At 59.4% G+C, this 40968-nt stretch carries 30 protein-coding genes, 1 tRNA gene and 3 pseudogenes; 20 read left to right on the top strand and 14 right to left on the bottom strand.

What is annotated here, in order from left to right; translation table 11 throughout:
- Positions 1-188: 188 nt before the first annotated feature.
- Complete coding sequence (locus AXW79_RS18460; RefSeq protein WP_005310533.1) at positions 189-1565, bottom strand: amino acid permease; 1377 nt, start codon at positions 1563-1565, stop codon at positions 189-191.
- 364 nt (positions 1566-1929) lie between these two features.
- Here AXW79_RS18460 and AXW79_RS18455 point away from each other — a divergent pair, with 364 nt between their 5' ends.
- Positions 1930-2217: a hypothetical protein gene (locus tag AXW79_RS18455; RefSeq protein WP_005310536.1), complete on the top strand. Its 288-nt coding sequence runs from the start codon at positions 1930-1932 to the stop codon at positions 2215-2217.
- 123 nt (positions 2218-2340) lie between these two features.
- Here the strand turns inward: AXW79_RS18455 and ppsR are convergent, their stop codons facing one another.
- A complete protein-coding gene (gene ppsR, locus AXW79_RS18450) occupies positions 2341-3153 on the bottom strand; it encodes a posphoenolpyruvate synthetase regulatory kinase/phosphorylase PpsR (RefSeq protein ID WP_005310537.1) in 813 nt (270 codons plus the stop codon).
- A gap of 320 nt (positions 3154-3473) precedes the next feature.
- On the opposite strand from ppsR, the gene ppsA reads away from it, so the two are divergent.
- Both ppsA and AXW79_RS18440 read left to right on the top strand, forming a co-directional pair.
- Positions 3474-5852 (top strand): phosphoenolpyruvate synthase, encoded by a 2379-nt coding sequence (gene ppsA, locus AXW79_RS18445; protein ID WP_011898845.1) that lies wholly within the window; start codon positions 3474-3476, stop codon positions 5850-5852.
- Between the two features lie 354 nt (positions 5853-6206).
- The gene (locus tag AXW79_RS18440) at positions 6207-7184 is read left to right on the top strand and encodes an AraC family transcriptional regulator (RefSeq protein ID WP_005310543.1); all 978 of its coding nucleotides are present in this window, start codon (positions 6207-6209) and stop codon (positions 7182-7184) included.
- 102 nt (positions 7185-7286) lie between these two features.
- Here AXW79_RS18440 and AXW79_RS18435 read toward each other — a convergent pair whose 3' ends face one another.
- The 5 genes from AXW79_RS18435 to AXW79_RS18415 form a co-directional block, all read right to left on the bottom strand.
- Complete coding sequence (locus AXW79_RS18435) at positions 7287-9668, bottom strand: beta-glucosidase (RefSeq protein WP_005310546.1); 2382 nt, start codon at positions 9666-9668, stop codon at positions 7287-7289.
- A 455-nt stretch (positions 9669-10123) separates the two neighbouring features.
- Positions 10124-10585, bottom strand: coding sequence for a serine protease chaperone (locus tag AXW79_RS18430; RefSeq protein ID WP_005310548.1), 462 nt, complete (start codon positions 10583-10585; stop codon positions 10124-10126).
- 18 nt (positions 10586-10603) lie between these two features.
- A complete protein-coding gene (gene asp, locus AXW79_RS18425; protein ID WP_011898844.1) occupies positions 10604-12481 on the bottom strand; it encodes a serine protease Asp in 1878 nt (625 codons plus the stop codon).
- Positions 12482-12914: 433 nt separating this feature from the next.
- A complete protein-coding gene (locus tag AXW79_RS18420) occupies positions 12915-13454 on the bottom strand; it encodes a hydrolase (RefSeq protein WP_005310553.1) in 540 nt (179 codons plus the stop codon).
- 19 nt (positions 13455-13473) lie between these two features.
- Positions 13474-13842 carry a hypothetical protein gene (locus tag AXW79_RS18415; protein WP_005310555.1) on the bottom strand — a complete coding sequence of 123 codons (369 nt, stop codon included), beginning with the start codon at positions 13840-13842 and terminating at the stop codon, positions 13474-13476.
- A 558-nt stretch (positions 13843-14400) separates the two neighbouring features.
- On the opposite strand from AXW79_RS18415, the gene AXW79_RS24070 reads away from it, so the two are divergent.
- Together AXW79_RS24070 and AXW79_RS18405 are read left to right on the top strand one after the other, a co-directional pair.
- Complete coding sequence (locus AXW79_RS24070; protein ID WP_331200023.1) at positions 14401-14709, top strand: hypothetical protein; 309 nt, start codon at positions 14401-14403, stop codon at positions 14707-14709.
- A 429-nt stretch (positions 14710-15138) separates the two neighbouring features.
- Positions 15139-15969, top strand: coding sequence for a MetQ/NlpA family ABC transporter substrate-binding protein (locus AXW79_RS18405; RefSeq protein WP_005310559.1), 831 nt, complete (start codon positions 15139-15141; stop codon positions 15967-15969).
- An 84-nt stretch (positions 15970-16053) separates the two neighbouring features.
- Here the strand turns inward: AXW79_RS18405 and AXW79_RS18400 are convergent, their stop codons facing one another.
- Entirely contained in the window at positions 16054-16776 is a 723-nt protein-coding gene (locus AXW79_RS18400; protein ID WP_005310560.1) for a phosphatase PAP2 family protein, read from the bottom strand.
- A 368-nt stretch (positions 16777-17144) separates the two neighbouring features.
- On the opposite strand from AXW79_RS18400, the gene AXW79_RS18395 reads away from it, so the two are divergent.
- From AXW79_RS18395 to dedD, 7 genes are all read left to right on the top strand, one after another.
- Positions 17145-18278 carry a 4-phosphoerythronate dehydrogenase gene (locus AXW79_RS18395; RefSeq protein WP_005310562.1) on the top strand — a complete coding sequence of 378 codons (1134 nt, stop codon included), beginning with the start codon at positions 17145-17147 and terminating at the stop codon, positions 18276-18278.
- A gap of 167 nt (positions 18279-18445) precedes the next feature.
- A complete protein-coding gene (locus AXW79_RS18390) occupies positions 18446-19462 on the top strand; it encodes an aspartate-semialdehyde dehydrogenase (RefSeq protein ID WP_005310564.1) in 1017 nt (338 codons plus the stop codon).
- Positions 19463-19740: 278 nt separating this feature from the next.
- Complete coding sequence (locus tag AXW79_RS18385; protein ID WP_011898842.1) at positions 19741-21879, top strand: FimV/HubP family polar landmark protein; 2139 nt, start codon at positions 19741-19743, stop codon at positions 21877-21879.
- Between the two features lie 166 nt (positions 21880-22045).
- On the top strand, positions 22046-22855 hold the full coding sequence (truA, locus tag AXW79_RS18380; protein WP_005310568.1) for a tRNA pseudouridine(38-40) synthase TruA: 810 nt from the start codon (positions 22046-22048) through the stop codon (positions 22853-22855).
- A gap of 119 nt (positions 22856-22974) precedes the next feature.
- On the top strand, positions 22975-23838 hold the full coding sequence (gene accD / locus AXW79_RS18375; protein ID WP_005310570.1) for an acetyl-CoA carboxylase, carboxyltransferase subunit beta: 864 nt from the start codon (positions 22975-22977) through the stop codon (positions 23836-23838).
- A 2-nt stretch (positions 23839-23840) separates the two neighbouring features.
- Positions 23841-25100, top strand: coding sequence for a bifunctional tetrahydrofolate synthase/dihydrofolate synthase (folC, locus tag AXW79_RS18370; RefSeq protein ID WP_011898841.1), 1260 nt, complete (start codon positions 23841-23843; stop codon positions 25098-25100).
- Between the two features lie 200 nt (positions 25101-25300).
- Positions 25301-26071, top strand: a complete 771-nt coding sequence (gene dedD, locus AXW79_RS18365) for a cell division protein DedD (RefSeq protein ID WP_042468689.1) — start codon at positions 25301-25303, stop codon at positions 26069-26071.
- Positions 26072-26129: 58 nt separating this feature from the next.
- On the opposite strand, the gene AXW79_RS18360 is transcribed toward dedD, so the two are convergent.
- The 3 genes from AXW79_RS18360 to AXW79_RS18350 all read right to left on the bottom strand — a co-directional run bounded on the left by AXW79_RS18360 (position 26130) and on the right by AXW79_RS18350 (position 29472).
- Positions 26130-26471, bottom strand: coding sequence for a TusE/DsrC/DsvC family sulfur relay protein (locus tag AXW79_RS18360; RefSeq protein ID WP_005310577.1), 342 nt, complete (start codon positions 26469-26471; stop codon positions 26130-26132).
- A 26-nt stretch (positions 26472-26497) separates the two neighbouring features.
- A complete protein-coding gene (gene yccS, locus AXW79_RS18355) occupies positions 26498-28651 on the bottom strand; it encodes a YccS family putative transporter (protein WP_011898839.1) in 2154 nt (717 codons plus the stop codon).
- A 164-nt stretch (positions 28652-28815) separates the two neighbouring features.
- Positions 28816-29472 (bottom strand): Bax inhibitor-1/YccA family protein, encoded by a 657-nt coding sequence (locus tag AXW79_RS18350; protein ID WP_011898838.1) that lies wholly within the window; start codon positions 29470-29472, stop codon positions 28816-28818.
- Positions 29473-29657: 185 nt separating this feature from the next.
- On the opposite strand from AXW79_RS18350, the gene AXW79_RS18345 reads away from it, so the two are divergent.
- Positions 29658-29745: transfer RNA gene (locus tag AXW79_RS18345), tRNA-Ser, on the top strand.
- Positions 29746-29964: 219 nt separating this feature from the next.
- On the top strand, positions 29965-31527 hold the full coding sequence (locus AXW79_RS18340) for a methyl-accepting chemotaxis protein (protein ID WP_005310581.1): 1563 nt from the start codon (positions 29965-29967) through the stop codon (positions 31525-31527).
- A gap of 136 nt (positions 31528-31663) precedes the next feature.
- On the opposite strand, the pseudogene AXW79_RS18335 reads toward AXW79_RS18340, so the two are convergent.
- Positions 31664-33247, bottom strand: a pseudogene (locus tag AXW79_RS18335) (ABC transporter substrate-binding protein).
- A gap of 90 nt (positions 33248-33337) precedes the next feature.
- Here AXW79_RS18335 and AXW79_RS18330 point away from each other — a divergent pair.
- The 6 genes and pseudogenes from AXW79_RS18330 (at position 33338) to maiA (ending at position 38845) form a co-directional block, all read left to right on the top strand.
- Positions 33338-33989, top strand: a pseudogene (locus AXW79_RS18330) (TIGR01621 family pseudouridine synthase).
- Between the two features lie 17 nt (positions 33990-34006).
- Positions 34007-34639, top strand: a complete 633-nt coding sequence (locus AXW79_RS18325; RefSeq protein WP_005310586.1) for an HAD family hydrolase — start codon at positions 34007-34009, stop codon at positions 34637-34639.
- A 258-nt stretch (positions 34640-34897) separates the two neighbouring features.
- On the top strand, positions 34898-36010 hold the full coding sequence (hppD, locus tag AXW79_RS18320; RefSeq protein WP_005310588.1) for a 4-hydroxyphenylpyruvate dioxygenase: 1113 nt from the start codon (positions 34898-34900) through the stop codon (positions 36008-36010).
- Positions 36003-37120: pseudogene (locus AXW79_RS18315) on the top strand (homogentisate 1,2-dioxygenase). Before hppD ends, AXW79_RS18315 begins: the two are co-directional and overlap by 8 nt.
- An 8-nt stretch (positions 37121-37128) precedes the next feature.
- On the top strand, positions 37129-38127 hold the full coding sequence (locus AXW79_RS18310) for a fumarylacetoacetate hydrolase family protein (protein WP_005310590.1): 999 nt from the start codon (positions 37129-37131) through the stop codon (positions 38125-38127).
- A 73-nt stretch (positions 38128-38200) separates the two neighbouring features.
- The gene (gene maiA, locus AXW79_RS18305; RefSeq protein WP_011898834.1) at positions 38201-38845 is read left to right on the top strand and encodes a maleylacetoacetate isomerase; all 645 of its coding nucleotides are present in this window, start codon (positions 38201-38203) and stop codon (positions 38843-38845) included.
- Between the two features lie 83 nt (positions 38846-38928).
- On the opposite strand, the gene AXW79_RS18300 is transcribed toward maiA, so the two are convergent.
- Entirely contained in the window at positions 38929-39552 is a 624-nt protein-coding gene (locus AXW79_RS18300) for a glutathione S-transferase family protein (RefSeq protein WP_005310593.1), read from the bottom strand.
- Positions 39553-39613: 61 nt separating this feature from the next.
- The gene (locus tag AXW79_RS18295) at positions 39614-40114 is read right to left on the bottom strand and encodes a thioredoxin family protein (protein ID WP_005310595.1); all 501 of its coding nucleotides are present in this window, start codon (positions 40112-40114) and stop codon (positions 39614-39616) included.
- Between the last annotated feature and the right edge of the window lie 854 nt (positions 40115-40968).

Raw genomic sequence — 40968 nt, 5'->3', positions numbered from 1 at the left:
ATGATTAGACCACTACAAAGTGATATCGCCTGGCGGGCAGCTGGCTCCCATTCTTGCAGGCTTGATGGCAGGCAAGGGGGGCAGGCTTGATGGCTTGCATCCCTGTGCTCAGCATCTGGCAGCAGATAGAAGATGGATAGAAAAATGCCGGTCAGTGACCGGCATTTGAATAACGAGCGTCGGAAAAATCAGCCAAGGTCGGCGGCAAGACGTCCCTGACGTTTCAGCTTGAGTTGATAACCGATGGCCAGCACGACGATCCAGACCGGGATGAGCAGCACCGAGATCTGGATGCCCGGAGTCAGGTACATGATGACCAGGATACCGGCCATGAAGGCAAGGCAGAGGTAGTTACCGAACGGGTACCAGAATGCCTTGAACTTGGGCTCAACCCCTTCGGCCTGTTTGCTCTTGCGAAACTTCAGGTGCGCAAGGCTTATCATGGCCCAGTTGATGACCAGGGCCGAGACCACCAGTGCCATCAGCAACTCGAACGCCTTGCCCGGCATCAGGTAGTTGATCAGCACGCACAAGAGGGTTGCCGCTGCGGAGACGGAGATAGCCACTACGGGCACACCGCTCTTGCTGGTTTTGAGCAGGCTGCGCGGGCCGTTGCCCTGCTTGGCCAGACCGAACAGCATGCGGCTGTTGCAGTAGACACAGCTGTTGTAGACCGACAATGCAGCGGTCAGCACCACCATGTTGAGCACGGTTGCCACCAGGTTGCTATCCAGCGCGTGGAAGATCATCACGAAGGGACTGCCGCCTTCCACCACCTTGCCCCAGGGATAGAGGGACATTAGCACGGCCAGGGCGCCAATGTAGAAAATCAGGATACGGTAGATCACCTGATTGGTGGCCTTGGGAATGCTCTTATCGGGGTCATCCGCCTCTGCGGCCGTGATCCCTACCAGCTCAAGGCCGCCAAACGAGAACATGATCACCGCCATCGCCATCACCAGACCGCTGATGCCGTTGGGGAAGAAACCGCCCTGGTCCCACAGATTGGTGATGCTGGCATCCGGTCCGCCGTTGCCGCTGGCGAGCAGGTAGCCGCCAAAGCCAATCATGCCGACGATGGCGACCACCTTGATGATGGCAAACCAGAATTCCATCTCGCCGAACGCCTTGACGTTGGAGAGGTTGATGGCGTTGATCAGCACGAAGAAGACGGCAGCCGACATCCAGGTCGGGATCTCGGGCCACCAGTACTGGACATAGATGCCGACCGCCGTCAGCTCGGCCATGCTCACCAGCACGTAGAGTACCCAGTAGTTCCAGCCGGAGGCGAAACCGGCGAAGTCACCCCAGTATTTGTAGGCAAAGTGGCTGAAGGAGCCCGCTACCGGCTCTTCCACCACCATCTCACCCAACTGGCGCATGATGAGAAAGGCAATAAAGCCGCCGATGGCATAGCCGAGCAGCACTGAGGGGCCCGCCATCTTGATGGTCTGGGCAATGCCGAGAAACAGGCCGGTACCTATGGCACAGCCCAATGCGATGAGCTGGATATGGCGGTTTTTCAGGCCGCGCTTCAGCTCCTCGCCGTCTTGTTGAAGATCCATTCTTCCTTCCTTCCTTACGTCTCTGATGTCACTCGTCTGTCATCTCGCCCGTCGAGTCACTCATGTGACCTTGCACGGCAAAGCGTGCTTGAAACGTGACGAAATCCGTATTTATTTCGTTACGGCAGGTCGCTTGTTGTTTTTTGTAGCGGCTACCAACGGAAGCAGAATAGTGATAATCAGCCGTCAACGCACCTGTTTTCCTTATCATTCGTTGGTTTTTTCGGCATCAAGCAGGTTTTTCAGGACTCCAAATACAAAAAGGGGAGTGGCAGGTTGCATTGTGAACAATCGAACGCTGTTCAGTTGACTCTTTCAGTGATTCCTGTTTTATAAAGCCTCCTCCGTGAAAAGGACAGGCTTCATGCAACGTATTATTGGCAGCCTATTGGCCGTCTCGCTCTGGTTGACGGTCTGGCTCTCGCCCCTGTTGCTGGCTATGGCGGCGGGATGCATGCTGGTCTGGGCCGTGCAGGGTGACGAGTATCTGGTGAGGCACTTTCGAACCGTGCTGCTGACAGCTGGCGCTGTTGGTTTGCTGCCGGCGCTCTGGTTGACTGAACGGGTACGCAGGCGTTATGGCGTGCTCAACTTTTACGCCATGCTGATGAACAACAAGGAGTTGAACAGCACTGGCTCCCGTCCCCGCTAGCCACAAAAACGGAGCCACATGCTACTGCATTGGGCTCCGTTTTCATTTCTGCTTATCTGTCCCGTCAACTTGCCACCTGGGATGAAGTTGGCAGTGCGTTGATCTCCAGGATATTTTCCCATTTCAATAGAGCTGACGGCGCATGCCGGTAGCCTCCAGAATTTTCGCGCTTATCTCCTCCACCGAGTGAGAGCTGGTGTCGAGGAAGCGGATCGCCTCCTGGCGAAATAGCCGCTCCACGCTTGCCAACTCCTGCTCGCACTGCTCCAGCGAAGAGTAGCGGCTGTTGGCGCGGCGCTGATTGCGGATCTCGTGCAGCCGCTGGGGCGTTATGGTGAGGCCGAACAGCTTGTGGCGATTGGCCTTGAGGGCGGTGGGCAGCACCAAGGCGCCCATGTCCTGTTCGATAAAGGGATAGTTGGCGGCGCGAATGCCAAATTGCAGCGCCAGATAGAGGCTGGTCGGCGTCTTGCCACAGCGGGAGACCCCGATGAGGATGATGTCCGCCTCCTCATACTCCTTGGTGGTGATGCCGTCGTCGTTGGCCAGTGCGAAGTTGACCGCCTCGATGCGATCGTCATAGAGCTTGCGGTTCTCCATGCCGTGGGTGCGATGGAGTCTCGGCTCGGCCTTGACCCCCAGCTCCTGCTCCAGCGGGCTGACGAAGGTGTTGAGAAAGTCGTGGCCGCTCGCCTGGGCCTTGAGCACCTCTTCTCGTACCAGGGGGTCGACTATGGTGTGAAACAGTATGGGCCGCAGCCCGGTCTGGCGGAACTGCTCGTCGATACGCGCCCGCACCTGCCTGGCTTTCTCCAGGGTCTCTACGAAGGGGATGGTGACTTGTTCGAACACCAGTGGAAACTGGCTCAACACGGCGTGGCCGAATACTTCGGCCGTGATGGCAGTGCCGTCGGAAACATAGAATACGGTATGCACGATGCGCTCCTGTGATGCGGGCTGGCGAGGTTGCGAGCAGTCAGTATCTCTCGAAACCATATCTATTTTGTCAACCGATCTGCTGTGTCCAAGTTGTGAAGTGGCTTGCAAACCTGAGTCGTTACCTTTTTGTGTTGGCATTGTAGAATGTCTGTGTCATTCGACCATCCCCAAATCTTGCTCGGGGATTTTTTTGACAATAAGTAGAAAACGTTTTCATGGTCGTTGGCAACAGTAGAAACGGACAATAACGCATATAACTCACGCACCTAATTTGGCGCAGAAGGTGCCATGGCACCCGAGCCCACCAACCTGGAGACATGCAAGTGCAACAGTACGTACTCTGGTACGAACAACTCGGAATGCAAGATGTAGAACGAGTTGGCGGCAAGAACGCATCCCTTGGCGAGATGATCAGCAACCTCTCTGGTGCCGGTGTATCCGTGCCGGGTGGCTTTGCGACCACGGCCTTTGCGTTTAACGAGTTTCTGGAGTCAAGCGGCCTCAACGGCAAGATCCATGATCTGCTCGATAACCTGGATGTGGACGACATAGGCGCCCTCAACCGGGCGGGTCAGCAGATCCGCGACTGGGTGATCGAAGCCCCATTCCAGCCTGCACTGGAGCAGGCGATCTGCGCCGCCTACGACAAGCTGAGTGCGGGTCTGGATGCCTCTTTCGCGGTGCGCTCTTCCGCCACCGCCGAGGATATGCCGGACGCTTCCTTTGCCGGTCAGCAGGAGACCTTCCTCAACGTACGCGGCATCGATGCCGTCATGATTGCCGTCAAGCATGTGTTTGCTTCACTGTTCAACGACCGCGCCATCTCCTATCGGGTGCACCAGGGTTATGACCACAAGGGCGTGGCGCTTTCGGCCGGGGTGCAGCGCATGGTGCGCTCGGATCTCGCCGCCTCCGGCGTCATGTTCACCCTGGATACCGAATCCGGTTTCAATGACGTGGTCTTTATTACAGGCGCTCAGGGCCTGGGCGAGATGGTGGTGCAGGGCGCAGTCAACCCGGATGAGTTTTATGTGCACAAGCCAACCCTCAGGGGCGGGCGCCCTGCCGTGGTGCGCAAGACCCTCGGCTCCAAACTTATCAAGATGACCTACTCGGACGATGCCGGTCATGGCAGTCAGGTGAAGATCGTCGACACGACCGAGACCGAGCGCAACCGCTTCTGTATCACGGATGCCGAGGTGATGGAGCTGGCCAAGCAGGCCCTCATCATAGAGCAGCACTATGGTCGCCCCATGGATATCGAGTGGGCCAAGGATGGACAGGATGGCCAGCTCTACATAGTGCAGGCGCGTCCCGAGACGGTGCGCAGCCGCCAGGAGGCCAACACGCTCGAACGTTTCGCCCTTAAACAGGCGGGCAAGGTGCTGATCGAAGGGCGAGCCATCGGCCACAAGATTGGTGCGGGTCCGGCGCGGGTCATCTCCTCCATCAGCCAGATGGACGAGGTGCAGCCCGGCGATGTGCTGGTCACCGACATGACTGATCCGGACTGGGAGCCCATCATGAAGCGGGCCTCCGCCATCGTCACCAACCGTGGCGGGCGCACCTGTCATGCCGCCATCATAGCCCGCGAGCTGGGTATTCCGGCTGTGGTGGGTTGTGGCAATGCCACCGATCATATTGCCCCGGGTCAGCTCATCACCGTCTCCTGCGCGGAAGGGGATACCGGCTTCATCTATGACGGCGAGCTGGATTTCGATGTGGCGGTCACCGAAGTGGGCAACATGCCACCCTTGCCCATCAAGATCATGATGAACGTCGGCAATCCGGACCGGGCGTTTGATTTCGCCCAGCTGCCCAATGCCGGTGTGGGTCTGGCGCGGCTCGAGTTCATCATCAATCGCATGATTGGTGTGCATCCCAAGGCCTTGCTGGAATTCGACCAGCAGAGCCCGGAACTTCAGGCCACCATCCGCAAGATGATCGCAGGCTACGACAATCCGCGGGAATACTATGTCGCCAAGCTGACCGAGGGGATCGCCACTCTGGGTGCCGCGTTCTGGCCTGAGCGGGTCATAGTGCGGATGTCGGACTTCAAGTCCAACGAGTACGCCAACCTGGTGGGCGGGCGTGACTATGAGCCCCACGAAGAGAACCCCATGATAGGGTTCCGTGGCGCGGCACGTTACATCGCCGACAGTTTCCGTCCCTGCTTTGCGCTGGAGTGTGAAGCCATCAAGCGGGTGCGCGACGTCATGGGGTTGACCAACGTCGAGGTGATGATCCCCTTCGTGCGCACAGTGGGTGAGGCCGCCCAGGTGATCGACATTCTGGCCGAGAACGGGCTGCGCCGTGGCGAGCGGGGGCTCAAGGTGATCATGATGTGCGAGATCCCCTCCAACGCCCTGCTGGCGGATCAGTTCCTGCAGCACGTGGATGGCTTCTCCATCGGCTCCAACGACATGACCCAGCTCGCACTCGGACTGGACCGGGACTCGGGCCTCATCGCCCACCTGTTCGACGAACGCAACGAGGCGGTCAAGGCGTTGCTGTCGATGGCCATCCAGGCTGCGCGCAAGGCGGGCAAGTATGTCGGCATCTGTGGCCAGGGGCCATCCGATCACCCGGACTTCGCCGCCTGGCTGGTCGAGCAGGGCATAGACTCAGTGTCCCTCAACCCGGATACCGTGGTCGATACCTGGCTCTATCTGGCCGAGCAGCACAAGGCTGGCTGATCCTCGTCGGTTCCTGCCTGCGAATAATAAAAATGGCGCCCCCGCAGGGCGCCATTTTTATCGCGCAATAAACCCGATGGCATTATTTGTCCGGGATATTTTTATTCCTGCTCAAAATAGGCGCGCCAGATCTTGGTTTTACACTCCGTTACATCTGTTCACTTCATCACCACCCCATAATAAGCCTGCCATGTCATGACGAAGTGGGCGGATCACTATATTCACGTCATGTAGAGCAAGGCGGGATAAACAGGTTCCGCTCGCGTTCTATTTATCAATAAATATGTTGTTTGTTATTAATATGGCCAGGGTAGGCAGATGTCACAGAGCGTATCAAATCAAGTGATCAGAAGAATGCTGACGGCCTGTCAGCAGCAAGGGGGAGATACGGATGCCATCCTGATGGCTGCCGGTCTGACGCCATTCGATATTCATCGTGAGCATGGCCGGATCCTGGCCCATAGCCATTACCGCATGCTGGGCCTGATGCAGCGGCATCTGAGCGGCTTTCACGAGGGCATACTGTCTTACGATATCGCCGAGCTTTACCAGCACTATCCGGCGCTCATCAGCCTCTGCCTGAACCAGCCGTCCCCTCGCGCCGCCATCGAAGCCCTGCTGGCCTATCGCACCGTCATCGGCAACTGCGACGATTTTGTGGTGCGAAGAGGGGCGCTGTTTAGCCAATATGAGTATATCAATCAAGGACCTGCCGCCCTGGGCGCGAGTCAGGCCATCCCCAATTTCGTCATCCTCTACCGGATCCTGCGGGTCTATGCTCCCGGCCTTGGCGTCTCTGTGGGGTTCGTCGGCAAGCCGCCGGCCCATCACCGCCAGCTGGATCACTTCTTTGGTACCCACTGCCGCTGGGATCAGCCGGGCAACACCCTGACCATAGACAATGCCCTGCTGGATAGCCGCGCCGATAGCTACAACGAGCCGCTTTGCCGCCTGCAGACAAGCCAGCTCGCGCATATCTGCCTCGACATCGATGAGCGGGTGCCCTTTGCCAATCTGGTGGCGGACATGATCCGCCATAAAATCCGCGGTGGTGTCATGGAGAGCGATGACCATTTACTCAAGGATGTCTGTTCGGCCATGAATATCAGCCGCTGGACATTGAACCGAAAATTGCAGGCGGAGGGCAGCAGCTTCTCCGCCATCTTGAAACGGGTCAAGATGATGGAGGCCTGCCGTTTATTGGGAGAGGGAGAGCAACCGCTGCAAAATATCAGCGATCTGGTGGGTTTTTCCTCCCAGAGTGCCTTCAATCGTTTCTTCAAGGCCAATACCAATATGACTCCGCTGGCCTATCGCAATATCCGCCAATAATAACGGGACCCGGCCTGCGCCTGATCCCGTCAAGGGGGAAGGCAACAAGGGGGGCGCACCCTGGTGCACCCCCCATCACCTGCATTTCTTATCTGGGCTCGCTTATTTTGTCACAGTGGTGACGGTGGCGGCATCCACGCCGCTGGGCAGGGCCAGGGCGCCCGGGGTCGTGCTGCTCACCACTATCTCCTTGCTCACCGTGAAGGTGACCGGCGTGGTGGCGGAGACATCGGAAGAGGAGCTGATGTAGGCGCTGTAGCTGCCCGGCTCCACTATCCACTGGTTGCTGGCCTCATCGAAGCTGGCGAGTATGCTGGCCGGAATGGTGAAGCTCAGCAGCTCGCTGGCGCCCGGTGCCAGCTGCTTGGTCTTGGCAAAGGCCTTGAGTTCTATGATCGGTTTTTGCAGTTTGACCTCGGGGGCGGTGACATAGACCTGGGCTGCCTCCTTGCCTGACACTGCGCCCGTGTTGGTGATGGTTGCCGTCAGCACCAGGCTGCCGGCCGCGCCCTTGGCCAGGGTATTGCTGGTGATGGCGGGGCTGGTGTAACCGAAGCTGGTGTAGGAGAGGCCAAAGCCAAACGGGTAGGAAACTGCCTTGTCGAAGGTGCTGTAGTAGCGGTAGCCCACATAGATCCCCTCGTTGTAATAGAGATCGTCCGGCTCGCCGTCACCGTTGGTATCCTCACCCGGGAAGGTGCCGGCGGAGGGCACGCTGGCGTAGCTGAGCGGGAAGCTCTGGGCCAGTTTGCCACTGGGGTTGACCGCCCCCGACAGCACGTCCGCGACCGCATGACCGGTTTCCTGACCGGCCATGTAGGCCAGCAGTATGGCGTCTACCTTGTGGCTCCACTGGGCTGTGTCGATGACGCCGTTGACGTTGAGCACCACCACCACCTTCTTGCCCTGGGCGTGGAAGGCGCTGCTCACCGCATCGATGAGGGCGATTTCGTCATCGCCGAGCAGGTAGTCGCCCTTGCTGTCGGTGCGATCGGCCCCCTCACCGGCCTGACGACCCAGGCTGATGACGGCGACCTCCTGCTCGCTGGCGGCCGTGGTGATCAGGCTGGCGAGCGCCGGGCTGACGGCGGCCTCGTCACAGGTGTAGTAGCCCTTGGCGCCGAATTGCCCCTCGTGATAGACCTTGTTGGCCTCATAAAAATCGCCGTAGTAAGCCTGCAGTGCCCCGTTGACCGGGAAACGGCTGGCCAGCCCGTGGGCTATGGTGGTGGTGCTGGCGGAGTTCACGTCCCCGCTGCCGGTGCCACCCTTGTAGGTGTTGATCTGGTTGATGCCAAAGCTGGCCACCTTGCTGGTCACGGCTATGGGCAGGGCGGCGGCATCGTTGCGCAGCAGCACCATGCTTTCGGCTCCGGCCTGGCGAGCCAGTTTGGCATGGGTGGCCAGATCCGGGCTGTTGCTGACGGCCAACTGATTGTAGGAGGGGCTCTTCATCGCCTGGGTCAGGATATGGATGGCGGCCTCGGTCACTTTGGCCTCGTTCAGATCGCCCTGCTCGATGGATTGCTGCAACTGCTCCTTGACGTTGCCGGGTTCAATCAAATCTTGCCCTGCCAGCACCTGCTTGTAGGCGTTGTTGGCTACGTCGCCTGCGAACCAGTCTGACATCACCAGGCCGTCGAATTGCCACTCACCGCGCAGCACATCGGTTATGGCATCCTTGCGCTCGTTGACATAAGTGCCGTTGACCTTGTTGTAGGAGGTCATGACTGCCCATGGCTGGGCCTCGTTTACCGCGATCTGGAAGCCACGCAGATAAATTTCACGGAAGGTTCTCGGCTCGCCGATGTCGTTGATCTGATTCCGGTTGGTCTCTGAGTTGTTGCCAAAGTAGTGCTTGATGGTGGTGCCCACCCCGTTGCTCTCTACCCCGTTGACCATGGCGGCGCCTATTTTGCCGGTGAGCAGCGGGTCTTCCGAGTAGTACTCGAAGTTGCGGCCATTGAGCGGGTTGCGCTGGATGTTCATGCCGGGGGCCAGCAGGATATCGACCCCGTACTGGCGCACCTCGTCCCCCATGGCTTCCCCAACGGATTTGACCAGATTGACGTCCCAGCTGGAGGCGAGCAGGGAGCCGATGGGCCAGGCGGTGGCGTAATAGGTGGCGCTGTCGCCGTCGCGATTGGCGCTGATCCGCAGGCCCGCCGGGCCATCGGCCAGTTTCAGAGCCGGAATGTCGATACCGTCGGCACTGCGTGCCACCCCGTTGATGTAGCCCGCTACCCCGGCGACATCCTGTTTGACGTTGATGGCGCCGTTGGCGCTGCCATACCCTGGGCCGGAGAGCAGGCTCAGCTTCTCGTCCAGGGTGAGCTTGGCCACCATGGCTTCGGCCTGACCGCGGTAGTAGGCATCGTCTTTTACCAGGGGATCCGAGTCGTTCTGGTTGCAGCCAACCAGCAGCCCGGCGAGGGCCAGGCTGACACCGAGTGAAACCGCTTTCATTTTTGTCGTGATAGGCATGAAGACTTCCTCGTAACTGTCTGAATAAAAAGGCAAGTGCGATATCGACACCGGCAAGTGATCGGGCCGGGCGGCCGCTCTGATGGCGGGTTCCCATGGATATCGATGACGGCTCAGGGTGGGCCAGGGTGCATGTGCAAGGGTGCAGCCATGGCCGGAGCCGCAGGCAGGTTAGCAAGTCGGGCTGGCTGCGCCTTGCCTTGGAGGAGCGAGAAATGTGCAGTTGGGAGCAAGGGTGCCAAGTTGTGACAGGGGTCGCATCACAGGCTGCGCGGCAGGGAGGGGAAAGGAGAGGCTGGATGGCCCACCATTGAGGATGGTGGCAACAGGGCGGTCCGGTTTGGGTTGCGATTTGCCGCGAGGTGCAGGGCGCAGACGCTCGGGCAGAAGAGAGGGGGCCAGCGGCCCCCTCGGCGTGTGCAAGATACCTCGCGCTTGTCAGCGCAAGGGCTTGCTCACTTTGGCTGTTTCAGTGCTCCGGCCAGTTCGATCTGCACCCTGACCCCTTGCTGCTTGAGCTGGGTGGCAATAGCGTTCAGATCCGAGCCTGGCTTGGCCTCCAGCAGGGCGATGCCGCCGCTGCTCTGCTTGAACTGCAGGCCGTGGCGGCCCGCCAGAGCCTTGGCCTGATTGTCATCGGCCTCGACCAGCAGGGTACCGCTGACGGTCAGCTCAGGGCTGGCGACCCCTTGCAGCAGGACGTCGCCGCTGCGCAGGGTCTGTTGTGGCACCTTGCCATCCAGACTGCGGGCGACCCGTTTCTTGCTGCCGTTATCCGGCGTCAGGTAGGTTTTGCCATTCACCTCTATGGTGTTGTACTGCTGGCCATCGATCACCACCGATTCGTCGGCCGTTGCGTGCACGCAGACCGAGGCCAGCAGGCTTGCCAAGGCAAGGCTGAGTAAGCTGTGTTTCATGTTATGACTCCTCTGTGATCAGGAACGGGCTGCGTCGTGACCGAGTACCCGCAGGGACCAGTCGAGCAGTTGACCCGGCTGGCTGTTGTTGCGCTCGGTCAGGGTACTGCGGGTGTTGGTTCTGCGATCGAGCAGCGAGACTTGGCGGCTGCCATTGGCCACGTCGGTCACCTCCAGGCGCCACTCGCCATGAGCCGGTTCGCCGTAGAACTTGTGGGAGAGCATGCGCATGTCACGCAGCCCCTTGGTGCGCACATAGCCCAGCTGCTGCCGGTCGAGGGATTGTCCCACCAGGCTGTTGTTGGGGTTGAGCAACACGCTGCGGGTACCGGATGGCGAGACCAGTTCGATCAGCAGGTCGGGCAGCCGCTGGTGATCCAGGCTCACCATCACCTGCACGGCCTCGACCGTCAATGGCTGATCGACCTGCGTGCTGGAGCGGGTCGGGCTGCTGCCCACATCCGGGATGGCGCCGACGGCGCGATCCCGTACCGTTACCTTTTGCCAGGGCAACTGCACCAGTGGTGGCAGCGGTTCGTGGCTGGCGGCGCTGGCCAGGGTCTTGTTCACATCCACCAGGCCGAAACCATAGCTCGGGCTGTACCAGAGGCCGGCCGCGTTGCGCTCCCATCCCTCCAGACCCGTCACCTGGCGGCGCTGGCCGTTGGCGGCCGTGTAGTTTATCTGCACGGGCCCCTGATTGGCGTCGAGCCGGGTGGCGTTGCGGGCCAGCAGGTCGCGCAGATCCCGCACCGACAAGTCCGGGTAGGCGGACATCAGCAGCGCCATGGCGCCTGTGGTGTTCGGAGTCGCCGAGGAGGTGCCGTTCATCACACCGTTGTAGTCGCAGCTGGCATCCAGTTGCGGGTTGTTGTGCAGCCGGTTGGTGCTGGGATCGTCCACCCGGTTGTAACCCATGTCGCAGCCGGGCAGATCCGTGGTCACCATGGCGGGCGCATCCGTGCCGTATTCCCCGCCGGGGGCGCTCAGGAAGACGTTGCTGCCTACGCTGGAGTAGGAAGAACGCACTCCGTCCGCGTTGATGGCGCTCACCACCAGGTTCCAGAAGTTGCTGTTGGAGGGATCTATATTGCTGTTCTCAAACGGCAGCTTGGGCAGGTTGCCGGTGCGGTTGAGCACATAGTTGCCAGCAGCAATACGGCTGAAGCCGTTGCCCGCCGCCTTGATATAGGCCGCGCCTTGCGCCTGCTGGGTCCGCTGTTCGAACAGGCGATCGAGCTGTACCTGATCCAGCCCGTTGGCCCCTTCAGGATCGACCAGGCTCATGCCGTAACTCTGGTTGAAGACCCGGTTGTCTGCGGTGACGGCGTTGCCGCCAAGGGCGTAGAGCCAATCTTTTTGCAACTGCTGGCTGTTGTCATCAAGCAGGTTGAAGCCTTGCAATTGGACGCGGGGGGCTACCCCCAGGGTGCCTATGCTGTTGTCCACCGCGGCTATGATGCCGGATACCGAAGTGCCGTGGGCACTGTCCGGATCGGTCGGGGTAGGATCGCTGCCACCGGTCACCACGTTTTTGGAGCCGGGGCGCACATTGTCGGCCAGATCCGGGTGCGCTATGGCTAGGCCATCGTCCACCACGGCCACATTGATGCCCTGACCCAATACTTCGGTGCGGTGTGCCCACCAGAGGTTGAGATCATTGCCCGCCATGCCGCCGCGAGGGCTGAAGGCATTCTGGCCGCTGTTGAGCAGGTGCCACTGCTGGTCCTGCAGGGGATTGATGCCGGGCAGACAACGGACTGCGCTGCTGCGGCCGGTATCGAGTCCGGCCTCTTTGCCGGTGAGTGGGGTGCAACTCTCATTAGCCTGAACTGAAGCGATAGGCAGGGCCGAGAGCAGGGCCGAGATTGCCAACGCCAACGATGTTTTTCTCATTTATAAACTCCATCTTATATCGCACCGTCCTGGGTGCGACTGGCATCTATACACGGGAAAAACAGAGCCAAAAAGCGCTCATTTCAGTTCTGGGACAAGGCTCAAAAAAATCCCATTACAAATCTGTTTCAAACCATATGGGGGTTCCGGCGAATCCCTTTATGTGCTGTATTGAGAACTTTTCTCAGTTGCTGGCTGTTGATGTTTGTATTTATAGATCAACATGTTATTAACTCATCATTGACCCTGGCTGCGGCTGTGCCGAGGCAGCTGCTTTGAGTTGGCCCTGATCGGATATGGCTTATCTCCAAGTTGGCGTTATGTGGCAGGCAAGCCTGCCATACCGAACAGCGGGTTTTGTGCCCAAGCGATAATAAAAACGGCGCCAGTGGCGCCGCGTTTTTGTGAGGTGCTGACCGAGAGTGGTCAGCCGTTATTTGATCAAGGCCAGGATCGGGCGAAACGCCGGATGGCGGCAATCCCCCAGCAGCTCATAGAGGCACATTTCCACCGAGGTGAGCCGCGCTCCACGAGTGGCAAGCTGAGCGATGGCCAAGTCGCGGTTGGCGGCGCTGCGGGAGGACACCGCATCCACCACCAGGGAGACATCGGCGCCGCTGTCGAGCAGTCCCAGCACAGTCTGGTAGACGCAGATATGGGCCTCTATGCCGCACACCAGCCAGTGGCATCTGCCGGTCCGAGCGAGGGCGGCTGCCACTGCTGGCTCCCCCAGCGCGCCGAAGCTGAATTTTGTCAGCACGGGGGCACCGCTCTGCAGCGGCTGCAACTCGGGCACCGTTGGCCCCAGCTTGTCCGGATTCTGTTCCAGCCAGACAACCGGCAAGCCCAGTGCCTGGGCCCCTTGTACCAGCCGTGCGCTATTGGCAATCAGGGCCGGGCTCCCCTCAACGAGCCGTGCCAGCTTGCCCTGAATATCGACGACCAGCAGGCCTGTGGTAGAGGCGGTCAGCATGATGGCTCCTTGGATCAGATCAGAGTGTGGCGCCCAGTGGACGGATGACAGATGTACGCGACTGGTTCCACAAATAGATGAGGGTCAGCGCGATGGCGGTACCGATCGGCAAGGCGAACAGATGCAGCGCAATAAAGCACCAGAAGACAACCTTGAAGCCCTTCACCGGCTCTGTGAGTCCGCGATAAGCTACATAGTTGAATGCCATGACAAACAACCCAATGGCCAGTGCGAGGCCGATGCTGACCCCCTGTGACGGGGCTGATCCGGCCGGGTGCAGCGGGCTGACCGTGACGACGGACCATGCAACAAACGCTACCATGGCCAAAGAAAAAAGTGTCGAAGCGATAAAGATACCTTTGGCGATCAGCTGTTGTTTGGGGCTCATGAATACTCCTTGAATAGGGTGTGGTCTTGCTCCCTGCTCGTGATTTAGCGCGCCTTCCATGTTGTTCGCTATTGACATGGTGGCGTATAAAATATGAGTCACGGCACCCTGTCGATGAGGCCCATAAACCTACCGGCAATGCCAGCATCAGTCAAAAATAAAGTAATTCAAATTGTAAATTCAGTAACAGCCATAAAATTATGACATTTTGCATTATCTGCTTTAGGAAGCGGGAATGTAGGTGCATTCTTGGTAAAATATTGAGTGGTCAGAAATTTCTTACGAGCGCGAGGGCTGTGATGGCGTTTATATCGCCAAGAAGATGACTTTCAACCCAATATTATATTTTTATATGATATTTTCGGAAGAAATAATGCTGTTTCTATCCAGCCCCTCTCGATCTGCTTCTACGAGCCTTCAATATTTTTAATTGCTCCTTTCTATCTCGTACCCAAAATAATGCTTTCTTTAAAACCTATTATAATCAATATATACTACGGCCTCTATATTATTCCCATCAGGATCAAGCAAGAATGCGGCGTAATAATCAGGAGCATAGTGAGCACGAAAGCCTGGTTGTCCGTTGCAGCGAAAGCCTGCCTGGATACCCGCCAGGTGAAAAGCATCGACTTGTGCCTGAGTCGTAGTGCTGAAGGCAAGATGGCAGTGTGTATGTCGCTCGCCCCTTTCGATCAAAAAGCTCACCTTGTCACGGCCGAACAGGCCAAAACCGGCAGCATCATCATCTGCCCACTTGAGTTCCACATGCAGTGGATGGAGTACGGTTTGGTAGAAGCGCTTGCAGTCGTCAAAATGCACTGTCTTGATTTCAACGTGATCGATCACGGCAACTCCTCGACGGATTGAATAAGACTATCTCCTGCTATGCGAGCTATCAGGGCTCTGTTGCCAAGATAGACGCTACCGCCCCTGAATGGCGCTTCCAGTGAAGTGAGCACCTTCTTCAGCAAGGTGAGCCTGAAAAAGGGCTCTGGCCACCCAGACCCGACTGATGACCACAATAAGCCAGTTGAGGCCGATTCGGGGAGGGGGCAAAAGCAATACTGTGTGGTTTATCAAAGATTTTCTGCATCAAGTTTAGCAAGGCATGAAGTGTGGGTTTGGCTGTTACCTGGTTAAGCTTGCCCTGTTTTGTTGCTTGGCGACGGGAAGAGGCTCTGTTATGGTTGCATATGTTAGCCGTTTGGATGGCTGGATGGTTGTAGCGAGAAGCCTATTGTGGTCGTCGCCGTCATCCTGCCACCTTTTGATGAGTATTTTGACAGGGAGTCCCTTATGCAGCGTCGTTCCTTCTTCACCCTCTCCGCGCTGGCACTGCTGGCCAGCAGCCTGCCGTTTTCAGTTCTTGCCGCCGATCCGGCCAAGAAAGAGATAGTGATTGGCACGACTGTGGGGGACTTTGCCGACATGGTGACCGACTCCATCAAGCCGCAGCTGGAGGCCAAGGGCTACAAGGTCAAACTGGTGGAGTTCACCGACTACGTGACCCCCAATATCGCGCTGGCCGATGGCTCGCTCGACGTGAACTGCTTCCAGCACAAACCCTATCTGGAGAGTTTCTCAACAGACAGGGGCCTGTCGCTGGCTCCCATCACCCAGGTGCCGACCGGTCCCATGGGACTCTACGCCGGCAAGCTGGGCGAGCTGAAGGCGTTGAAAGAAGGGAGCACGGTCACCATTCCCAACGATCCGACCAATCAGGCGCGGGCCCTGCTGATGCTGCAGGATCTGGGCTGGCTCACCCTCAAGGAGGGGATCAATCCCCTCAAGGCGAGCGAGTTTGATGTGGCGAAAAATCCGCACAATATCAAGCTGATCCAGCTGGAAGCTGCGCAACTGCCGCGTTCGCGGGAGGACGTGGACTTCTCCGTCATCAACGGCAACTTTGCCGCCTCCAGCGGCATTGCGTTCAGCGAGGGTCTGTTCCTCGAGCGCAGCTACAACTTCATCAACTGGGTGGTGGTGAAAAGCGCCGATGCCGATCAGCCATTCGCCAAGGACGTGGCGGCTGCTTACAACTCCCCCGAGTTCAAGGCCTATGCCGCCAAGCGCTTCGTGGGTTACAAGTATCCCGAGGGCTGGCAGGGGCAGAGTGCCAGCAACTGAGCATGGCTATCGGTATGTGACGTTATCGCACCAACAAAAACGGGCACCAGAAGGTGCCCGTTTTTGTTGGCATGGTCACAGACGTCAGTAGCGGCGCAGCCACCAGCGGGCGGCAAACAGGGCGGTCAGGCTGCCGAGCAGGGCGCTCGCCAGTACGTCCATCGGCCAGTGCATGCCGATCAGCATGCGCGACAGGCCTATGCCCAGTGCCCACAGTGGCAGCAGCCAGACCCCTGAAGGGGCGCGGGCCAGCCAGATCAGGCCGAAGAACTGGGCGAGACTCATGGCGGCGATACTGTGGCCGGAGGGAAAGGCGTAGTTCACTTCTGCCTGCCAGTGGTCCGTGAGCCATTCGGGCAGGGCCAGCAAGAGGCTCGCCGCATGCACCTGTTCGCTGCGTACCTCGACACTGCCAGAGTAGAACTGCTGGATGGCGGGGATCAGACTCTGGCCCTCCAGCCAGAGCAAATAAGGGCGCGGCTCCTGGGTCAGGTGCTTGATGATGCTTTTGATGGCCCAGTCGCCAGCGAGCATGGCAAACAGGGCGCAGACCAGTGCCAGCATGGCGGGCAGGCTCAGCGTCAGCTTGTGTCGGGTCAGCAGCAAGAGGGCGGCAATGCTGATGGCAATGCCGGGCACATCCACCATGGGGGTGAGGGCGTAGGGCCACCACAACCAGCCCGATTGCAGGGCCTGGCTCATAAAGGGTTGCCAGGGCAGGCAGGCCAGCAACAGTAGCGGCAGGATCAGGGCGGCGCTGAAACCAAGCACCTGACGGCGCGGCAACGAAGAGGCATGAGTCGGCATAACAAGGCTCGTAACAGGTGCGCGTTAAACGGGCAGGAAAAAAGAGGCGTCATTGTGCCAGCCTCGGCGGGTCGGTCAAGTCGCGCTGGTCTGGCTGTAACATGGGCTTACAAATGAGTGTGGCCGGGCCGACATGACGATATGGGCGTGGGTCATCAGCATCTGAGCATCTTGGCGGTTTGCCCAGGCACTGTGGTGCGATGGTGGTGAAAGGGGGGCGGCGAACAGGCATCTGAACATCTGGCCGGTTTGGGCAGGCCGGGCGGTGTGATTGTGGTGAAAAGTCATGGGCGAATAAGCATCTGAAAGTTCTGCTGGTTTGGGCTAGAATGGCGCGCCTGTGGCCGGTTGCGAAGTGAGAGAGCCCGATGAAGATTGTCGTTGATGAAAATATGCCCCACGCCCTTGAGCTGTTTGCCGAATTTGGCGAGGTGATCCCCTTGCCAGGACGGCAGATGCAGGCGGTGGACCTGCAAGATGCCGACGTGCTGCTGGTGCGCTCCGTGACCCGGGTCGATGCCGAGCTCCTCGCCACCAGCCCGCGGCTCAGGTTCGTCGGCACCGCCACCATAGGTACCGATCACGTCGACAAGGCGCTGCTGGCGGTGCGCAACATCCCCTTCTTCAGCGCGCCCGGCTGCAACAAGTATTCGGTCGGCGATTATGTGCTCTCTACCCTGCTGGTGCTGGCCGAGCGTCATGAGCTCAACTTGCGCGAGATGAGCCTCGCCGTCATCGGGGCGGGCAATACCGGTGAATGCGTGGCGTGCAAGGCCGAGGCCCTCGGCATGCGGGTGCTGCGCTGCGATCCGCCGCGGGCTCGAGTCGCCGGGCAGGCAGGCGAGACAGACGCATTCGTCGACTACCAGACGGCACTCGGTGCCGACATCGTCAGTTTCCATGTGCCCATCACCCGCGAGGGGCCGGATGCTACTTTCCACCTGCTGGATGAGCAGGTGATCGCCGCGCGCCCTGCCGGGCAGATCCTCGTCAACGCCTCCCGTGGCGAGGTGTGGGACAACCAGGCGCTGCTCGCTCGCCAGCAAGGGCTTGAGCCCCTGCGGCTGGTGATGGATGTGTGGGAAGGGGAGCCAGAGCCCCTGCGTGCCCTGGTGCCCCATACCGAGATTGCGACCCCTCACATCGCAGGCTACAGCCTGGAGGGCAAGGCGCGCGGCACCTGGATGCTCTATCAGGCGCTTTGTCAGCAGTTGGGCCGCGCGGCGCGCCAGGATCTGCAATCCTTGCTGCCAGCCCCCGAGGTGCGCGCACTGACTCCGGGTCAACCGGTGGATCAGGCGCTTATCAAACAGCTGGTGCACCTTATTTATGATGTGCGCCGCGACGATGCCCGTTTTCGCAACCGGATTGAGCTGCCCGGCAGTTTCGATGAACAGCGCAAGCACTATCCGGAGCGGCGCGAGCTATCCTCTTTGCACGTCAACGGCCCCTTCGCCAGCGATACTCTGGCCCGACTCGGTTTCACCGTCCAACCCGGCTAAACCAGATTCAACAGATCCAAACGGCTGGGGTAAGCGGCTTCGACGCCGGCCCCGCCCGTCTCTGGCTTGGTGTCATGCCGAGCCCTCTATCAGGCAGGTTCGCCTGCCAACGGTGATGCCAGCGTGCGTTGCCGACACTATTTGCAATACCACAGGAGAGAACATCAGTGAGTCAGCAATTCAACGTAGCGGTATTGGGCGCCAGCGGCGCCGTGGGTCAGGCCATGATTGAAATTCTGGAGGAGCGCGCCTTCCCGGTCGGTACCCTCTATCCGCTGGCATCCAGCCGCAGCGCCGGTGATACGGTGCGCTTTTGTGGCAAGAATCTCGAAATCAAGGATGTGGAAGAGTTTGACTGGAGTCAGGTGCAGATTGCGCTCTTCTCCGCCGGTGCCGAGGTTTCTGCCAAATGGGCGCCGATCGCCGCCGAGCACGGCTGCATCGTCATCGACAACACCTCCTGCTTCCGTTACGACGAAGATATCCCCTTGGTGATCCCGGAAGTCAATCCGGGCGCGTTGGCGGATTTTCGCAACCGCAACATCATCGCCAACCCGAACTGCTCCACCATCCAGATGCTGGTTGCGCTCAAGCCCTTGCACGACGAGGTCGGGATCGCCCGCATCAACGTGGCGACCTACCAGTCCGTCTCCGGCTCTGGCAAGGAGGGGGTAAGCGAGCTGGCCGGCCAGACCGCGCAGCTGCTCAACGGGCGTCCGGTGGAGCCGACCATCTATCCGCACCAGATCGCCTTCAATCTCATTCCGCAGATCGACAGCTTCACCGACAACGGCTACACCCGTGAAGAGATGAAGATGGTGTGGGAAACCCAGAAGATCCTGGGGGATGCCAGCATAGCCGTGAACCCCACCTGCGTGCGGGTGCCCGTCTTCTATGGTCATGCCGAAGCGGTGCACGTCGAGCTGCATCAACCGCTCGATGCGGATCAGGTCAAGGAGCTGCTGCGCAACGCCCCGGGCGTGACCCTGTTCGATGACGAAACGGACTATCCGACCCCGGTGCGCGATGCCACCGGCAAGGATGAGGTGCTGGTTGGCCGTGTCCGTCAGGATATTTCTCACCCCAGCGGTATCAATATGTGGATCGTGGCCGATAACGTTCGTAAGGGCGCCGCGACCAACAGTGTGCAGATTGCCGAACTGCTGGTGCGCGATTACCTCTGATCTGCGGATCTGCCGGCCCGGTGGAGGACAAGTTCCATCGGGCCTGTCCCTTGCCACCCGCGTGCGGTGTGGATGTGACCGGGGCCGCACTCTATGGCCCCGAGAATTTTTCGTGATATCAACTGATTAAGTTTTTTCCTACACTCAGGAACAAGTTGGGTGCTAAATGTGTCGGACTGCTGGCTTGCAACCTGAGCCTGATTTATATTGAACCGACTGTTTTGGGGTAACTATCCAGATTTTTCAATGTGATAGGGCCGTCATACGAAGGAACGAATATGGGACATTCCCGCATAACATTGGCAATGCTACTCGCATTGGGTCTGCTGGGCACCGCTCAGGCTGAAGACCCGGCGCGTGAGCCTTTTTTTGTTGAGCTCAAAGGCCCGGATGAACCGGCTCCCCCTGCCGTCAATTCCCAGCCGCTGGCACAACCTGTCGCCGCTCCCCGCGCCACGTCCCAGCCCAGCCGTCCCACTGCCCAGCCGATTGTGCGGCAGGTCGCGAGCAATGCCGGCAGTTATGGCCCTGTCCGTCCTACTGATACCCTCTGGAGCTTGGCGAGCAAACATCGCCCCTCCAATCGCGTCAGCGTCTACCAGACCATGGTGGCGATTTACGAGAAAAACCCCCGCAGCTTCGCCGATGGCAACATCAACCACATACTGGTGGGATCCCGTATTCTGCTGCCTACCGCCGCGGAAGCGAGTGTCATCACCGATGCTCAGGCCCGTCAGCGTTTCAATAGCGACAACGCCAACTGGAAAGGGCTGAGCCCGAAATATCTGGCCAGCAAGCAAACTCAGCCAGCCAAACCTGCTGCGCCCAAGGTTGCTGTCGCGCCCGCCAAGGCACCCGTACCCAAAGCGGCGCCCATTCCTGCGCCGGCACCCAAGGTGGCTGCGCCTCAACCTGCAACCGAAGTGAAAGAGGTTGCCAAGGCTGCCGAGCCGGTACCAAGCCAGGCACCCGCTACCAGCGCCCCTGCACCGCTGCCTGCCGATCTTGGCAAGCCGGTCGGCCAGCCCTCTACCGAAATGGCACTGGCGCTGGAAGATGCCAATGCCCAGCTCGGTCAGGTCACTGAGATGAACCACAGGCTCAAGCTGCGGCTGCAATCCCTGACCGAAGAGGTGGAAACCCTCAAGGCCCAGTTGCTGGAGCAGACAGCGCTGCAAAAAGAGATTGCGGAGCTCAAGGCCAATCCGGTTCCGCCGGTTGCTGTGGCGCCCGAGTCCAAGCAGCACTGGTTGATGGAGCTGCTCTCCTCACCGCTCAACCTCGCCATGATCATACTGCTGCCTGTGTTGCTGGTGCTGGCACTGGTCACGCTCTGGCTCCGTGCCCGTGCCCGCCGCGAGCTGGAAGAGCAGGAGAAGAGCCTCTCCGAGTCTACCTCCATGGTGATGGATCAGGAGCACAGCGAGTTTGATGACCTGTTCAGCGCCGATATCACCAGTGATGAGCCGGTTCGCCCCATGCCGGATCTCAACACCCCGGATGGTTACATGGCGATGGAAGAGCCGGCGGCCCCTGCTGACATAGTATTCAGCGATGACGGCGAGATGGAGCTGGCCGGTTTTGAGGCGGAATCTGCGCCCAAAGCAGCCGGTCGTGATCCGGATCTGGTGCCTGACCTGGATCTGGCCGACGATAAAGCCATTGCGCTCGATGTTGAGCCGGACCTTGATCTCGCCAGCGAGTTCAACCCGCCCAAAGGCGGTCATGAGATCATGAGTGAAGAGGAGCTGCAGGCCGCGCTGTTTGCCGAGCTGGATGCCGACCTGACCGCCGACCTGGATCTGGATGCCGACGACGATGGCCAACCGGATGTTGAAGCTCCCATCAGCGACGAAGAACTTGCCGCCTTTGATTTGAGCGACTTTGAGAGCGCCTTTGCCGAGGCTGAAGCTGGCCAGGAAAGTGCGAAACAGAGCGTTGCCGACACCAGCGCCGACGAGATGCTGGCGGAGCTGGGACTGGCGCCGACCAAGGCGGTGGAGCCGGATCCTGAGTGGGATCCCAACGAGCTGGCACTCTCCGATTTTGAGGATGCCTTCGCCGAGGTGGAATCCCATGAGGGCGATGTTAAGCCCCGTGAACAGGCCAACGAGAGTGGTTATGTCGAGATCGACAAGCTGCTGGCCGAAGCCGATGCCACCACCACGGAGCAGGAACCCTATCAGGGCTTCTCGCTGGATGTGGGACTGGACGGCTTCCCCGAGGTGCTGCCGGAGTCCACCGGCTTTGACGTGGATGCCGACGACGGCGGTGTCGGGGCCAAGCTGGATCTGGCCCGGGCCTATCTCGAGATCGACGACAAAGACAGTGCTCGCGAACTGCTGCAAGAGGCGGCAGAGCAGGGAAGTGATCACCAGCGTGCCGAGGCGGAGAAGTTGCTCAAGCGTCTGGGATAACCGCTTCTCTGGTGTTAGGACCTTGAGAAGGGCAGCCTGCGGGCTGCCCTTCTCTATTGGGGATTGTGCTGGCGGGCTTGCGGTTTTTGGGACTTTTCACCCTGAGCGCGTATAATCCGCCCCGTTTCTTTCATCGCCTCTTTTCACCATAAGACAAGTGTTACCCATGCGAATCGCCCTAGGTATTGAATATGACGGCAGCCGGTATTTCGGCTGGCAGCGTCAGCGAGAAGTGATCAGCGTGCAGGCTGAGCTGGAGAAAGCCCTCAGCCGGATCGCCAACCACCCGGTTTCCATTCAGTGCGCAGGTCGCACCGATGCCGGTGTGCATGCCACCGGTCAGGTGATCCATTTCGATACCCACGCCATCCGCAGCGAATCGGCCTGGACCCTGGGGCTCAACTCCAACTTGCCGCCGGATATCGCCGTGCGTTGGGTCAAGGAGGTGGACGAGACGTTCCACGCCCGTTTCAGCGCCACCGCCCGTCGCTACCGTTATGTCATCTACAACCACAACTACCGCCCTGCGATTCTCGGCAGCGGCGTCAGTCACTACCACGAGACCATAGATGCAGCGCTGATGCACCTGGCGGGTCAATGCCTGCTGGGGGAGCAGGACTTCACCTCGTTCAGGGCCATAGGTTGCCAGTCCAAGACACCGTGGCGCAATGTGACGCACTTGTGCGTCAGCCGTCAGGGGCCTTACATAGTGCTGGATATCCGTGCCAACGCCTTCTTGCACCATATGGTGCGCAACATCACAGGTTCCCTGTTGCTGGTGGGGCAGGGGTTAAAGCCGGTGGAGTGGATTGCCGAGCTGCTGGCCGCCAAGGATCGCAACCAGGCCGGGCCGACCGCCAAGGCCGGTGGACTCTATCTGGTCGACGTGGATTACCCGGCAGAACTGGCGTTGCCACAGCTGCCGCTCGGCCCGCTCTGGCTGCCGGACTCGGCACCGGGTACGACCAGTTTTTAGTAACTGGCCCCGAAAATTTGTGGTTTAATGATCCGTCATTTATTGCCATCGAGCTATTAAGTCATTGAACAATCTAGGCTCGATGCGTTTTGTCAGGCACAAAAGCATTAAGGAATTCCATGAGCTGGCTTGAGAAGATCCTTCCCAAGAGCAAGATAACTACACCTCGTCGTCACAACATTCCGGAAGGGGTGTGGACCAAGTGCAGTGCTTGTGAACAGGTGCTCTACCGGGCAGAGTTGGAGCGCAACCTCGAAGTGTGCCCCAAGTGTGATCATCATATGCGCATCAGCGCCCGTGCCCGTCTCGAGAGTTTTCTCGATGAGCAGGGCCGTACCGAAGTCGGTGCCGAGCTGGAGCCGCAGGATATCTTGAAATTCAAGGATTCCAAGCGCTACAAGGATCGTTTGTCCGCCGCTCAGAAAGCGACGGGAGAGAAAGATGCGCTGGTGGTGATGAAGGGGACCCTCAAGGGGGTACCGGTCGTCGCCTGTTCATTCGAGTTCTCCTTCATCGGTGGCTCCATGTCCTCCGTGGTCGGTGCCCGTTTCGTACGCGCCGTCGAGGAGTGCATCAAGGAAGGTCGCGGTCTGGTCTGCTTCTCCGCGTCAGGCGGTGCTCGCATGCAGGAAGCGCTCTTCTCCCTGATGCAGATGGCCAAGACCAGTGCTGCGCTGGACAGGCTCACCAAGGCGGGCCTGCCTTATATCTCTGTGCTGACCGACCCCACCATGGGTGGTGTCTCTGCCAGTCTGGCCATGCTGGGTGATATCAATGTGGGCGAGCCCAAGGCGCTGATTGGCTTTGCCGGCCCGCGCGTCATCGAGCAGACAGTGCGCGAGAAGCTGCCGGAAGGCTTCCAGCGCTCCGAGTTTCTTCTGGAGAAGGGTGCCATCGATCTCATCATAGATCGCCGCGAGATGCGTAACCGTTTGGCCAGCCTGCTCGCCAAAATGCTGAATACTCACGTCATCGAAGAGTGAAGATGAGTTCAAACATGCAACAATCCCAAAGCCGGTCGCTGGTCGACTGGCTTTCTTATTTGGAGCAGATCCACCCCGTCAACATTGACATGGGGCTGGATCGGGTCGGTGCCGTTGCCCGTCTCATGGGCCTCACCCAGTTGCCGTTCAAGGTGATCACGGTCGCTGGCACCAACGGCAAGGGTTCCAGCTGCGCCATGGCGGCCAGCATTCTGATGGCGGCGGGCTACAAGGTCGGTGTCTACTCATCTCCCCATCTGCTGCGCTTTACCGAACGGGTACGCATCAATGGACAAGAGCTGGTCGACGACGATCATTGCGCTGCCTTTGCCAAGGTGGAAGCTGCTCGTGGCGAGATAGCGCTCACCTTCTTCGAGTTCGCCACCCTGGCGGGCCTCTGGCTCTTTCGCCGCGCCGCGCCGGATGTGCTGCTGCTGGAAGTGGGGCTGGGCGGTCGGCTCGACGCCACCAATGTGGTGGAGTCCGATGTGGCCATGATCACCTCCATTGCGCTTGATCACTGCGACTGGCTGGGGGATACCCGCGAAGCGGTGGCAGTGGAGAAGGCGGGTGTCTACCGCGCCGGCAAACCCGCCATCAGCGGTGAACCCAAGCCTCCTGCCACCATCGCCAGCGAGGCGCAGCGCATAGGTGCCTGCTTGCGTCAGGTCGGTGTCGACTTCTCTGCTAAAGAGCATGAGACCAGCTGGGATTACCAGGGCCTGCACCAGTGGCGGGATCTGCCCAAACCCGCCTTGCCGCTGATGAACGCTGTAACCGTGCTGGCGGCGCTGGAATCCCTCGGCTTGCCGCTGCCTGAGTCTGCCATCCGTGACGGGCTGGCCAATGCCCGGCTGGCTGGCCGGATGCAGCGGCTGCAAAGCGAGCCTCTGGTCATCGTCGATGTGGCCCACAATCCCCATTCGGCGGCCTACCTTGCCAGCCAGTTGCGCCAGATCCCCGGCAAGGGCAAGCGCCGCGCCGTGGTCGGCATGCTCAAAGACAAGGACATGGCGGGTTCGCTCGCCGAGCTTGACGGTCTGATCGACGCATGGTTCCTGGCCAGTCTCATTGGTCCGCGCGCAGCTACCGCCGAGCAGCTTGCTGCTGCTCTGGGGGAAGGCAAGGGACAGGCTCTGCGCTTTGATGATGTCAGCGCCGCCTATCAGGCTGCGTTGGCCGCATCGAGTCCTGATGATATGGTCATTGTGTTTGGTTCGTTTTACACTGTCGCCGACATTCTGGCGGGCACTGCGTCCTGATCGGCACAGGGCCGGTTGAACGGCACGGCTTCAGGCTGATTATGCCTGGTCAAAACTGCTTCGGCGCGCCATCGGCCAAGCAACATGGGTAGGCGTTGACTTGGCTTCGAAGTCTCAACACAGAGTGGCTTGAAGGGACCGTCCATCATTGATGTCCGCAAAATTGCAATTAATTCTAAGTAACATGGGTGGGGATTAACTTGGCTTCGAAGTTTCAAAACAGATTGGTAGGCACCGTCATCCTGGTGGCCCTGGTTGTCATTTTTCTGCCGGATCTGATGGATGGCAACAAGCTGGAGCAAAAGGACGAGGCGTTTGCCAAGATCCCGCTGCGCCCCGAGCTTGAACCCGCCAAACCTGCATTGCAGGTCTCGGCCGCCAGTACCTTGCCGGCGGAACACCTGGCCAGCCAGCAGCAGGCCTCTGCCGCCGAGCAGTGGCAGGTCGAAGAGGTCTCGGATCCCGTGACGCTCGCCACCAACAAGAACCCATCGGCGGCGCAGGCACAGCAGCCAGCTACCAAGCCCGTTGCTCAGCCAGTGGTCAAGCCCAAGCCCGAAGTGATCGCCAAGAAGCCGGTGGAGCCACCTAAACCCAAGCCGGTACCACCCAAACCGGTGGAAGTGAAAAAGCCGGTGGAAACCAAGCCACAGGTCGGCCAGATCAAGTCGATGGATGACCTCATTGCGAGCAAGATGGCACCGCAGACACAGGCGCCTGCCGCCTCGTCGCAGGGCAGCTGGATTTTGCAGCTTGGCGCCTTCAAGAACGTGGACAGCGTCAATGCGCTGGTGAGCAAGTTGCGGGCGGCGGGCTATTCGGCCCAGACTTCGCCGCGTACGCCGGTGCAGGGTCAGCTCAACCGGGTCTTCATCGGGCCGGATGTTTCCAAGGCCAAACTGCAGGGAATGCAGGGCCGGATTGGTCAGATGACAGGACTCAGTGGATCCGTTGTGGCCTACAAACCCTGATAGTTCAACGAGATAAAAAAATACCGCGCTTCATTTCACAGATGGGCGCGGTATTTTTTTAGATGCATTTCACTGGTTTTGGCAGGCCGCCTATCTTGGTGGCCTGTTTGGCTGGCCCCTCAGGAAACAGCTTGTAGAGATAGCGGCTGTTGCCTTTTTCCGGGCCGTACTGTTTTTCCATCGCCTTGACCAGAGCGCGGATGGCAGGGGAGGTGTTGAACTCCAGATAGAAAGCTCGCACGAAACGCACCACCTCCCAGTGAGGCTCTTCCATCACTATGCCTTCCTGCTCGGCCAGCACCTGTGCCAGCTCCTCGCTCCAGTCACTGCTGTTCAGCAGATAGCCCTTGGCATCGGTTTCGATGGTTTGGCCGTTGAATTCCAGCTGATGCTCAGCCATAAGAGGGCTCCTCGCAAATAGGGCTATCAGGATTGGGCGGGCATGGTAGCGCCTTGGCCCCCGGTGAGCAACCGGCTCTCGTTGGCCAGGGTGAGCAACTCGTCCGCCAGCTGGCTGATCAGGGTGAGCTGCTGGGTCAGCATCAGCTGCTCCTCGCTGCTGTCCGGCGTGATGACGGGGCACTGTCCTTCGATCTGTGCAGGTATCTCGCCCGCCAGATGGCCTGCGGCCCGCTCCAGGGTGTGGCTCAGGTGGCGGCTGATCTCGTCGAGTTCGCCGATGGCCTCCAGCTTGTCGCGATGGGCACCCAGCGCCGAGATGTAGGAGAGCAGGGCGTGGTTGCGCCAGGTGAGGGTGAAGCAGAGATCGAGGAAGCGGCGGCGCTTTTGCGGCTCCACCAGCATGCTCTGCCAGGCCATGGCCAGCTCGCTGTCGGCCAGATGGGCGCTCTTGCGGGCTACCCGGTAGTCGATGGATTCATCCCTTTGCTGTTGCAGGCTGGCGAGCACGGCCGCCAAGTAGCGGGCGTTGGCTGACAGGGAGTTGGCGATAAGCGTCGGCAGCCGTTTGTACTGCCAGTCCGGCCAGAGCCAGGCCACCAGTGCGTAGGAGAGCAGGCAGCCGAGGAAGGTGTCGAGCAGGCGCGGCCCCAGAATGGCAAAGCCGATGCCGTCCAGCAGGTTGAAGGCCATCAGTACATAGAGGGTGATGAAGCAGACTGCGGCGCTGTAGTTGCTGCGTACCTGGGTGAAGAACAGGAAGGCGGCGAGCCCCATTACCACCAGTTGAACATGCAATTCGGGGAACAGCCAGAGCACGGGGACGCCCACCAGCAGGCCGGCGAAGGTACCGAGCATCCGCTGTACCAGCCGGCGGCGGGTGGCGCTGTAGCTGGGTTGGCAGACAAACAGCACCGTCAGCAGGATCCAGTAACCCTTATCAAGGTTGAAGGTCTGCAAGATGCCGTAACCTACCACCAACCCGAGCGACAGGCGCAGGGCATGGCGAAACACCATGGAGTCCGGGCTGAGGTGCTGCTTGAGCTGAGCCAGCAATGGCAGGCGGACAGGACGCGCCAGAGGCGGCAAGCTCTGTGGGGCCTGCGTCGGATTTTGCAGCTCCTCGGCGCTGCCCAGCAGCTCCTCGGCGCTGGCCAGATTGCGGCGCAGGAACTTCATCGGCGTCAGCAATGTCTTGGGGTAGTGCTGCTTGAGGTGGGTGAACTCCAGCTGATCGCCGAGAGCCTCCAGGGTCCAGTGGATGCGCTTGTTGTGGGCGTAGGGCTTGTGCACCAGGATGGCGTAACCGAGCCGCTGGCACGCCTCGGAGAGCTGCAAAAACACCTCCTGAAACCCGTCAAGGACGATACCCTGCTTGAGCTCGGCTTCCAGCCTGCTGTAGGGATAGTGGCTGGAGGTGGCACGTTCCTGGATTTCCAGCGCCAGCAGGTAGAGGCGCAGCAGGCTGGCAAGCTCGGGCGCCGCCTGATGGCGGGTGCTGAGGCGGGCGTTGAGCGCCGATTTGGTCAGTGTCAGCGCATTGACCAGATTGATGTTGAGCTGGGCCAGATTGTGGCGAATGGCCTGGGCGCCATGCTCGTCCGCTGGAAAAAAGCGAGATTTCTCCAGCAGATAGCGGCCGAGGGCAAAGTAACTCTGGGCAAGTTGCTCGTGCAGTGTCTTGTAGGGCAGCAGCCAGAGCCAAATGAGGGAGACCAGACCATACCAGAGTGCACCGGCGCACAATGCGAGCGGCTGGTAGAAGAGATCCGGCGCCTTGGCAGCCCCCAGCATGGTGTAGATGGCGATAAGCAGGGAGCCGAAGCTGATGGTGGCGTAGCGCTGACCGAGCGCCCCCACCATCACGAAGAGGAAGGTCGACCCTGCCAGCCCGATGGCAAACAGCCAGGGCGTCGGGAAGAGGTACTGCACACACAGGGAGGCAAACAGGAAGCAGAGCAGCGTCATGGCAAGGTTCTTGACCCGGCCCCACAGGCTGTCGTCGGTTTCGGCGATGGCACCGGCCACCACCCCGAGGGAGAGCAACACAGTGAGCTGGATATCGCCGGTCGCCAGGGTGAAGGCGAGCAGCCCCACCATGGCCAGCAAGACCTTGAGGGCGAAGTAGATGTGACTGTCAGTCAGCAGTCGGCGCAGCAGGCCAGAGAAATCCATCGGCATGAGACAAGAGCAACCCTTGAATGAAACGAGAACGGGATACTAACCCGCCAAGCGCGAAGCGGCCCTGATTTGGATCAGGGCCGCTTAGCTTCATATCCTTGATTTACAACTTATCCTGACAGAAACAGGCACCAATAAAAACCCCGCCGAAGCGGGGTCTTTCATCAGTTGCGGTTGCCGCCGAGCAGGCTCAGCAGGCTCAGGAAGATGTTGTAGATGGAGACATACAGGGTCACGGTGGCGGAGATGTAGTTGGTCTCGCCGCCACGGATGATCTGCTGGGTGGTCAGCAATATGGCGCCGGAGGAGAACAGCATGAACATGGCGGACAGGGCCAGGCTCAGGGCGCTCATCTGCAGGAAGATGTTGGCGACCATGGCCACCAGCAGCACCCAGAAACCGACGAACAGCATGCCACCGATAAAGGAAAGGTCACGCTTGGTGGTCAGGGCATAAGCGGATAGACCGAAGAAGGTCAACGCTGTGCCGCCGAGCGCCGTCATCACTATCTCGCCACCACCATTGTTCATGTACATGTTGATGATGGGGCCCAGGCTGTAGCCGAGCAGGCCGGTCAGGGCGAAGGTGAACACCAGGCCCATGCCATTGTCCTGGTTCTTCTGGGTCAGGAACATCAGGCCATACACACCGATGAGGAACACGGCCCAGTGCAGGGGCGGCATGTTCATCACGGTGGCGATCCCGGCCACAACGGCAGAGAAGCCAAGAGTGAGGGAGAGCAGCATATAGGTGTTGCGCAGCACCTTATTGGTATCACGCGCGGCACTCTGGGTGCCGGTATAGATAGAACGGGTATCCATCTTGGGTGTCCTCTTGATTTCCGGGTTGAGGCGGTACATTCCGCTTCGTTATCGCATTGTATGCACTCAATGTTGGGATGACGAGCGCTGATTTCAAGCGCCACCCCAGCCTGTTGAACCCTACTATCCCAGAACAAATATGTATTGCATATGAACATGGGCTTGACGTAGTATGCACGCCGTTCGGAGGGGTGGCAGAGCGGCTGAATGCACCGGTCTTGAAAACCGGCGATGGGCGACCATCCGTGGGTTCAAATCCCACCTCCTCCGCCATATTCAGAAAAGCCCAGACAACCTTGTTGTCTGGGCTTTTTGCTATTTGCGATACGAGCTCATATCCGGATCCAGGCTGCTGCGGCTGGCTTGCGTCACACCCACCGATCGCAAAACCGTGTTCAGCTATCATTTTTGACATTCTCTCCATGTCCTCCTTTACAGGCTCCGGCCGCTTACCAACACTCTGTTGAGTAATGGCTCAGAATGGAGCGAGACATGCGTGAACAACGTGATAAAATGGTTCAACTCTTTGATCAGGAAGTTGATTTCCCTGCCGATGAACAGCTGGTATCCACCACGGATCTGCGTGGCGTCATCACTTATGCCAACGATCATTTCTGCCGGGTTGCCGGTTACAGCCGTGCCGAACTGATAGGCCAGCACCACAACATGGTGCGCCATCCCGACATGCCCAAGGCCGCCTTTGCCGATCTGTGGGGCAAGCTCAAGCAGGGGCAGCCATGGCGCGGCATGGTGAAAAACCGTTGCCAGGATGGTCGCTACTACTGGGTCGATGCCTATGTCACCCCCATCTTCGAGCAGGGCAAGATAAGTGGCTATCAGTCGGTGCGTTGCCGTGCCGATCCGCAGATGAAGGAGATTGCCGCCAGGACTTATGCCCGCCTGCGCGCCGCCGAGCAGGGAGGGCGCAAGCCCCGTATTTCCCTGTCACGGCTGCGTCATCTGGTTGCCGGTGCAGGATTGCTGGCGCTGGCCTGGCTGGGTGCCGTGCAGCTGGGAGCCTGGGCTCCGCTCTATATGGCTTTGCCACTCCTGCTGCTGGGAGGTCTCTACCGCCACGAGCTCATCACGACTCCGCGCTATTTGCGGCAGCTGGCGGATGAATATGACAGTCTGACCCGGCTTATCTATTCGGGTCAGGAGCCCAGCGCCATCGCCGATTTTCACATCAAGTTGCTGCAGGCCCGCATCCGGACCGTACTGGGGCGGGTGGACGATGCCACCCACGCCCTGCAGGATCTGGCCGTACACCTGAAGAGCGCCTCCAGTGAGGTCAGCTCGGACATTGCCGAGCAGGATGCCCAGACCCAGCAGATGGCGGCGGCCATTACCCAGATGGCGAGCACGGCGCAGGAGATTGCCCGCAACATTCAGGACACCAACAGCCAGGTTGCTCAGGCCAAGGCTCACTGCCAGCACACGGACAAACAGTTGCTCGACACGGAGCGCAAGATAACCGAGCTCGCGACGGAGGCGGAACATGCGTTTGCTTCTGCGGTAGCGCTGGCCAGCGAATCGGATCGTATCGGGGTCTTGATGGGCGAAATTCAGGGCATCGCCGATCAGACCAACCTGCTGGCGCTCAACGCCGCCATCGAAGCAGCCAGAGCGGGAGAGCAGGGGCGGGGTTTTGCTGTGGTGGCGGACGAGGTGCGTACCCTGTCAACCCGGACCCACAAGGCGACCGAGCAGATCCAGAGCAGCATAGGGCAGATCCAGCGCACCCTGAACGGCTGGAAGGGGATGATGCAAAACAACCTGCAACAGACGCAGTCTTGCGTTGAGATGACCCGGCAGGGTTCCGGCAGCCTGCATCAGGTACTGGCCGAGATTGAGCTGGTGATGGATTTCTCTGCCCAGATTTCGGCAGCGGCGGAGCAGCAACAGGCGGTAGTCGAAAACATCAGCCAGAACGTCAACCTCATCTCCCAGCACTCCCACGCCAACAGCAACAAGATGCAGGATGTGGATGAGTCGAGCGAGATACTGCTGACCAAGGCCAGACAGCTCAAATCCTTGGGGCAGACCTTCGGTTGATGCTCCCGCGCTCCCACCAAAAGCAACAGGGCCACCCATAGCGGTGGCCTTGTTGCCTTGTACTGCCCTGCGCCTTGGTGCTGCCAGCGTGATGTTGTGAGGTGCAAGCCAGGCTGACCGTGCCAAGATGAAGGGCTTAGGGGGGCGCCACCGCCAGCTCGATCCCCTTGTCGTTGTACATGGCGCGATCGGCGTGGATAAGCCACTGCTCGGCACGCCAGCCCGGCTGGTATTGGCTGACCCCGACGCTGATGCCAACCTCGAGTTGATGCTCCTTGACCTGAAATGGCTGGGCCATGGCCATTCTAATCACCTCGGCAATGGCCTCGGCATCGAGCAGGTCGTGATCGGGGAGCAGCAGCACGAACTCGTCACCGGCCAGTCTGGCGAAGAAGCGCTGGTGGTTGAGGCTGCGGGTTATCCGCTCCGCCAGCTGGCAGAGGATGGCATCACCATGGCTGTGGCCAAAGCCGTCGTTGACCTGTTTGAAGTTGTTGAGATCACAAAACAGCAGGCAGCCGGGGTTGGGGCTGCTTATCTGCGCCTCCAGCCGCTCCATCAGGCTCAGACGGTTGGGCAGGCCGGTGAGCGGGTCCTGCCTTGCCAGCTGCAATATCTCCTCTTCCCGCTGCTGGCGCAGGGCAATCTCGCGATTGAGCCGTTTGTTGCACACCAGCAGGTAGACCGCCAGCAGCAATATGAGCACGCAGGCGGCCAGACTCAGCAAAAACCAGGGACGCCAGAATACCCACTGCTCGGAGGGGGCCTGATAGAGAAAGTCAGTCAGCGGCACGGGTCGCTTGATGAGCCCGATTTCGGCCAGCTGCTCCATGATGTGGGTGACGCGATCCGGGTTCATATACCCGATCTCCACATAGAGCGGTTGTATCATCTCCTTGCTTACCTGCAGCTCCTACTCCATGTGAGCCTGACTGCGGTTGACGCCGTATTCACTGCGCAGCAGGGCGATGGCCTCCTGGGGATGGGCGAGGGCATAGCGCCAGCCTTCAAGGCTGGCGGTCCGAAACCGCTCTACCCTGCCCGGATGGGCCTGCTCCTGCGCCTGAGTGGTGAAGAGTATGTCGCTGTAAAAGTCGATGCCGTAATTGCGCGGGTTGATGACGGAGACGGGAATGCCGCGCTCTTCCAGATAGAAAGGCTCGTTGCTGAGATAGGCGTTGAAGATATCGACCCTGCCCTCGATGAGATCATCGATATTGACCGAGGTCTGGATCGGGGTAAGTTGGCTTTCATTGAGACCTTGATAGAAAAGTGTCGCCAGCAACTCGGCATCCTGATGGGCGGAAAACATCATGATCCGTTTGCCACGCATGCCATCAACAGTGAGAATGCCGCTGTCACGACGGGCCAGGAAGATGGACGGCGAGTGCTGAAAGACGCAGGCGAGCGCCAGCAGTGGCTTGCCATTGGCATAGGCGGTCAGCACCTCTGTGTTGCCGACGCCAAAGTCGGCACGACCGCTTTGCACCTCGTCCACCGGGCTTATTCCCTTGCCACCAGGCCTTATCTCCACGTCCAGTCCGGCTTTGGCATAGAAGCCCTTGGCCTTGGCCATGTGATAGCCCACAAACTGGGGCTGGTGCAGCCAGCGCAACTGGAGCACCACCCGCTCCGGGGCTTCAAGGGAGGATTCATTGGCCAGGAGGGGCCCGATATAACTGGCGCCAATCAGCAGTAACCAAAGCAAGTATCTCTTCATCCGTGCGATTCTTGTTCTGAGTATTCATGGGGGGGCGACCCCTTGATGGAGTCATATTCTTGTAATGAAACACATTCTAAAAGGTTATAGATGTACCGGATACTAGCGCAGCACAAAGATTTTATGTTGATCAACAAAGGGCCGGGCCTTGGCATGCATGACGAAGCCGGTGAGTCGGGTCTGGTCAATCCGGGACTGGTCAGTCGCGTCAAGGCCGACACAGGGCAGGTGCTTTATCCCGTTCATCGGCTCGACAAGATGACCTCAGGTCTGGTGTTGCTGGCGCGTACCACGGCGGCTAACCGGGCGCTCAGCATGGCATTTGCGGATCGACAGGTGAGCAAGCAGTATCTGGCCCTCTCCGATCGCAAGCCCAAAAAGAAGCAGGGCTGGGTAAAAGGGGATATGCAAAAAGGGCGGGGTGGCAGCTGGATGCTGGCGCGCAGCCTGGACAACCCCGCCATCAGCTGGTTTGACTCTGTGCCGGTGCGCGAGGGTCTGCGGCTCTATCGCATCAAGCCCCAGACCGGCAAGACCCACCAGATCCGGGTTGCCTTGAAAAGCATAGGGGCACCCATTCTGGGGGATGAGCGTTACGGCGGCTGACCGCGGCTACCTGCATGCCTGGCGCCTGAGTTTCACCCTGGCAGACGAAGCATTCGATTTTATCTGCCCTCCCGATGAGGGGGCCATGTTTCTCGCCCCCGAGCTCCATGTCGCCATCGCCGGATTGAGCGAGTGAGGGGAGGACAAGACACTATGCGTACAGACTGGATCCTGGCTGACTTTGACGACACCCTGGCCCCGGGCGACAGCCACGCCGGCTTGCTGCGCTATATACTGCGCCGCCGCCTCTGGCCACTCTTGCTGCTGCCGGTGATCGCACTGGGTGGCCTGGTTTACCTCGTGCCAAGCCGGCGCAGGCAGGGGATTTCGCTGATCTGGTGGGCCATCACACTGGGGCTTTCGCCACTGGGCTGGCGCAAACTGGTGCGGGCCTATTGCCGCACCCGGCCTGGGCTGTTTCGCGAGGCGCGCGCCTTGCTGATGAAAGACGGTGATCGCTGCTGGGTGATCTCCGCCAGCCCTCGCGCCCTGGTGCGCGGGCAACTCCATCAACAGTTGCCTGGCAAGCTGCCCCATCGCACCCTGGGCTCGCGGATGCACTACCGCTTGGGGGGCTTGATGCCGCGCTTTTACTGCCACGGCCAGCACAAGATACTGCCCGAGGTACGCGCCCTCGCTGCGGTACTCAGCTTGAGCGACAGCCTGCACGATCTGCCGCTGCTGGCGCAGGGCGCAGAGGCCTGGCTCATCAATCCCACCCCGAGTCGCCTGCAAAAAGCACGGGCGCACTTGCCCCACATAGTGCCCAAACAGTGGCGACTGTAAGGCAAAGCTGACAGCCCTGCGGGTCGCCATGGGGCGATCCGCAAGGCTGCGGCTTGAATGTCACAATCTATTTACATCTTTTGGTGGAGGACCCCGAGAAACTATCTGAAACCCGCCTCTTCTCTTCTGCCGCGCAGCTGCATCTAATGAAACAAGTTGTTAACAAGGCCTGTTTGACGGGATCGACGGTCAGGCCGTCGCCCTAGGTCAAACCGCTTTAACCACTTTCAGTCATCAGCACATTGCAAGGAGCGCATCATGACGACCACTTCCTCCTCTTCCCGTTCCCACACCATCAATCCCCTCGGCTCGGATGGCTTCGAATTCGTCGAGTACACAGCGCCGGATGCCAAGGGCATTGCCGCCCTCAAGGCGTTGTTCGTTTCACTGGGTTTTGCCGAAGTGGCAAAGCACAAGCACAAGCAGTGCTGGCTCTATCGTCAGGGTGACATCAACTTCGTGGTCAACGCCGAGCCACACTCCCAGGCGGAGCAGTTCGCCAGCCTGCACGGGCCCAGTGTGTGCGGCATGGCATTTCGGGTGGCGGATGCGGGCAAGGCCCAGCCATACGCCATCACCAAGGGGGCCAAGCCCTTCGTCGGCAAGATAGGGCTCATGGAGCTCAACATTCCCGCCATCTATGGCATAGGCGAGAGCACACTGTCGTTTGTCGACCGCTACGGCGACAAGGGCTCCATCTATGATGTGGATTTTGTATTTTACCCCGACTGGCAGACGCGCATGGCCGAGGTGGACGCCGGGCTCTACGAGATAGATCACCTGACCCACAACGTCCAGCGCGGCAACATGGATGTCTGGTCGAACTTCTATGAGCGGATCGGCAACTTCCGGGAGATTCGCTACTTCGACATAGAGGGCAAGCTCACCGGCCTGCATTCCCGTGCCATGACGGCCCCCTGCGGCAAAATTCGCATCCCCATCAACGAATCCTCCGATGACAAGTCCCAGATCGAGGAGTACCTGCGTCAGTACAAGGGGGAGGGGATCCAGCACATAGCCTTGGCCTCCAGCGACATCTACCAGACCATACGCACCCTGCGTGGTCGTGGTACCGGTTTTATGCCGACCCCGGACACCTACTACGAGAAGGTCAACAGCCGGGTCGAGGGCCATCAGGAAGATCTGGCCTCCCTCAAGGATCTGCAGATCCTCATCGATGGTTCTCCCACCAAGGACGGCATACTGCTGCAGATCTTCACCGACACCGTCATAGGTCCGGTGTTCTTCGAGATCATTCAGCGCAAGGGCAATGAAGGGTTTGGCGAGGGCAATTTCCAGGCACTGTTCGAATCCATTGAACTGGACCAGATCCGCCGTGGTGTGCTGCATGGAGAACCCAGCGATGCGTAACTGGATAAGCTTTCCCCATCGGGAGGGGACCCACTCCCGTCAGGCTCATGCCGACCTGCCAGAGCAGGCCATCTATGAGCGCGAACTGGGGCGGGCCGGCTTCTTCGGCCCCGCCACCCATATGCACCACAAGCATGCTCCCACCGACTGGACCAACTGGGAGGGGCCGCTGCGGCCGAGGGCGTTTGACTTGAACGGCTTGCAGGAGGAGGTGAGTTCCCTCTCCCCCTGGGTGATGCCGGATATTCTGCACAATGCTCACTGCCGCTACCGGATGTGGCGCCTGTGTGATCCTATGCCGTTTCTGGTGCGCAATGCCGACGGTGACGAGCTGCTGTTCATCCACGAGGGCAGTGGCGAGTTTTATTGCGACTACGGCCATCTGACCCTGCGGGACGGCGACTATGTGGTGATCCCCCGTGGCACCATGTGGCGCATCGAGCCCACGGCGCCCATGTTCATCCTGATGATAGAGGCGACCAACGACAGCTATCAGCTGCCGGACAAGGGGTTGGTGGGCAATCACGCCATCTTTGACCCGGCGGCGCTGGATGTGCCCGCCATCAATGAACGCTTTCTGGCCCAGCAGGATGAAAATCCCTGGTCGCTGCAGGTCAAGCGCCACAATCAGGTGTCGGTCATCACCTGGCCCTTCAATCCGCTGGATGCCCAGGGCTGGCACGGGGACTTGTGCGTGGTGCGCCTCAACTGGCGCGACATTCGCCCGCTGATGAGCCACCGTTACCACTTGCCGCCCTCGGCCCACTCCACCTTCGTGGCGAGCCGGTTCGTCATCTGTACCTTCGTGCCGCGCCCCATAGAGAGTGACCCCGGCGCCCTCAAGGTGCCCTTCTACCACAGCAACGACGACTACGACGAGGTGCTCTTCTACCACGCAGGGGACTTCTTCAGTCGGGACAATATCGAGCGGGGCATGGTCACCTTCCACCCCGCCGGCTTTACCCACGGCCCCATCCCAAGGCGTTTGCGGCGGGGCAGACCTATGCCAAGAAGTTCACCGACGAGGTGGCCGTGATGCTGGATACCCGCGATGCGCTGAACGTCGGCAGCTGGCAGCGTCCCGAACTTTCGACTGCCACTGGCAAATAAGGATTTTTATGAAACTTGCAACCTTGAACAATGGCAAGCGCGATGGCGCTCTGGTGGTGGTCAGCCGTGACTTGAGCCGCGCGGTGCGGGTGCCATCCATCGCCCTCACCCTGCAGTCGGCACTGGATGAGTGGGCTGAGACCGAGCCCAAGCTGGCCTCCATCTATCAGACCCTCAACGATAGCACCTGTGCCGATGCCGTCCCGTTTGATGAGAGCGAGTGTCTCTCGCCCTTGCCCCGTGCCTACCAGTGGGCGGATGGCAGCGCCTACGTCAACCATGTGGAGCTGGTGCGCAAGGCCCGTGGCGCCGAGATGCCGGAAAGCTTCTGGCACGATCCTCTGATCTACCAGGGCGGCTCGGATTGCTTCCTGGCCCCCCGCGGCCCAATCGTCATGGGTTCCGAGGAGTGGGGTATCGATTTCGAGTCGGAGGTGGCCATCATCACGGACGATGTGCCCATGGGGACGAGCCCGCAGGCGGCCGCCGCCCACGTCAAACTGTTGATGCTGGTGAACGACGTGAGCCTGCGCAACCTTATCCCGGGCGAGCTGGCCAAGGGCTTTGGCTTCTTCCAGTCCAAACCCTCCAGCGCCTTCTCGCCGGTGGCCATCACGCCGGACGAGCTGGGCAGTGACTGGCAGGGTGGCAAGGTGCATCTGCCGCTGGAAACGCACCTCAACGGCGCGCTGTTTGGCGCGCCCAATGCCGGGGTGGACATGACCTTCAACTTCTTCGAGCTGATTGCCCATGCCGCCAAAACCCGGCCGCTCGGGGCTGGCTGCATCATAGGCTCTGGGACCGTCTCCAACTATGACCGCAGTGCCGGATCCTCCTGCCTCGCCGAGCTGCGCATGTTGGAAATTATCGAGTCAGGTCAAGCCACTACACCCTTTCTACGCTTTGGTGATACAGTGTCCATCGCGATGCAGGATCGCAACGGGATGAGTCTGTTTGGCACCATTTTGCAAAAAGTCACGCAACAGGACGCCAGCCAGACGAAGTGAATAAGCCAGCGCGGACACAGGGCCGACTGGTGAACGGCAGGTGCCCGTGCACCTGCCAACACAGGGACAGATTATGTTGCAGTTGTTTGGATATTGGCGTTCATCGGCAAGTTATCGGGTACGGATAGTCATGCAGCTCAAGGGGCTCGATTATGAGTATCACCCGGTCAACTTGAGGCAGGGCGAGCAGCGCGAGAAGGCTTATCATCGTGTCAATCCCCAGGGGCTGGTGCCCTTCCTCATCGACGGGGATGTGCAGTTCGGTCAGTCGGTTGCCATCATGGAGTACCTCGACGAGACCTATCCCGCCTATCCGCTGATGCCCTCGGCCGCCCAGGCGCGAGCCAGGGTGCGCCAGATAGTCAACATGATCGCCTGCGACACGCACCCGCTCGACAACCTGCGGGTGCTCAATTATCTGGAGCAGGAGCAGGAGCTGGGGCTGGGCAAGGCGCAGCGTGATGCCTGGTATCGCCACTGGATTGACGAGACCTTCAGGGTACTCGAACCCTTGTTGATGACCACGGCAGGTGTCTATTGCGTCGGCAACGAGGTGACTCTGGCCGACTGCATGCTGGTGCCCCAGGTCTACAACGCCCGCCGCTACGACATGACCCTGGATGAGTACCCTACCATTGCCCGCATCGTCGCCAACTGCGAGCAGCTGCAGGCCTTTATCAAGGCCGCCCCGGAGCTGCAGCCGGATGCGCAGGTCTGACATTGTGCATGCGGGTTGGGCTGCATGACACCGGCCCAACCCGCACTGCTCAACGCTGTTGTCCCCCTCCCGCTCGATTCACCTCATGGCGTCCCGTTGCATCCATACAGGCGAAAGCCGGGCCGCTCACTCAATCGCTGGTAGTAGTCACTCACGGCCGGCAGTGATGGACGTTCAAACGGCGTTTCCAGCCAGCGGTTGACCGACAGGCCGATGGGAATATCCGCGAGCGAGAAGCGGCGCCCAGCCACATAAGCACCGGTTGCCTGGAGATGCCGATCCAGGATCTGCATGTATCTGGACCAATCCGCACATCCAGCGCTGAGTGCCCGGCTGTCCTGATGCAAGGACGAATGCCTGACCAGCGACAGGAATGCGTAGCGCCAGGCGGCGTTCAAATCCGATGCTTGCCAGTCGATCCATTGATCGACCATGGCCCTCGCGCGTGCCTCGGCTGGATAGAGAGTGGCTTGGCCGTAGCGGGCAGCCAGGTAGCGGATGATGGTATTTGATTCCCACAGTGTGAAGTCGCCATCCTGAATGACAGGCACCATGGCGTTCGGGTTCATTGCTAGGAATTCGGGGGTATCCGTCGGCTTGAAGCCCGCTCCCCACTCCTCCAGCTCGAAAGGGAGACCCGTCTCGGCGCAGGTCCACAGCACCTTGCGCACATTGATTGACGAGGCCTTGCCCAGTATCCGTATCATCTCTTTGTCCTTGTGTGGTGAGTCTGGGCTTATCCATGACAGGGTTGCATCAATTGGCGGGTCAGCTGCGGGCCGTCTTGGGTTGGAAGAAGGCGATAAACTTGCCGAATTTCGCCTCGTCGTAGCTCTTTCCCTTCTCCAGCAGCCCTGTGTTGAAAGACTCCAGCAGCTTGCCTTTGGCATCCAGTACGTAGAAGTGGGGCACCCCAAGATACTCGGGGTAGCGTTTTAGGAAGGGCTCGTTCTTGTTCGCCTTGCTGACGTTCACCTTGACCACCACGAAGGTCTGGTTGAACTGACTGGCAAGGGCTGGCTCCCGGTCCAGGAAGTGGTTCATTTCCTGGCACCAGCTGCACCATTCACCGCCTACCAGCAGCAACACCTTCTTGCCCTCGCTCTGCGCCTTGGCGGTGGCGGCGGCCAGATCCTGCACCGGATCCCGCCGCTCGTCATACCCCTGGCTGTAATCGGGCAGTGTGCTGGCCCAGAGATGGCCGGCGCTGTACGCCTCTCCATGGAACAGGGCCGTGCCAAGCAGCAGCGGCAATAGCAGTCGCTTCATCCTTTTCTCCTTGTGTTGTCATTCGTTGCTTCCAAGCCGCAACAATGTGACACGAGCGAACCCCTTCGCCAAGCGGCAAGAGTGGCAGGGCATATGCGAAAAATGGGAATGATGGGTCAGAAATGTGCCTTTGTCGGTGTGACCATGTTGGCCGCCCGGATGGATTGGCGAGACAGCCAAGGACCTTAACTTGGGTCTGCCGGCTGCTTCAGGGAATGAAATGAGGAGAGTGGAATACAGAGCCTGTCCCTTGGGATATTGATGCGGGAAAATGGCGAATAATAAGTGGCCGTCATGTGCACGCTGGTATTCAGTGCCATGGGACATAATACCCGTCACGCTGGCGATAAAGGTGGATTTCATATCTCTGTATATTTGACCGAACCCATATATAAAATATTGTTTTGCTGAGGTTCCATCTGTGTTGGTGATACAGCTGTGGTTCAGCTCACTCCTTGGCGAGCGCCGGGAAGTGTCATGCTTGCGCTGTGTTGGTTGTGCGTATCGATACTTTAAATTGATGTTTAATATATTTTTGGTGTTTTGAGCCTGTTATTACGTTTGTGATAGTCGATAAAACCTAACATCGTCGCACCCATAATAGATACGAACCGGTTGCGTATCGAGAATTAACCTTCCTTTGAAAATTGTCATGGGCATAAACAGTTAGCGGTATTGATAACCCGTCGACATGGCTCATGGCATTCAGGTTTATCAAGCGTGTCACCCTGTCAGCTATATCCATCGCTAAATAACTGATCCTAATAGTTCTACACCTTCGCTGTGCCATAGCCATTCCCGGGGAAAGGAGACACGGTATCCATGAAGTACTTCACTCGAGCCAGCAGGTTGGC

Origin of the sequence: Aeromonas salmonicida subsp. salmonicida (genome assembly GCF_001643305.1) — a bacterium.
Taxonomy (GTDB): Bacteria; Pseudomonadota; Gammaproteobacteria; order Enterobacterales; family Aeromonadaceae; genus Aeromonas; species Aeromonas salmonicida.
This window is presented reverse-complemented; position numbering and strand designations above follow the sequence as displayed.

What these genes read in the sequence shown, in the direction of transcription:
- AXW79_RS18405 (WP_005310559.1), top strand. Translation starts at nt 15,139, where the DNA reads ATGCAGCGTCGTTCCTTCTTCACCCTCTCCGCGCTGGCACTGCTGGCC.
- AXW79_RS18400 (WP_005310560.1), bottom strand. Translation starts at nt 16,776, where the DNA reads ATGCCGACTCATGCCTCTTCGTTGCCGCGCCGTCAGGTGCTTGGTTTC.
- AXW79_RS18310 (WP_005310590.1), top strand. Translation starts at nt 37,129, where the DNA reads ATGAAACTTGCAACCTTGAACAATGGCAAGCGCGATGGCGCTCTGGTG.
- AXW79_RS18460 (WP_005310533.1), bottom strand. Translation starts at nt 1,565, where the DNA reads ATGGATCTTCAACAAGACGGCGAGGAGCTGAAGCGCGGCCTGAAAAAC.
- AXW79_RS18430 (WP_005310548.1), bottom strand. Translation starts at nt 10,585, where the DNA reads ATGAAACACAGCTTACTCAGCCTTGCCTTGGCAAGCCTGCTGGCCTCG.
- AXW79_RS18420 (WP_005310553.1), bottom strand. Translation starts at nt 13,454, where the DNA reads ATGCTGACCGCCTCTACCACAGGCCTGCTGGTCGTCGATATTCAGGGC.
- AXW79_RS18415 (WP_005310555.1), bottom strand. Translation starts at nt 13,842, where the DNA reads ATGAGCCCCAAACAACAGCTGATCGCCAAAGGTATCTTTATCGCTTCG.
- AXW79_RS18295 (WP_005310595.1), bottom strand. Translation starts at nt 40,114, where the DNA reads ATGAAGCGACTGCTATTGCCGCTGCTGCTTGGCACGGCCCTGTTCCAT.
- ppsA (WP_011898845.1), top strand. Translation starts at nt 3,474, where the DNA reads ATGCAAGTGCAACAGTACGTACTCTGGTACGAACAACTCGGAATGCAA.
- truA (WP_005310568.1), top strand. Translation starts at nt 22,046, where the DNA reads ATGCGAATCGCCCTAGGTATTGAATATGACGGCAGCCGGTATTTCGGC.
- accD (WP_005310570.1), top strand. Translation starts at nt 22,975, where the DNA reads ATGAGCTGGCTTGAGAAGATCCTTCCCAAGAGCAAGATAACTACACCT.
- asp (WP_011898844.1), bottom strand. Translation starts at nt 12,481, where the DNA reads ATGAGAAAAACATCGTTGGCGTTGGCAATCTCGGCCCTGCTCTCGGCC.
- maiA (WP_011898834.1), top strand. Translation starts at nt 38,201, where the DNA reads ATGTTGCAGTTGTTTGGATATTGGCGTTCATCGGCAAGTTATCGGGTA.
- AXW79_RS18340 (WP_005310581.1), top strand. Translation starts at nt 29,965, where the DNA reads ATGCGTGAACAACGTGATAAAATGGTTCAACTCTTTGATCAGGAAGTT.
- AXW79_RS18325 (WP_005310586.1), top strand. Translation starts at nt 34,007, where the DNA reads ATGCGTACAGACTGGATCCTGGCTGACTTTGACGACACCCTGGCCCCG.
- AXW79_RS18395 (WP_005310562.1), top strand. Translation starts at nt 17,145, where the DNA reads ATGAAGATTGTCGTTGATGAAAATATGCCCCACGCCCTTGAGCTGTTT.
- AXW79_RS18350 (WP_011898838.1), bottom strand. Translation starts at nt 29,472, where the DNA reads ATGGATACCCGTTCTATCTATACCGGCACCCAGAGTGCCGCGCGTGAT.
- AXW79_RS18455 (WP_005310536.1), top strand. Translation starts at nt 1,930, where the DNA reads ATGCAACGTATTATTGGCAGCCTATTGGCCGTCTCGCTCTGGTTGACG.
- hppD (WP_005310588.1), top strand. Translation starts at nt 34,898, where the DNA reads ATGACGACCACTTCCTCCTCTTCCCGTTCCCACACCATCAATCCCCTC.
- AXW79_RS18360 (WP_005310577.1), bottom strand. Translation starts at nt 26,471, where the DNA reads ATGGCTGAGCATCAGCTGGAATTCAACGGCCAAACCATCGAAACCGAT.
- yccS (WP_011898839.1), bottom strand. Translation starts at nt 28,651, where the DNA reads ATGCCGATGGATTTCTCTGGCCTGCTGCGCCGACTGCTGACTGACAGT.
- AXW79_RS18435 (WP_005310546.1), bottom strand. Translation starts at nt 9,668, where the DNA reads ATGCCTATCACGACAAAAATGAAAGCGGTTTCACTCGGTGTCAGCCTG.
- folC (WP_011898841.1), top strand. Translation starts at nt 23,841, where the DNA reads ATGAGTTCAAACATGCAACAATCCCAAAGCCGGTCGCTGGTCGACTGG.
- AXW79_RS18385 (WP_011898842.1), top strand. Translation starts at nt 19,741, where the DNA reads ATGGGACATTCCCGCATAACATTGGCAATGCTACTCGCATTGGGTCTG.
- AXW79_RS18440 (WP_005310543.1), top strand. Translation starts at nt 6,207, where the DNA reads ATGCTGACGGCCTGTCAGCAGCAAGGGGGAGATACGGATGCCATCCTG.
- AXW79_RS18300 (WP_005310593.1), bottom strand. Translation starts at nt 39,552, where the DNA reads ATGATACGGATACTGGGCAAGGCCTCGTCAATCAATGTGCGCAAGGTG.